This is a genomic window from Pseudomonas sp. NPDC089554, from assembly GCF_050280645.1.
GTDB lineage: Bacteria > Pseudomonadota > Gammaproteobacteria > Pseudomonadales > Pseudomonadaceae > Aquipseudomonas.
Genome location: NZ_JBNNVR010000032.1, coordinates 1 through 49,207, shown reverse-complemented (window position 1 = coordinate 49,207; position 49,207 = coordinate 1). Strand labels below are relative to the sequence as shown.

44 protein-coding genes, 4 tRNA genes and 3 pseudogenes are annotated in these 49,207 nt (G+C 62.5%); 16 read left to right on the top strand and 35 right to left on the bottom strand.

The window, feature by feature from the left end:
• The 9 genes and pseudogenes from ACQKPE_RS12300 to dapA all read right to left on the bottom strand — a co-directional run.
• Positions 1-59, bottom strand: a 59-nt coding sequence (locus ACQKPE_RS12300) for a hypothetical protein (protein WP_427666138.1), incomplete at its 3' end; no start/stop codon positions are given.
• 34 nt (positions 60-93) lie between these two features.
• Positions 94-675: pseudogene (pssA, locus tag ACQKPE_RS12295) on the bottom strand (CDP-diacylglycerol--serine O-phosphatidyltransferase); the annotation flags it as partial.
• 152 nt (positions 676-827) lie between these two features.
• The gene (ilvC, locus tag ACQKPE_RS12290) at positions 828-1,844 is read right to left on the bottom strand and encodes a ketol-acid reductoisomerase (RefSeq protein ID WP_427666137.1); all 1,017 of its coding nucleotides are present in this window, start codon (positions 1,842-1,844) and stop codon (positions 828-830) included.
• A gap of 41 nt (positions 1,845-1,885) precedes the next feature.
• Positions 1,886-2,332, bottom strand: a complete 447-nt coding sequence (locus ACQKPE_RS12285) for a cupin domain-containing protein (RefSeq protein ID WP_427666136.1) — start codon at positions 2,330-2,332, stop codon at positions 1,886-1,888.
• Between the two features lie 426 nt (positions 2,333-2,758).
• Positions 2,759-2,848, bottom strand: a tRNA-Ser gene (locus ACQKPE_RS12280).
• A gap of 92 nt (positions 2,849-2,940) precedes the next feature.
• Positions 2,941-3,651: a phosphoribosylaminoimidazolesuccinocarboxamide synthase gene (gene purC / locus ACQKPE_RS12275; protein WP_427666134.1), complete on the bottom strand. Its 711-nt coding sequence runs from the start codon at positions 3,649-3,651 to the stop codon at positions 2,941-2,943.
• A gap of 29 nt (positions 3,652-3,680) precedes the next feature.
• Positions 3,681-4,439, bottom strand: coding sequence for an MBL fold metallo-hydrolase (locus ACQKPE_RS12270; RefSeq protein ID WP_427666132.1), 759 nt, complete (start codon positions 4,437-4,439; stop codon positions 3,681-3,683).
• Positions 4,440-5,555 carry an outer membrane protein assembly factor BamC gene (bamC, locus tag ACQKPE_RS12265; RefSeq protein WP_427666131.1) on the bottom strand — a complete coding sequence of 372 codons (1,116 nt, stop codon included), beginning with the start codon at positions 5,553-5,555 and terminating at the stop codon, positions 4,440-4,442. It lies immediately after the preceding gene.
• Positions 5,556-5,572: 17 nt separating this feature from the next.
• Positions 5,573-6,460, bottom strand: coding sequence for a 4-hydroxy-tetrahydrodipicolinate synthase (gene dapA / locus ACQKPE_RS12260; protein WP_427666129.1), 888 nt, complete (start codon positions 6,458-6,460; stop codon positions 5,573-5,575).
• A 259-nt stretch (positions 6,461-6,719) separates the two neighbouring features.
• On the opposite strand from dapA, the gene ACQKPE_RS12255 reads away from it, so the two are divergent.
• Together ACQKPE_RS12255 and ACQKPE_RS12250 are read left to right on the top strand one after the other, a co-directional pair.
• Positions 6,720-7,280, top strand: a complete 561-nt coding sequence (locus tag ACQKPE_RS12255; RefSeq protein ID WP_427666128.1) for a glycine cleavage system protein R — start codon at positions 6,720-6,722, stop codon at positions 7,278-7,280.
• Between the two features lie 12 nt (positions 7,281-7,292).
• Positions 7,293-7,766: a peroxiredoxin gene (locus tag ACQKPE_RS12250; protein ID WP_427666126.1), complete on the top strand. Its 474-nt coding sequence runs from the start codon at positions 7,293-7,295 to the stop codon at positions 7,764-7,766.
• 34 nt (positions 7,767-7,800) lie between these two features.
• On the opposite strand, the gene ACQKPE_RS12245 is transcribed toward ACQKPE_RS12250, so the two are convergent.
• On the bottom strand, positions 7,801-8,871 hold the full coding sequence (locus ACQKPE_RS12245) for an AI-2E family transporter (RefSeq protein ID WP_427666124.1): 1,071 nt from the start codon (positions 8,869-8,871) through the stop codon (positions 7,801-7,803).
• Between the two features lie 20 nt (positions 8,872-8,891).
• On the bottom strand, positions 8,892-9,131 hold the full coding sequence (locus ACQKPE_RS12240; RefSeq protein ID WP_427666123.1) for a sulfurtransferase TusA family protein: 240 nt from the start codon (positions 9,129-9,131) through the stop codon (positions 8,892-8,894).
• Between the two features lie 119 nt (positions 9,132-9,250).
• Here ACQKPE_RS12240 and ACQKPE_RS12235 point away from each other — a divergent pair, with 119 nt between their 5' ends.
• Positions 9,251-10,687 carry a M48 family metalloprotease gene (locus ACQKPE_RS12235; RefSeq protein WP_427666122.1) on the top strand — a complete coding sequence of 479 codons (1,437 nt, stop codon included), beginning with the start codon at positions 9,251-9,253 and terminating at the stop codon, positions 10,685-10,687.
• 42 nt (positions 10,688-10,729) lie between these two features.
• Here the strand turns inward: ACQKPE_RS12235 and nadA are convergent, their stop codons facing one another.
• On the bottom strand, positions 10,730-11,788 hold the full coding sequence (gene nadA, locus ACQKPE_RS12230) for a quinolinate synthase NadA (RefSeq protein ID WP_427666120.1): 1,059 nt from the start codon (positions 11,786-11,788) through the stop codon (positions 10,730-10,732).
• Positions 11,789-12,022: 234 nt separating this feature from the next.
• Positions 12,023-13,531, bottom strand: coding sequence for a YdgA family protein (locus ACQKPE_RS12225; protein ID WP_427666118.1), 1,509 nt, complete (start codon positions 13,529-13,531; stop codon positions 12,023-12,025).
• Between the two features lie 222 nt (positions 13,532-13,753).
• On the opposite strand from ACQKPE_RS12225, the gene ACQKPE_RS12220 reads away from it, so the two are divergent.
• From ACQKPE_RS12220 to katB, 4 genes are all read left to right on the top strand, one after another.
• Positions 13,754-14,938: an efflux RND transporter periplasmic adaptor subunit gene (locus ACQKPE_RS12220; protein ID WP_427666116.1), complete on the top strand. Its 1,185-nt coding sequence runs from the start codon at positions 13,754-13,756 to the stop codon at positions 14,936-14,938.
• A 3-nt stretch (positions 14,939-14,941) separates the two neighbouring features.
• On the top strand, positions 14,942-18,142 hold the full coding sequence (locus ACQKPE_RS12215) for an efflux RND transporter permease subunit (RefSeq protein ID WP_427666114.1): 3,201 nt from the start codon (positions 14,942-14,944) through the stop codon (positions 18,140-18,142).
• Positions 18,139-18,990: an oxidoreductase gene (locus tag ACQKPE_RS12210; RefSeq protein WP_427666113.1), complete on the top strand. Its 852-nt coding sequence runs from the start codon at positions 18,139-18,141 to the stop codon at positions 18,988-18,990. The genes ACQKPE_RS12215 and ACQKPE_RS12210 overlap by 4 nt, the downstream gene beginning before the upstream one ends.
• Positions 18,991-19,186: 196 nt before the next feature.
• Entirely contained in the window at positions 19,187-20,719 is a 1,533-nt protein-coding gene (gene katB / locus ACQKPE_RS12205; RefSeq protein WP_427666111.1) for a catalase KatB, read from the top strand.
• Between the two features lie 110 nt (positions 20,720-20,829).
• On the opposite strand, the gene ACQKPE_RS12200 is transcribed toward katB, so the two are convergent.
• The 18 genes from ACQKPE_RS12200 to ACQKPE_RS12115 form a co-directional block, all read right to left on the bottom strand.
• Positions 20,830-20,905, bottom strand: a tRNA-Lys gene (locus ACQKPE_RS12200).
• Positions 20,906-20,954: 49 nt separating this feature from the next.
• Positions 20,955-21,641 carry a 7-cyano-7-deazaguanine synthase QueC gene (gene queC / locus ACQKPE_RS12195; RefSeq protein WP_427666110.1) on the bottom strand — a complete coding sequence of 229 codons (687 nt, stop codon included), beginning with the start codon at positions 21,639-21,641 and terminating at the stop codon, positions 20,955-20,957.
• A gap of 19 nt (positions 21,642-21,660) precedes the next feature.
• Positions 21,661-22,308 carry a 7-carboxy-7-deazaguanine synthase QueE gene (gene queE / locus ACQKPE_RS12190; RefSeq protein WP_427666108.1) on the bottom strand — a complete coding sequence of 216 codons (648 nt, stop codon included), beginning with the start codon at positions 22,306-22,308 and terminating at the stop codon, positions 21,661-21,663.
• Positions 22,309-22,468: 160 nt separating this feature from the next.
• On the bottom strand, positions 22,469-23,278 hold the full coding sequence (gene ybgF, locus ACQKPE_RS12185) for a tol-pal system protein YbgF (RefSeq protein ID WP_427666107.1): 810 nt from the start codon (positions 23,276-23,278) through the stop codon (positions 22,469-22,471).
• Between the two features lie 6 nt (positions 23,279-23,284).
• Entirely contained in the window at positions 23,285-23,782 is a 498-nt protein-coding gene (gene pal, locus ACQKPE_RS12180; RefSeq protein WP_427666106.1) for a peptidoglycan-associated lipoprotein Pal, read from the bottom strand.
• A 53-nt stretch (positions 23,783-23,835) separates the two neighbouring features.
• A complete protein-coding gene (tolB, locus tag ACQKPE_RS12175; RefSeq protein WP_427666104.1) occupies positions 23,836-25,107 on the bottom strand; it encodes a Tol-Pal system beta propeller repeat protein TolB in 1,272 nt (423 codons plus the stop codon).
• A 26-nt stretch (positions 25,108-25,133) separates the two neighbouring features.
• A complete protein-coding gene (tolA, locus tag ACQKPE_RS12170) occupies positions 25,134-26,156 on the bottom strand; it encodes a cell envelope integrity protein TolA (RefSeq protein WP_427666102.1) in 1,023 nt (340 codons plus the stop codon).
• Positions 26,156-26,608 carry a protein TolR gene (tolR, locus tag ACQKPE_RS12165; RefSeq protein ID WP_427666100.1) on the bottom strand — a complete coding sequence of 151 codons (453 nt, stop codon included), beginning with the start codon at positions 26,606-26,608 and terminating at the stop codon, positions 26,156-26,158. Before tolR ends, tolA begins: the two co-directional genes overlap by 1 nt.
• Positions 26,609-26,622: 14 nt before the next feature.
• Entirely contained in the window at positions 26,623-27,318 is a 696-nt protein-coding gene (tolQ, locus tag ACQKPE_RS12160; protein WP_427666099.1) for a protein TolQ, read from the bottom strand.
• A gap of 2 nt (positions 27,319-27,320) precedes the next feature.
• Positions 27,321-27,773, bottom strand: coding sequence for a tol-pal system-associated acyl-CoA thioesterase (ybgC, locus tag ACQKPE_RS12155; RefSeq protein WP_427666097.1), 453 nt, complete (start codon positions 27,771-27,773; stop codon positions 27,321-27,323).
• A gap of 122 nt (positions 27,774-27,895) precedes the next feature.
• A complete protein-coding gene (gene ruvB, locus ACQKPE_RS12150) occupies positions 27,896-28,942 on the bottom strand; it encodes a Holliday junction branch migration DNA helicase RuvB (RefSeq protein WP_427666095.1) in 1,047 nt (348 codons plus the stop codon).
• Complete coding sequence (gene ruvA, locus ACQKPE_RS12145; protein WP_427666093.1) at positions 28,939-29,553, bottom strand: Holliday junction branch migration protein RuvA; 615 nt, start codon at positions 29,551-29,553, stop codon at positions 28,939-28,941. The genes ruvB and ruvA overlap by 4 nt, the downstream gene beginning before the upstream one ends.
• 109 nt (positions 29,554-29,662) lie before the next feature.
• A complete protein-coding gene (gene ruvC / locus ACQKPE_RS12140; RefSeq protein WP_427666091.1) occupies positions 29,663-30,187 on the bottom strand; it encodes a crossover junction endodeoxyribonuclease RuvC in 525 nt (174 codons plus the stop codon).
• A 123-nt stretch (positions 30,188-30,310) separates the two neighbouring features.
• The gene (locus tag ACQKPE_RS12135; protein ID WP_427666089.1) at positions 30,311-31,057 is read right to left on the bottom strand and encodes a YebC/PmpR family DNA-binding transcriptional regulator; all 747 of its coding nucleotides are present in this window, start codon (positions 31,055-31,057) and stop codon (positions 30,311-30,313) included.
• A gap of 108 nt (positions 31,058-31,165) precedes the next feature.
• Positions 31,166-32,941 carry an aspartate--tRNA ligase gene (gene aspS, locus ACQKPE_RS12130; RefSeq protein WP_427666087.1) on the bottom strand — a complete coding sequence of 592 codons (1,776 nt, stop codon included), beginning with the start codon at positions 32,939-32,941 and terminating at the stop codon, positions 31,166-31,168.
• Between the two features lie 94 nt (positions 32,942-33,035).
• Positions 33,036-33,257 carry an FmdB family zinc ribbon protein gene (locus tag ACQKPE_RS12125; RefSeq protein ID WP_427666085.1) on the bottom strand — a complete coding sequence of 74 codons (222 nt, stop codon included), beginning with the start codon at positions 33,255-33,257 and terminating at the stop codon, positions 33,036-33,038.
• 88 nt (positions 33,258-33,345) lie between these two features.
• The gene (locus tag ACQKPE_RS12120) at positions 33,346-33,663 is read right to left on the bottom strand and encodes a ribbon-helix-helix domain-containing protein (RefSeq protein ID WP_427666083.1); all 318 of its coding nucleotides are present in this window, start codon (positions 33,661-33,663) and stop codon (positions 33,346-33,348) included.
• 181 nt (positions 33,664-33,844) lie between these two features.
• Complete coding sequence (locus tag ACQKPE_RS12115; protein WP_375098246.1) at positions 33,845-34,318, bottom strand: Dps family protein; 474 nt, start codon at positions 34,316-34,318, stop codon at positions 33,845-33,847.
• 278 nt (positions 34,319-34,596) lie between these two features.
• Here ACQKPE_RS12115 and ACQKPE_RS12110 point away from each other — a divergent pair, with 278 nt between their 5' ends.
• Positions 34,597-35,190 carry a cold shock domain-containing protein membrane protein gene (locus tag ACQKPE_RS12110; protein WP_427666080.1) on the top strand — a complete coding sequence of 198 codons (594 nt, stop codon included), beginning with the start codon at positions 34,597-34,599 and terminating at the stop codon, positions 35,188-35,190.
• A 22-nt stretch (positions 35,191-35,212) separates the two neighbouring features.
• On the opposite strand, the gene ACQKPE_RS12105 is transcribed toward ACQKPE_RS12110, so the two are convergent.
• On the bottom strand, positions 35,213-35,419 hold the full coding sequence (locus tag ACQKPE_RS12105; protein ID WP_427666078.1) for a SlyX family protein: 207 nt from the start codon (positions 35,417-35,419) through the stop codon (positions 35,213-35,215).
• Positions 35,420-35,424: 5 nt separating this feature from the next.
• Positions 35,425-35,844 (bottom strand): HIT family protein, encoded by a 420-nt coding sequence (locus tag ACQKPE_RS12100; RefSeq protein ID WP_427666077.1) that lies wholly within the window; start codon positions 35,842-35,844, stop codon positions 35,425-35,427.
• A 759-nt stretch (positions 35,845-36,603) separates the two neighbouring features.
• Between ACQKPE_RS12100 and ACQKPE_RS12095 the strand changes: the two genes are divergently transcribed.
• From ACQKPE_RS12095 to ACQKPE_RS12085, 3 genes are all read left to right on the top strand, one after another.
• A complete protein-coding gene (locus ACQKPE_RS12095; protein ID WP_427666075.1) occupies positions 36,604-37,887 on the top strand; it encodes an OprD family porin in 1,284 nt (427 codons plus the stop codon).
• Positions 37,888-38,053: 166 nt separating this feature from the next.
• The gene (locus ACQKPE_RS12090; RefSeq protein WP_427666073.1) at positions 38,054-39,769 is read left to right on the top strand and encodes a proline--tRNA ligase; all 1,716 of its coding nucleotides are present in this window, start codon (positions 38,054-38,056) and stop codon (positions 39,767-39,769) included.
• A gap of 21 nt (positions 39,770-39,790) precedes the next feature.
• A complete protein-coding gene (locus ACQKPE_RS12085; RefSeq protein WP_427666071.1) occupies positions 39,791-40,744 on the top strand; it encodes a hypothetical protein in 954 nt (317 codons plus the stop codon).
• A gap of 30 nt (positions 40,745-40,774) precedes the next feature.
• Here the strand turns inward: ACQKPE_RS12085 and dinB are convergent, their stop codons facing one another.
• Positions 40,775-41,836, bottom strand: a complete 1,062-nt coding sequence (gene dinB / locus ACQKPE_RS12080; RefSeq protein WP_427666069.1) for a DNA polymerase IV — start codon at positions 41,834-41,836, stop codon at positions 40,775-40,777.
• 224 nt (positions 41,837-42,060) lie between these two features.
• Here dinB and ACQKPE_RS12075 point away from each other — a divergent pair.
• From ACQKPE_RS12075 to ACQKPE_RS12060, 4 genes and pseudogenes are all read left to right on the top strand, one after another.
• Positions 42,061-42,137 (top strand) — tRNA-Met (locus tag ACQKPE_RS12075).
• Positions 42,138-42,258: 121 nt separating this feature from the next.
• Positions 42,259-42,335, top strand: a tRNA-Met gene (locus ACQKPE_RS12070).
• 236 nt (positions 42,336-42,571) lie between these two features.
• Positions 42,572-45,207: pseudogene (mprF, locus tag ACQKPE_RS12065) on the top strand (bifunctional lysylphosphatidylglycerol flippase/synthetase MprF).
• The gene (locus tag ACQKPE_RS12060) at positions 45,207-46,499 is read left to right on the top strand and encodes a virulence factor family protein (protein WP_427666067.1); all 1,293 of its coding nucleotides are present in this window, start codon (positions 45,207-45,209) and stop codon (positions 46,497-46,499) included. Before mprF ends, ACQKPE_RS12060 begins: the two are co-directional and overlap by 1 nt.
• Before the next feature lie 40 nt (positions 46,500-46,539).
• On the opposite strand, the gene ACQKPE_RS12055 is transcribed toward ACQKPE_RS12060, so the two are convergent.
• Positions 46,540-48,450, bottom strand: coding sequence for a potassium transporter Kup (locus ACQKPE_RS12055; protein ID WP_427666065.1), 1,911 nt, complete (start codon positions 48,448-48,450; stop codon positions 46,540-46,542).
• 233 nt (positions 48,451-48,683) lie between these two features.
• Between ACQKPE_RS12055 and rimO the strand changes: the two are divergent.
• Positions 48,684-49,130, top strand: a pseudogene (rimO, locus tag ACQKPE_RS12050) (30S ribosomal protein S12 methylthiotransferase RimO); the annotation flags it as partial.
• Between the last annotated feature and the right edge of the window lie 77 nt (positions 49,131-49,207).

The window sequence follows — 49,207 nt, the reverse complement described above, 5'->3', positions numbered from 1 at the left end:
CCTTCGTAGTCGAACCAAGCCACTTCGATATTGCGTTCAGTAAAGACGTGCTCATCTATATACGATTTTGCGGCGGGACCTGAAATATAACGTTGTGAACGCCCACACCGTACCCGCCACGACGCCGGCGGCAGCCGGGCTGGCCAGGCCGATGAAGTAGCGCTTGTCGGCTTTGCCCACCTGGGTATTGAAGCGCGCCAGGCGCAGCGCTGCACCCGCGACATAGATAAAGGCGACCATCCAGCCGACCTTGCCCATGTCGCCCAGTGCCCAACCGAAGGCCAGCAGCGCAGGCGCCACGCCGAAGGCGACCATGTCCGACAGCGAGTCGTACTCGGCACCGAAGGCACTTTGGGTGTTGGTCATACGGGCCACACGCCCATCGAGCCCATCGAGAACCATGGCGACGAAAATCGCGATTGCCGCAAAGGCGAAGTACTTGCTCGCCTCGCGCGGGTCTCCAGCGCTCAGGGCGCTTTGCGCACTCATCGAGCTGATGATCGAGTAGAAACCGGCGAACAGGTTCGCGGTGGTGAACAGGTTGGGCAACAGGTAGATGCCGCGGTGCCGGACCTTGCGCCCTTCAGCGTCATGGCCTTCTTCAACATGCTCATCGACAGGTAGCAGGCTTTCGGCGTCGGAGGGCTTGTTCGGCTCTTCGGGACGTTCGCTCATGAAAAGTACCTTGCAACGGGGTGGAATAAGTTCGACATGGGCCTGCGAAACAGGTTCTGACGGCAAGCCACTGGTCGCTTTATACCAGAAGCTGACCGCATAAACGAAAAAACGCGGCCGAAGCCGCGTTTTTCATCGAACGACGAAGAACCTTAGTTCTTGGACTTGTCGACGATCTTGTTCGCCGAGATCCAAGGCATCATCGAGCGCAGTTGCTCGCCGATGATCTCGATGCCGTGGGCGGCGTTGTTACGACGCTTGGCGGTCATCGATGGGTAGCCGGTGGCGCCTTCGGAGATGAACATCTTGGCGTATTCGCCGTCCTGGATGCGCTTCAGGGCGTTGCGCATGGCCTGGCGGGATTGGGCGTTGATGACTTCCGGGCCGGTGAAATATTCACCATATTCGGCGTTGTTGGAGATCGAGTAGTTCATGTTGGCGATGCCGCCTTCGTACATGAGGTCGACGATCAGCTTCAGCTCGTGCAGGCACTCGAAGTAGGCCATTTCCGGAGCGTAGCCCGCCTCGACCAGGGTTTCGAAACCGGCTTTGACCAGCTCGACGGTACCGCCGCACAGAACGGCCTGCTCACCGAACAGGTCGGTTTCGGTCTCGTCCTTGAAGGTGGTTTCGATGATGCCGGTACGGCCGCCACCAACGCCTGCGGCGTACGACAGGGCGACGTTCTTGGCATTGCCCGAGGCGTCCTGGTAGATGGCGATCAGGTCAGGGATGCCGCCGCCTTTTACGAACTCGGAACGCACGGTGTGGCCCGGGGCCTTCGGCGCGATCATGATCACGTCGAGGTCGGCACGTGGAACGACCTGGTTGTAGTGGATCGAGAAACCGTGGGAGAAGGCCAGGGTGGCGCCCTTCTTGATGTTCGGCTCGATTTCGTTCTTGTACAGCGCGCTCTGGAATTCGTCCGGGGTCAGGATCATGACCAGGTCGGCAGCGGCGACGGCAGTGGCGACGTCAGCGACTTTCAGGCCATGGGCCTCTGCCTTGGCAACGGTGGCCGAACCTTTGCGCAGACCGACGGTGACATCTACACCGGAGTCCTTCAGGTTGCACGCTTGGGCGTGACCTTGGGAACCGTAGCCGATAACCGCAACTTTCTTGCCTTGGATGATGGAAAGGTCGCAGTCTTTATCGTAGAAAACTTTCATAGTGCCCTCGAAGTTATGAACCTACAGGATTCAAATAAACATCAGTCCAGGATATGCGCCAACGCCACACCTTCGGTGCCGGCATAGAACACGATCAGCACGGCGCCGTCATCGCCAGTGAAACCGCGATGCGCAATATCGACTGCCTCCGGAATCACTTGGCCAGTCGTATAGACTTTCTTCAGGCCTGTCGATTTCTGCTCGACCGTGATACTACCCGACAAGATATAACCGGCATTCGGGAAAGGATGTGTATGCCACGGCAGCGAACTGTTAGGCGGCACGGAAATCTTCAACACGCTCAATTGCGGGTTACCCTTCGGGTAGGCTTTGTAGGCGTCCCCTGTCCAGGCCTGGTTCGTCTGCAACAACACTTCAGCCTTGGCATCACCGCCCGCAGCGAATGCCGGCAGCACGCACGAAAGGCCCATGAGCGCGGAGCAGGCAGCCAATGCTGCGAACTTATACTTTCTTGAATGAAAACTCATGCACTTACCTTCAGGTTAATTGGGACGTGCGTACTGTGTTGGCAAACGACTACTTATTGTTCGAGTGCGCGCACACTAGCAAATCCCGTCAGGCCATCAAGTTGAAAAGCGGAGAGTTAAACAACACGATATGTAAACAAAGCAGCCGCGCTTTATTTTAGAAATAGGCACTATTATTTACGTGCACGTAAACGAAAGGTAGAGCAGATGAATTATTTTACTATGATAAATTAAGATAAATTTAACTTATTTTATCTAGGTATTTTTCATTGACCGACTTCAGCGGAGAATAGGCTGAACCGACGTTTAGAACACACAGATTCAAACACTCAGCGCTCAGACCAGAGGGCTGCAAAGGCACTACCCCTGAAACGACGAAGCCCCCGAAAACGTCAACGTTTTCGGGGGCTTCGGCTACTTCTGTAATGGCGGAGAGATAGGGATTTGAACCCTAGGTACTGTTGCCAGTACAACGGATTTCGAATCCGTCCCGTTCGACCACTCCGGCATCTCTCCAGTGGCGCGCATCATACCAGCGAATTCGCTAAAGGCAAACCTTTATTTGAAAAAAATGCGCGTGGTATCAGGCGCTTGCGTGAACCTGCCGCTTACAGCGGCACGCCCAGGCGCTTGGCGACTTCTTCGTAGGCTTCGATGACATCACCCAGGCCTTGGCGGAAGCGGTCCTTGTCCATCTTCTTGCGGGTTTCCTTGTCCCACAGGCGGCAGCCGTCAGGGCTGAACTCGTCACCCAGGACGATCTGGCCGTGGAATACGCCGAACTCCAGCTTGAAGTCGACCAGCAGCAGGCCGGCGTCGTCGAACAGCTTGTTCAGCACTTCGTTGACCTTCAGCGACAGCTTCTTCATCTCGGCCAGTTGCTCGGCGGTGCCCCAACCGAAGGCCACGACGTGGGACTCGTTGATGAACGGGTCGCCCTTCTCGTCGTTCTTCAGGAACAGCTCGAAGGTCGAAGGCTCGAGCTTGATGCCCTCTTCCACGCCCAGACGCTTGACCAGGCTGCCGGCGGCATAGTTACGCACCACGCATTCCACCGGGATCATGTCGAGCTTCTTCACCAGGCACTCGTTGTCGCCCAGCAGCTTGTCGAATTGGGTCGGGATACCGGCCGCTTCGAGCTTCTGCATGATGAAGGCGTTGAACTTGTTGTTCACCATGCCCTTGCGGTCCAGCTGCTCGATACGCTTGCCGTCGAACGCCGAAGTGTCGTTACGGAACAGCAGGATCAAGCGGTCGGCGTCGTCGGTCTTGTAAACCGATTTGGCCTTGCCGCGGTAGAGTTCGTCGCGTTTTTCCATGATGGGCTCCGCTTGCTTGAATGGGTGGGCTAGGCGATTTCGCGCCAGTCGAGCCCGTGTTCCTGGTTCGCCACCTGGAGCCAGTCTGGGTCGCACCCCAAGGTGTCGACGAAGCACTGACGCGCCAGTTGTGGCAGGTTGTTCTTGCTGCTGAGGTGGGCCAGCACCAAGTGCTGCAGGTGTTTCCAACCCAACTCGGCCACCAGGCTGGCGGCCTGGTGGTTGTTCAAATGTCCCTGGTTGCCGCCGACCCGCTGCTTGAGAAAGTACGGGTAGTGCCCACGCGCCAGCAGGTCACGGCAATGGTTGGCCTCGATCAACAAGGCGTCCAGGCCCTGGTAGCGCGCCAGCAGGTGCGCATCGAACGAGCCCAGGTCGGTGAGCATACCGAAGCGCCGGCGCCCATCGCTGACCACATACTGCAACGGCTCCAGCGCATCGTGCTCGACCCGTGCGGCGCTGACCTTGAGGCTGCCGATGTCGATACTGTCGCCACAACCGAGAAAACCGGCCACCTCCACCGGCTTGCGCATACCGCGCAACGTGCCTTGGCTGAGGTAGACCGGTACATTGTAGCGCCGTGCCAGCAACCCGACGCCATGCACATGGTCCGCATGCTCGTGGGTCACCAGCACCGCGCTCAGTTGTGTCGCCGACACCCCGAGCAGCGCCAGGCGCCGCTCGGTTTCACGCAGGGAAAAACCGCAATCGACCAGTACGTAGGTGTCGTCACTGGCGATCAGCGTGCCGTTTCCCTGGCTGCCGCTTCCGAGTACCGCGAAACGCACTTAGCCCAGACGGTCCTGGATGGCGCTCAACACGCGGCGGGCGACATCGGCCGGGGCCACGGTGTTGATGTTCTTCTCCACGGTGACCTGGACGTTTTCGCCTACCTTGCTCAGGCGAACCTGGTAACGCTCGGCGCGCTCTTCACGCTCTTCCTTGCTCGGCTCGCTGCCGAACAGGCGGCTGAAGAAGCCTGGCTCGTTCTGCTTGTCTTCGGGTTTCTCGGACAAGTTGATGTAGTACAGGCCCAGGCTGCGGTTGATGTCCTCGACACGCCACTCGCCCTGCTCCAGGGCACGGCCCACGCCAGACCAGGCGCGATCCAGGTCAGAACCCAGGTACAGCACCGGGTTGCCGCTACCGTCTTCGCTCAGGCTGACCTGGCTTGGCGCGTCGAAGTCGCGCGCGGCCAGCAGCGAGACCGAACCGCCCTTCTCGGCGCTGCGGTTCATGCTGGCCAGCATTTCGTCGACCAGCAGCGCGTCGGCAGCAGTGTTGGTGGAGGTGGACGGGAAATCAGGCTCGGCGGTGCTGCCGGCCGGGCGCTCGACGCTGACTACGTACACCTCGGAGGTATTGCGTTGCACACCGGGCTCCATGCGCACACGCACGCGCACTTCGCTGTCAGGGCTGCCGCCGGTGCTTGCCAGGCGCTGGCCCAGGGAGGCGGAGAGCTCGTCAAAGCGCTGCCAGGTGGTGGTGAACTCACCTGTCTGCGGACGCTCCTCGGCGATGCGGAAGCCGTTGTCCTCGAAGTACTGGTGCGCCACCGGCCATACTTCGGCCGGCGCACGTTGTGCCAGTACCCAGCGGCTGCTGCCGCTGCGCTGCAGGGTGAAGTCGCTGACGTCGGCACTGGCCGACATCGGTTGCGGGCGCGGCACGTCGAACTCGCCAGCGGCCTGGCCGTCGGCGACGTTACGCGGGATCGGCAGCAGTGGGTCCATGCGCTTGACATGGGTAGCGTCCGGCGGCAACTGCATCGTGGCAGTCGGGCGGGCCTGCAGGTAATCGCTGCCGCGGTCGCGGAAATAGCCATCCTCGCCCCACAGCCAGCCGCACCCACTGGTGCTGGAAATGATCAGGGCGAGAGCGGAAAGACCAGCCAGTCGCTTCATGCGGTGTACTTCCTCGATTAAACCAGTACGCCGGACTGGCGCAAGGCAGTACGGACTTTTTCTTCGTAGCCCTGGCTCAGCCAGGTCAGCGGCAGGCGGATGCCCTTGTGCATCAGGCCCATTTCGACGAGCGCCCATTTCACCGGGATCGGGTTGGACTCGCAGAACAGGTCTTTGTGCAGCGGCAGGAGTTTTTCATGGATCGCGCGGGCCTTCTCGGCATTGCCCTCAAGGGCGGCCTCGCACAGATCGGCCATTTCGCGCGGGGCGACGTTGGCGGTAACGGAGATGTTGCCCTTGCCACCCAGCAGGATCAGCTCGACAGCGGTCAGGTCGTCGCCGGACAGCACCACGAAGTCCTTGTCGACGCCATCGATGATGGTCTTGGCACGGGCCAGGTCGCCGGTGGCTTCCTTGATACCGATGATATTCGGCACCTTCGACAGGCGGATCACGGTCTCGGCCTGCATGTCGCAGGAGGTGCGGCCCGGCACGTTGTAGAGGATCTGCGGAATGTCGACGGCTTCGGCAATGTGCTTGAAGTGCTGGTACAGGCCTTCCTGGGTCGGTTTGTTGTAGTACGGCACCACCAGCAGGCAGGCATCGGCGCCGGCATTCTTGGCGTTCTGGGTCAGGTGCACGGCTTCGGTGGTGGAGTTGGCACCGGTACCGGCAATGACCGGGATGCGCTTGTTGCTGCGCTTGACGCGCTCGACCACGTGCTTGATGACCAGGATATGTTCTTCGACATCCAGGGTGGCGGATTCGCCAGTGGTGCCGACGGCAACGATCGCGTGGGTGCCTTTTTCCAGGTGGAAGTCGACCAGTTTATCGAGGCTGACCCAGTCCAGACGCCCTTGTGCATCCATGGGTGTGACCAATGCCACCATACTGCCCGCGATCATGAAACTGCTCCTGCCGGAAAAAGAGAGCGGTAATGGTACTGGCGCCATCGGCCTTGCACAAGCGAAGCTGGCGGGCGGAGCATTCCCCTCGGCGCTGCTTTTCGCTACCCTTGATCCTTTGATCGGCGCAACGCGGCCCGCCGGGCCGTCGACAGTGCTCCGCGCCAGTGCCAACGGCCCTCGCTACACGCCTTCGGCCCTGGTGCAAGGGTAGCCTGCAGCGCTTCGCGCCGACCGCTCATCGCTTTAGGAATGCTGCATGTCCACCGCCACCGTCCGCGAACAATTCCTCGTCATCAGTGCCTTGGGCCCCAACCCCATGGAGCTGGCCAATGTCCTCAGCCGCGCTGCCTTCGAAAACCGCTGCGCGGTAGTCACCTCGCGCCTGTCGCGCCACGGCGAAACCAGCGCGCTGGTGTTGCAGGTCGGCGGTAGCTGGGATGCCCTGGCCCGTCTGGAGACCAGTCTGCCGGGGCTGGCCAAGAAGCATGGCCTGACCCTGGACGTGGTGCGCAGCGCCGAGCAGGAAGTACGCCCCCAGGCCCTGCCTTATGTGGCCTACGTCAGCGCCGCCTACCGCCCGGACATCATCAACGAGCTGTGCCAGTTCTTCCTCGACCACCGCGTCGAACTCGAGAGCATGACCTGCGACACCTACCTGGCGCCGCAGACCGGCAGCAGCATGCTCAATGCCCAGTTCACCGTGATCCTGCCGGCCGGTACGCAAATCAGCTGGCTGCGCGATCAGTTCCTGGACTTCGCCGATGCCCTGAACCTGGACGCGCTGATCGAACCCTGGCGCCCACAGAACCCCGTGTAAGGAAACCCAACCATGGCCGTAGCACTCGACCAACCCGTCGCCGATTTCCAGGCCCAGGCCACCAGTGGCCAGGCCGTGAGCTTGGCTGGCCTGAAGGGCCAGCAGGTGGTGCTGTACTTCTACCCCAAGGACAGCACGCCGGGCTGCACCACCGAGGGCCAGGGTTTCCGTGACCAGCACGCGGCGTTCGCGGCGGCCAACACCGTGGTGTTCGGTGTGTCGCGCGATGGCATCAAGTCGCACGAGAACTTCAAGGCCAAGCAGGGTTTTCCATTCGAGCTGATCAGCGACAAGGACGAGGCGCTGTGCCAGCTGTTCGACGTCATCAAGCTGAAGAAGCTGTATGGCAAGGAATACCTGGGCGTGGACCGCAGCACCTTCCTGATCGACAAGAACGGCGTGCTGCGCCAGGAGTGGCGTGGGGTGAAGGTGCCCGGGCATGTGGATGCAGTGCTGGCGGCGGCGCAGGCCCTGAACAAGGCCTGAATCGATTGGGGCCGCAAAAGCGGCCCCATGAAATCTAAAGCAGTGGCGAAACCGCCGGTTCCTGCCGCGGCCAGGCATCAAGCACCGCTTTGAACAGCGTCGCCAGCGGAATGGCGAAGAAGATCCCCCAGAACCCCCACAACCCGCCGAACAGCAGCACCGCGCAGATGATCGCCACCGGGTGCAGGCTCACCGCCTCGGAGAACAGCAGCGGCACCAGCACGTTGCCATCCAGTGCCTGGATGATCGCGTACACCGCCATCAGGTAGATGAACTGGTCGCCCCAGCCCCACTGGAACAGCGCGATCAAGGTCACCGGTACGGTCACCACCACCGCGCCAACGTAAGGCACCACCACCGACAAACCCACCAGCAGCGCCAGCAAGGCCGCATAGTTGAGCCCCAGGCTGATGAAGGCGATATAGGTGGCGATACCACAGATCAGGATCTCGATACCCTTGCCACGAATGTAATTGGCGATCTGCCGGTTCATCTCGTCGCCCACGCGGTTGAGCAAGGTGCGCTGGCGCGGCAGGTAACCGCTGACCCAGCGGCCGATGAGCTCGCGGTCCTTGAGGAAGAAGAACACCAGGATCGGCACCAGCACCAGGTAGATCATCGCGCCCACCAACAGCGGCAGGCTCGACAACGAGAAGGTCAGCGCCCACTGGCCGAACTTGCCGATCTCGCCACGTACCGACTCGATGGCCCGCAGCACCTGCTCGTCCGACACCAGGTGAGGGTAGCGCTCCGGCAGCAGCAACAACAATGACTGCCACTTGGCGAGCATGCCTGGCAGTTCGTTGAACAGGGTCGTCAGTTGGTGCCAGAGCAGCGGCACCAGCACCAGCAGAACCACCGCCAGCGCCCCCATGAACAGCGTGAACACCAGCCACACGGCCATGCGCGTCGGCACCTTCAGGCGCTCCAGCGCATTCACCACCCCCTGCATCAGGAACGCCAGCACCATGCTCGCCAGCACCGGCGCAAGCATGCCACCCAGCGTCAGCACCACTGTGAAAGCCAGGAACAGCAGAACTGCAAGCACCACCGCCTCCTCGTCGGAGAAGTAGCGTTGCATCCAGTCGCGAAGCACTTTGAACATTGACGATCCTTGGAAAGAACTCAGGCCTTGCGCAGCCAGTAGGTATATACCCCGGACTCGGCCATTTCGTGCAGCAGCGTGTGACCTGAGAGCTGTGCGAAAGTGCGGAAGTCACGTTGGGAACCTGCGTCGGTGGCGATAACCTTGAGCACTGCGCCGCTGGCCAGGCGGTTGAGCTCCATCTTGGCCTTGAGCAGCGGCAGCGGGCAGTTCAGCCCGCTGGCGTCGAGTTCGGCGTCGCAGGTCGGGGTGTCGGTCATTCGAAGGTCTCCTGGCGGGGCAATGGGGCGTGGCAGACGAGCCGCACAGGATACCGCCACTGGTCGTCATCGTGCGAGCGGGCTACAGTAGACCTCTTTGATCGATGCGAGCTTCATGCATGAATCTACTGCGCCCTACCCTGATGATGCTGGCCTGCCTGATGGCCCTCCCCGGCCACGCCGACGACCTGCCGTCTCTGGGCGACGCCAGCTCCGCGATCGTCTCGCCGCAGCAGGAACATCAGCTCGGCCGCGCCTGGCTGAGCCTGTTGCGTGGCAACGTCAACCAGCTCAACGACCCGCAGCTCAAGGACTACGTCGAGACCAGCGTGTACAAGCTGGCCGAAACCAGCCAACTGCAGGACCGTCGCCTGGAGTTCATCCTGATCGACGCCCGTGAACTCAACGCCTTCGCCGCCCCCGGCGGCATCGTCGGGGTCAACGGCGGGCTGTTCCTCAATGCCCAGACCGAAGGCGAATACGCCTCGGTAATGGCCCACGAACTGGCGCACCTTTCCCAACGCCACTTCGCCCGTGGCGTCGAGGCCCAGCAACGCATGCAACTGCCGATGATGGCCGCGCTGCTGGCCGGTATCGTGCTGGCCGCCGGCGGCGGTGGCGATGCCGGTATCGGCGTGATCGCCGGCACCCAGGCCGCCGCCATCCAGGAGCAGCGGCGCTTCTCCCGGCAGAACGAACAGGAAGCCGACCGCATCGGCATCCTCAACCTCGAGAAGGCCGGCTTCGACCCTCGCACCATGCCCTCGATGTTCGAGCGCCTGGCCCGCCAGTACCGCTACGACGCCAAGCCCCCGGAATTCCTGCTGACCCACCCGGTCACCGAGTCGCGTATCGCCGATACCCGCAACCGCGCCGAACAGGCGCCCAAGGGCGGTGTCGAGGACAGCCTGCGCTACCAGCTGATCCGCGCCCGCGTGGCCCTTACCTACGAAGGCACGCCGGGCCTGGCGGCAAAGCGCTTCCGCGCCCAGCTCGACGAAAACCCCAACATGGACGCCGCGCGCTATGGCCTGGCCCTGGCGCAGATCAAGGGCGGCCAGCTCAACGAAGCGCGCGAGAACCTCAAACCGCTGCTGGCCAAGGCGCCCAACGAAATCACCTATAACCTTGCGCAGATCGACCTGGACATCACCAACAACCGCCTGGCCGATGCCCAGCAGCGTATCGAGCGCATGCGCGGCTTGTACCCCGGTAACTATCCGTTGCAACAGGTGCGTGCCGACCTGCTGATCAAGCAAGGCAAACCGGCCGAGGCGGAGAAGGCGTTGGATGCGCTGGTCAAGCAGCGCCCAGACGACCCGGACGTGTGGTACGACGTGGCCGAAGTACGCGGGCTGTCGGGCAATACCATCGGCCTGCACCGAGCGCGGGCAGAGTATTTCACCCTGGTGGGCGACTTCGACCAGGCGATCCAGCAGCTCGATTTCGCCAAGCGCCGGGCGGGTAGCAACTTCCCACTGGCCTCGCAGATCGACCAGCGCCAGCGCGAAGTGATGGACCAGCAGCGCATGGTGCGGGACATGATGGGACGCTGAAACTGAAAAGGGGCCGCTTTGCGGCCCCTTTCCACATCTGAATCAGGCGTTACCTGACAACTTCAAGCGCGCCGCCTGGGTGAAGTCCAGCATGCGGTTCAACGGCTTGATCGCCCTCGGCACCAGCGCCGGCTCCACGAAGATCTCGTTGCTGCCCTTGCGCAGGCAATCCAGCGTGCGCTCCAGGGTGTTCATGGCCATCCACGGGCAATGCGCACAGCTGCGGCAGGCAGCGCCGTTACCGGCGGTAGGTGCCTCGACGAACTCCTTGTCCGGGCACAGCTGCTGCATCTTGTAGAAGATGCCGCGGTCGGTGGCGACGATGAAGGTCTTGTTCGGCAGGGTCTGCGCAGCTTTGATCAGCTGGCTGGTGGAACCCACCGCGTCGGCCAGATCGATTACCGACTCTGGCGACTCCGGGTGCACCAGGATCGCCGCGTCCGGGTACAGCGCCTTCATGTCCGCCAACTGGCGCGACTTGAACTCCTCGTGGACGATGCAGGCGCCGTCCCACAGCAGCATGTCGGCGCCGGTCTTTTTCTGGATGTAGCGACCCAGGTGCTGGTCCGGCCCCCAGATGATGGTCTCGCCGTTGTCCATCAGGCTTTCGACGATCTCCAGCGCGCAGCTGGAGGTCACTACCCAGTCGGCCCGCGCCTTCACCGCCGCAGAGGTGTTGGCATAGACCACCACGGTGCGCTCCGGGTGCTGGTCGCAGAAGGCCGAGAACTCGTCTACCGGACAGCCCAGGTCGAGCGAGCAGGTGGCCTCCAGGGTGGGCATCAGCACACGCTTTTCCGGGGTGAGGATCTTCGCCGTCTCGCCCATGAAGCGCACCCCGGCCACCACCACGGTGCTGGCCGGGTGGTTCTTGCCGAAGCGGGCCATTTCCAGGGAGTCGGAGACGCAACCGCCGGTTTCCTCGGCCAGTGCCTGGATGATCGGGTCGCAATAGTAGTGGGCAACCAGCACGGCATCCTGCGCCTTCAGCTCGGCGGCGATGGCTGCACGGTATTCAGCCTCCTGCGCCGGGGTCAGCGGGTTGGGCTGCTTGGCATCGAGGTGGGCTTGCACCAGGAGGCGTTCGGAAATCTGGGTCATGATCGCTGGACCTGCGGGCGCGAGTGCGCGTCAGTCGAGAGTATCACCCGGCCCTGGCAGATCGGCTAAAGGTGCCGGACGGCCGGCGTGGCGGGCCATCACGGCCCATCTGCGGGCACGGATTATTATCGGAGGCCGAAGGCTACAGACAATCGCAGGAATGCAAAAGCGGTTTTTGCGTGAAGCGTAAGTGCCCCCTTCGCAGGCGAACCTGCAAAAGGGGCTACTGGGTCATCAGCCCTGCGGCGACAACGCAGCCAGGTGTGCACCCAGCATCATGGCGAACTGCTCGACGGTCATCTTGCGACCATTGAAGTCGACCATGCCATCGGCGTAGTGCAGGCTCGACACCACATCATCGCCCTGCACCGTGGCCATGCCGCTTTGCACCGCCATCATGCCGACCATCTCACCCGCCTGGCCGGACTGCGCGGCAATAGCCTGGGCGTCGGTCTGACCATCGAGCAGCGCCTGCAAGGTGGCCAGGTCGCCGATCATCGGCTTGGACAGCGACAACTTGCCCTGCAGCTTGCTGACCAGTTGCTTGCCCAATTGGTCCGACGGCAGGTCGAACGAGGTGGGGTTGGCCAGGTCGAGTACCAGGCTGAAGCGGCTGTGCCCGTTGGCAGTCTTGAACGACAAGTCTTCCAGCCCCAGCTGCGGCTTGGCGGCAAGCAGCTGTTGCAGGTCGGCCTTGACCTTGACCTCTTCCTGCGGGGTCATGTCCAGGGACGGCGCTTGCTGGCCCTGGGCAGCGGCAGCCTGGATCGCTGGCAGCTTGGTCTGGTACCAGGTCACCAAGGACTGCATGGCCGGGATGTCCAGCGACTTCATGGTGAACACCATCTGCCCGCTGCCCACGGCACGGCCGGCGTAGGTGATGTCCGAAACCTTGTAGGACAGCCGGGCGCCCAGGCGGTTTTCACCCTCGGCGCTGTACAGGCTGTTCTGCTCCAGGCCCTTGAACAGCAGCACATCCTGCTTTGGCCCCACGGTGGCCTGGGCCTCGGCCAGGTACAAGTCGAGGTGGCCGAGGTAGACCATGTCGTGCTCGGTGCCGGTCAGCTCGCCGCCTATCTTCAAGCCATTGAACTGCAACTTCACCGGCGGCTGGTCTTCGTTGACCAGGTTCATCGCCAGCTTGTCGGCAGTACCATGGATCTTCACCGCCTTGCCCTCGCGGTCGCCGCTGAGCAACAACTGCATACCGGAGAAGTCCAGGGTTCGGCCATCGTCTTCCTTAAAGTTCACCGGTGCCAGGCGAATATCGCTGTCGACGCTGCCGCCATAGCCGATGCTGACCTGGGCGGTCACTGGTGCCTTGTCGCCTGCTGCGGCGAACCAGGGCGCGGTGAAGTCGTCCTTCTGCAAGGTGCTGTTGCTGGTAGCCATCACCGGCAGCAGCTTGCCCGCCTTGACCCGCGACCAAGGGAAGGGGCCATGTTCGATCTGGTCGAGTACCGCCACTTCGAAGTTCAGCGGCTCGCCCTCGCCCGTCTGCAGGTTCTCGACCTTCAGGCGATAGTGCGCGGTGCTGGTAAAGAAGCGCTGTTCCAGCGAGACCAGCTCGATGGTCATGCTGCCACCGGTGCCGGCCACGGCTTTCTTGAGTTCGTCGTTGCCGCGCTCGACCGAGCGCGCAAGCTCTGCGGGCAACTGCTTGCCGGTGTACCAGGCGCCAGCGGTGGTTGCAACGGCGATGGCGACGGCCAGGCCGGAAAGAATGCCTACTGATTTCTTCATGAATTGAACCGATTACTGTCCATAGGGGCGATGCGTGGTATCACGCAAGGTGGCAAGGTTAGCACTGTCGGCGGGCGTGAGGCGTGCGTCGGAGGGCAATAAACCCCACACACCACGGCATTCATGAATTCCGCTCACAAGACCTTGCAAATAACCTCGTATTAACGCAGCAGTTGCCGCGCCATACAGTCTTCGACACTGACTAGGCGCGGAGTGCTGTCCATGACCCTTAAAAGATATGCAGTGGCCCTTTGCTCGGGGCTGACGCTATGCGTCCTCGCCGCCGGCTTGCTGACAGGTAGCGAGAACGCACTCAACGCGGCCCAGCCCGCCGCCCCCACACCGCCGCAAGTGGCCGTGGCCCAGGTGGTGCAGCGCGAAGTGCGCGCCTGGGACACCTTCTCCGCGCGCCTTGAAGCCATCGAGCAAGTGGCCGTGCGCGCACGTGTGTCCGGCGCAGTGCAGGCCATTCACTTCCGTGAGGGCCAGCTGGTCAAGCAGGGCGACCTGCTGGTTACCCTCGATCCGGCCCTCTACGCCGCCGAGGTAAGCCGAGCCCAGGCACGCGTGGCAGCGGCCAACGCACGCCAGGCATTCACCCGCAGCGAAGCGCAACGGGCCCTGCGCCTGATCGACTCGCAGGCCATCGCCCGCAGCGACGCCGAACGCCGCCAGAACGAAGCCCAGGAGGCCGATGCCGCCCTGCTGGAAGCCCGGGCAGCACTGCACACGGCCCAACTCAACCTGGGCTATACGCAAGTGCGTGCAGCGGTCAGCGGACGTGTCGGGCGCCGCGAGGTCACGGTAGGCAACCTGGTCGGTGGCGGCCCCGATGGCCCGGTACTGACCCAACTGGTTTCGACTTCGCCGATCCACGCCAGCTTCGACATCGACGAAGCGACCCTGCTGCAAGCCCTGCACGCCCCTTCCAACCCCGACGCCGCGCAGGCCCTGCCGGTACAGATGCAGGGCGTCGGCGGCCGCCGCCACGAAGGCCAGGTGCAATGGCTCGACAACCAACTCGACACGCGCAGCGGCACCTTGCGCCTGCGTGCGGTGTTCGACAACCCCGACGGCAGCCTGGTCCCTGGCCAGTTCGCCCGTGTCAGCCTGGGCCAGGCCGCGCCGTTCATGGGCCTGCTGGTGGACGAACGGGCGCTGGGCACAGACCAGGACCGCCGCTACGTGCTGGTGCTGGGCGAAGACAACCGCGTGGCCTATCGCCAGGTCAGCCTTGGCGCCCGCATCGATGGGCTGCGGGTGGTCAGCGCCGGGCTCGCGCCAGGCGAGCGAGTGGTGGTCGAAGGCCTGCAACGGGTGCGTCCCGGCAGCCAGGTCACCCCACGCGTCATCGACATGCCGGTGGCGCAGTCGAGCGACACCGCCCCTGCCCTGCCTAGGTCGTAAGCCATGAAGATCGCCCACTATTTCATCGACCGGCCGATCTTCGCCGGTGTGCTCTCGGTACTGGTGCTGCTGGCGGGCCTGGTGGCCATTCCCTTGCTGCCGGTTTCCGAATACCCCGAGGTGGTGCCGCCGACCGTGGTGGTCACTGCGCGCTTTCCCGGCGCCGAGCCGCAGGTGATCGCCCAGACCGTGGCGATGCCGCTGGAGGAGTCGATCAACGGCGTGGAGAACATGCTCTACATGAGCAGCCAGGCCACCAGCGACGGACTGCTGACCCTCACCGTCACCTTTCGCCTGGGCACCGACCCGAACCTGGCCCAGCAACTGGTGCAGAACCGTGTCACCCAGGCCGAGCCGCGCTTGCCCGAAGAGGTGCGCCGCCTCGGCGTGACCACGGTCAAGAGCACGCCCGACCTGACCTTGGTGGTGCACCTGTACTCGCCCGACGGCCGCTACGACATGGCCTACCTGAACAACTACGCGTTGTTGCAGGTACGCGACCGCCTGGCACGCATCGATGGCGTCGGCAACGTGCAGGTGCGCGGTGCAGGCGAGTACGCCATGCGCATCTGGCTCGACCCGCACAAGCTTGCCGCCCGGGGCCTTGCGGCCAACGAGGTGGTCGAGGCGATTCGCCGCGAGAACGTGCAGGCCGCCGCCGGCATAATCGGCGGCATGCCCAGCATGGAAGACGTGACCACGCAGATGTCGATCAACCTGCGCGGGCGCCTTGAAGACGAACGCCAGTTCGCCGAGATCGTCGTGCGCAGCGGCGCCGACGGCCAGCTGACGCGGCTGGGTGATGTGGCACGTATCGAGCTGGGCAGCGCCGAATACGCCGCCCGGGCCTTGCTCGACAACCAGCCAGCGGCGGCGCTGTTCGTGCTGCAGGCGCCGGGGTCGAACACCGTGGCCATCGGCAACCAGGTGCGCGAAGTGATGGCCGAGCTGCAACAGCACATGCCCGAAGGCGTGGACTACCGGATCGTGTTCGATCCTACCCAATTCGTCACCACCTCGATCCAGGCGGTGACCACCACCCTGCTCGAGGCCATCGCCCTGGTGGTGCTGGTGGTGATCCTGTTCCTGCAAACCTGGCGTGCTTCGCTGATTCCCTTGCTGGCGGTTCCGGTGTCGGTGGTCGGCACCTTTGCGGTGATGCTCGCCTTCGGTTTTTCGATCAACACCTTGACCTTGTTCGGCCTGGTGCTGGCGATCGGCATCGTGGTGGACGATGCCATCGTCGTGGTGGAGAACGTCGAGCGCAACATCGCCAACGGCCTGTCGCCACGCGAGGCCAGCTACGTGGCAATGCGCGAAGTGTCCGGGCCGATCGTGGCGATCGCCCTGGTGCTGTGCGCGGTGTTCGTGCCGCTGGCCTTCAGCAGCGGCCTGACCGGGCAGTTCTACCGCCAGTTCGCCCTGACCATTGCCATTTCCACGGTGATCTCGGCGTTCAACTCGCTGACCCTGTCACCGGCCATGGCAGCCCTGCTGCTCAAGCCCCACGGGGCACCGAAGGACAGGCTCACGCGAATCATGGATCGCCTGCTGGGTGGCTTCTTCCAGCGCTTCAACCGCCTGTTCCAGCGCGGCGCCGAGGGCTACGGGCACAGCCTTGGCCGGGTGCTGGCACGCAAGGGGCTGCTGCTGGGGCTGTACCTGGTGCTGGCTGGCCTCACGGTGGTGCTGTTGCGCCAGGTGCCCGGCGGCTTCGTGCCGGCACAGGACCGTACCTACCTGCTGGCGGTGGTGCAACTGCCGGACGGCGCCACCCTCGAGCGCAGCGAACAGGTGGTGCGCCAGGTCAGCGAGATCGCCCTGGCGCACCCGGATGTTCGAGCGTCCCTGGCGTTTCCGGGTATGTCGGTGAACGGCTTCACCAACAGCTCGAACGCCGGCATTGCCTTCATCAACCTCAAGCCGTTCAGTGAACGTACCGAAGCCTCGCAGCAGGCCTGGGCCATTTCCGCCGAACTGTCACGGCGCTTCGCGGTGATCCAGGGGGCACGGGTGGTGCTGTTCAGCCCGCCGCCAGTGCGTGGCCTGGGCACCACCGGCGGTTTTCGCCTGCAACTGCAAGACCGGGCAGCGCTGGGCTACCCGGCCCTGGACGCCGCCACCAAGGCGTTCATCGCCGAGGCGGCGAAAGCCCCTGAGCTGACGGGGCTGTACTCGAGCTTCCAGGTCAACGTGCCGCAATTACATGCCGAGGTCGACCGGGTCAAGGCGCGCCAGCTAGGGGTGGAAGTCAGCGACATCTTCAGGACCCTGCAGATCTACCTGGGCAGCCTGTATGTCAACGACTTCACCCGTTTTGGCCGCACCTTCACCGTCCGGGTGCAGGCCGACGCGCCGTTTCGTGCCCACGCCGAGGACATCGCCGCGCTGCACGTGCGCGCCAACAACGGCCAGATGATCCCACTCTCGGCGCTACTGCAACTGAGCCCCGGCTTCGGCCCGGAACGGGCCATGCGCTACAACGGCTTCCCCAGCGCAGATGTCAGTGGCGCTGCCGCCCCCGGCTACTCCAGCGGCCAGGCCAAGGCCGCCGTGGAGCGCGTCGCTGCCCAGGTGCTGCCAGCGGGCATGGCGATGGAATGGACCGACCTGACCTACCAGGAGCAACTGGCCGGCAACTCGGCACTGTGGCTGCTGCCCCTGGCGGTGCTGCTGGTATTCCTGGTGCTGGCGGCGCTGTACGAGAACCTGGCGTTGCCGTTCGCCATCATCCTGATCGTGCCCATGGCGATGTTCTCGGCGCTGCTGGGGGTGTGGCTGACCGACGGCGACAACAACGTGTTCACCCAGATCGGCCTGATGGTGCTGGTGGGGCTGTCAGCGAAGAACGCTATTCTGATCGTCGAGTTCGCCCGCGAGCTGGAGTTCGCCGGACGCACCCCGATGCAGGCGGTGATCGAGGCCTGCCGCTTGCGGCTACGGCCAATCCTGATGACGTCGCTGGCCTTCATCATGGGCGTGCTACCACTGGTGTATGCCAGTGGCGCCGGCGCCGAAGTGCGCCAGGTGATGGGTATCACGGTGTTCGCCGGGATGCTCGGCGTGACCCTGTTCGGGCTGTTCCTGACCCCTGTGTTCTATGTGCTGTTGCGTGCTCTTGCCGGCAACCGGCCACTGCACCGTCATGCACGAGGCGACGCAACCACATTCGATGAAAGCAACGCACTTGGAGAAACGAAATGACCGCACCCTCGACGAAACCCGTCTGGTTCATCACCGGCTGCTCCACCGGCTTTGGCCGCGAACTGGCAAGCCACTTGTTGCAGGAGGGCTACCGCGTGGTAGTGACCGCGCGACGCCTCGAGCAGGTCGACGAATGGGCCGCGCGCTACCCGCAACAAGCCCTGGCGCTAGCCCTGGACGTCAGTGAAGCGGAGCAGGTCAAGGCGGCGGTGAGCGCGGCCGAGAGCCACTTCGGACAGATCGACGTGCTGGTCAACAACGCTGGCATCGGCTACTTCGGTGCGCTGGAGGAAAGCGATGAAGCCGAAGTGCGGCGCATGTTCGAAATCAATGTCTGGGGGCTGGCGGCCATGACCCGCGCCGTGCTGCCCGGCATGCGCAAGCGTCGCGCCGGCAGTATCGTCAACCTGTCTTCGGTGGGCGGCCTGGTGGCGCTGCCGGCCTTGAGCTTCTACAACGCCAGCAAATTCGCGGTGGAGGCGCTGTCCGAGTCGCTGGCCCAGGAAGTCGCGCCATTGGGTATCCGCGTGTTGCTGATCGAGCCGGGGCCGTTCCGCACCGACTGGGCGGGGCGCTCTGCCGGGCAGCGTGCCACGGTGCTGGACGACTACGCCGCCACTGCCGGGGCGCGCCTGGACACCATCCGCGGCTACAGCGGTCAGCAGCCCGGTGACCCGAAGCGTGCTGCGGTGGCCATCGTCAACACGGTCGAAGCGCCGACAGCGCCACTTCGCCTGCTGCTCGGGCAGGCGGCAGTGAACAGCGCACGTAGCAAACTGCGCAAGGTGCTCGACGACATCGATACCTGGGAGGCTGTGAGCATCGCGGCGGACTTCCCCAAGGCGTGATCCAGCGCCGGCCCCCGTTAGGCTAATGGGGGCCGGCGACGCCCAAGGGCCTTTGAAATAGCTGCGCTAGACGGTTTGGCGGTATACCGTAATGAAATATCCCTATGGCCAGTGTTGATATTTTCAATTATCCCCCTCCCCACCAGCTCCTTAAGTTTTGGCTGCGCACCAAGACGCAGAACAAGGAGTTCCTCGCATGAAAAACCCTCGCAGTACTGCCCCCTGCTACGCCAGTGTATTGCTCGCCACCAGCCTTATCTCGGGCACCACTTACGCCACGCCACTGACCCGCGACAACGGCGCACCAGTGGGCGACAACCAGAACTCGCAGACCGCCGGCCCCAACGGCTCGGTACTGTTGCAAGACGTGCAGCTGATCCAGAAGTTGCAGCGCTTCGACCGCGAGCGCATCCCTGAACGCGTGGTACATGCCCGCGGCACCGGCGCTCATGGCGAGTTCACCGCCACCGCCGACATCAGCGACCTGACCGTCGCCAAGGTATTCCATCAAGGCGAACACACGCCCGTATTCGTGCGCTTCTCCAGCGTGGTGCACGGTAATCATTCGCCGGAAACCCTGCGCGACCCACGCGGCTTCGCCACCAAGTTCTACACCGCTGATGGTAACTGGGACCTGGTCGGCAACAACTTCCCGACCTTTTTCATTCGCGATGCGATCAAGTTTCCAGACATGGTCCACGCCTTCAAGCCAGACCCGCGCAGCAACCTCGATGACGACTCGCGACGCTTCGACTTCTTCTCCCACGTGCCGGAAGCCACCCGCACCCTGACCTTGCTCTACTCCAACGAAGGCACGCCGGCCAACTATCGGGAAATGGACGGCAACAGCGTGCACGCCTACAAGCTGGTCAATGCCAAGGGTGAAGTGCACTACGTGAAGTTCCGCTGGAAAACCCTGCAAGGCCAGAGAAACCTGGACCCACGCCAGGTGGCCGAGATTCAGGCGCGAGACTACAGCCACATGACCCACGACCTGGTCAGCGCGATCAACCAGGGCAACTACCCGAAATGGGACCTGTACATCCAGGTGCTCAAGCCCGAGCAACTGGCCCAGTTCGACTTCGACCCGCTGGATGCGACCAAGATCTGGCCAGACGTGCCAGAGCGCAAGATCGGCCAGATGGTGCTCAACCGCAACGTCGGCAACTTCTTCCAGGAAACCGAGCAAGTGGCCATGGCGCCATCGAACCTGGTGCCGGGCATCGAGCCCTCGGAAGACCGCTTGCTGCAAGGCCGCCTGTTCTCATACGCCGATACGCAGATGTATCGCATCGGTGCCAACAGCCTGAGCCTGCCGGTCAACCGCCCGCGCAGCGAGGTCAATACCCTCAACCAGGACGGCGCCTTGAATGCAGGGCAAACCACCAGTGGGGTCAACTACCAACCCAGCCGCTTGCAGCCACGCAGCGAACAAGCCAGCGCGCGTTATGTCGAAACGCCCCTGAGCGGCACGACCCAACAAGCGAAGATCCAGCGCGAGCAGAACTTCAAGCAGGCGGGCGAACTGTTTCGCTCCTACAGCAACAAAGAGCGCAAAGACCTGATCGACAGCCTGGGCGAGGCGTTGGCAATTACAGATGAGGAGAGTCGCTACATCATGCTGTCGTACTTCTACAAGGCCGATAGCGAATACGGCACAGGGCTGGCCAAAGTTGCCAAGGCCGATGTGCAGCGAGTGCGTGAGATGGCGTCGAAGTTGAACGACTGAAGCCGACGCAGCCTTCAAAAAGTATTGGGATGAAACGAAAAAACCCGCCGTATAGGCGGGTTTTTCGTATCGCTTCACACCGAAGCCAGTCGCTCGCATCGGGTGGAATATGGTGGGTCGTGTAGGATTCGAACCTACGACCAATTGGTTAAAAGCCAACTGCTCTACCAACTGAGCTAACGACCCGTTGGATGGCGCGTATATTACTGATTCCTAACAGGAAATCAACACCCCATCAGGATTTTTTTGAAAAATAGGGCGTTGGATCCGCCACACCCGCCGCGCTGAAGCCCTCGGCACGCAGGCGGCAGCTGTCGCATTTTCCGCAGGCGCGGCCTTGGTCATCGGCCTGGTAGCAGGACACCGTGAGGCTGTAGTCCACACCCCGTGCAACGCCAGCCTCGATGATCTGTGCCTTGCTCAGGTTCTGCAATGGCGCCTGAATACGAAAGCCCTGCCCTTCTACACCCGCCTTGGTGGCCAGGTTGGCCATACGCTCGAACGCCTCGACGAACTCGGGGCGGCAGTCTGGGTAACCGGAGTAATCCACCGCGTTGACGCCGATGAAGATATCCCGCGCCTCCAGCACTTCCGCCCAGCCCAAGGCCAGGGACAGGAACACGGTGTTGCGTGCAGGCACGTAGGTTACCGGAATGCCCTCGGTCGGCGCCTCGGGGACGTCGATGCTGCTGTCGGTCAGTGCCGAACCGCCGATACCATTGAGGTTCAGGCCGATTACCTTGTGCTCGACCACACCCAGGTCGCGAGCCACCCGCGCGGCGGCGTTCAATTCGGCACGATGGCGCTGGCCATAATCGAAGCTCATGGTGTAGCAGCTGTAGCCCTCGGCCTTGGCCATGGCGACTACGGTGGCCGAATCCAGGCCGCCGGACAACAGGATTACTGCGCGTTTCTCAGTCATGTCGTTCACTCTCTTGGTCTTAGCGCCCTGGTTCGTCGTTCCACAACAGCTTGTGCAGCTGCAACTGGAAACGTACGGGCAGGTTGTCGGCGACGATCCAGTCAGCCAGGTCGCTGGCGTTCACCTGATGGTGGCTGGGTGAGAACAGCACCTCGCCGGCACGCTCGGCCAGGTTGTACTGGATCAGCTTGGATACCGCCCAGTCGTAGTCCTCACGCGAACAGATGACGAACTTGACCTGGTCGTTGCGGGTCAGGTGCTCGATGTTCTCGTAGAGGTTACGGTGCGACTCCTCGGAGCCCGGGGTCTTGAGGTCGACCACCCGACTGACACGGGCGTCCACCTTCGAGACATCGAGGGCACCGCTGGTTTCCAGGGAAACCTCATAGCCCGCATCGCACAGGCGCTTCATCAATGGCAGCGCATTGGGCTGAGCCAGCGGCTCACCGCCAGTGACACACACATAGCGCGGACGAAAACCTGCTACTTGCTCGAGGATGTCATCGAGGGTGCGCACAGTGCCGCCGCTGAAGGCGTAGGCGCTGTCGCAGTATTGGCAACGCAAGGGGCAGCCGGTGAGGCGCACGAATACGGTGGGCAGCCCAGCCGTTCGTGTTTCACCCTGCAAAGAGTAAAAAACTTCGGTGATGCGTAATGTGTCTTGCATGATCGCCACGGGCGTGACAGCTAAACAGGCCATCCGCCTCCATCAGGCACTGCCGCGGACTCGACATAGCGTTATCCGCAGCAGCGTGTTTACGAAAAAAGGGCAAAGATTCTAACGAAAAAACCCGCGGCGAGCGCGGGTTTCTTTCTAAAGGTGCAACTTAGAGCTTCTGCAGGTCACGCTGGGCCAGTTGCGCAGCGGAAGTGCCGGGGTACTGGGTGATGACCTGCTGCAAAATGCCTTTGACCTTGTCTGTGTGGCCAAGACGACGTTCGACGTCGGCCAGCTTGTACAGTGAATCAGGCACTTTGCTGTGCTTGGGGTAAAGCTGGCTGACCTTGGCGAAAGCCTGGCCGGCACCTTGCAGGTCGCCCTTGGCCAAGTTCACTTCACCCAACCAGTACTGGGCATTACCGGCGTACTGGCTGTTGGGGTATCGACGCAGGAAGGCGCCAAAAGCCTGGCTGGCCTTGTCGAAGTCCTTCTGCTTGATCAGGTCGAAGGCTGCATCGTAGTACAGCTTTTCTTTTGCCGGGTCGCCTGGCTCGCTGCCTGCGGCAGGTTGCTGGGCGCTGGCACCGCCATCAGTGGCGGGTGCTCCGGTGGCAGGCGTGCCGCCGGACGGGGAATTCTCGGGGGTTGCAGCAGGCGCGACGCCACTGCTGATGCGACGGTCCAGATCCTGGTAGCGTTCCAGGTTTTCCTGCTTCATGCGAGACACATCGTTCTGCAACTCTTCGATGATGCCTTGCTGGCGGGAAATCTGGTCCTGCATCTGTTGCAGCTGCAAGAACAGCTGGCCCTGCGCGGAAGCAGGGGCAGAAGCCCCTGCTCCGGCATAGGCGCCGCTCGTGCCATAACCCGAGGGCGGATAGCTGCCCCCGTTGTCATCTACTACAGGTACCGCAGCCCATGCCGAGAGCGGCAGGCTGAGGGCGAGGACGGTTACAACACGACGGCACATACGCATAAGAACTTACTTACGCAGTTCTACGCGACGGTTCTGAGCCCAGGACTGCTCGTCGTTGCCGGTAGCAACTGGACGCTCTTCGCCGTAGGAAACCAGTTCCAGCTGAGCAGGCGAAACGCCTTGCAGGACCAGGTAGCGTTGAACGGCTTTGGCGCGACGCTCGCCCAGAGCCATGTTGTACTCGCGGGTACCGCGCTCGTCGGTGTTACCTTCCAGGACAACGCGGCTGCCGTTGGCTTTCAGGTCCTTGGCGTGGACGTCCAGGGAGCGCATGGCTTCTGGCTTCAGGTCCGAGCTGTCGTACTCGAAGTAGAAGGTGGTGATTGCGCGCAGGGCAGCTTCTTCGCTCAGGGAACCGTCGACAGCGCCGGTGTTGGAACCGTAGCCAGCGTTCGGGTCAACAGCGCCTTCACCAGCGTTGTCACCGCCCTTGGAGGAGCAACCTACAGCTACGGCCATGGCCAGAGCCAGCGCAGCGAATTTACCAAACTTCAGCATTTCCATCGTGAAACTCCTAATGAAACCCCAGTGTGTTAAGCAAAAGTGTTACGCCGCAATCAGTTCAGGTAGGGGGACCAGGACGGTTCTCTGACTTCGCCTTGAGCGGTAGGAAGTGGGAGCCTCACACGGCCGTTAAGCGACACGAGCATCAAGACTCCCCGACCCTGCTGGCGGGTGGCGTAGATTAGCATGGTGCCGTTTGGCGCAACAGTGGGAGACTCATCAAGACTGGTCTCCGAAAGAATCTTTACACTTCCACGTTGCAGATCCTGGGCGGCCACCTTGAAGTTGGTGAAGCCATCCTGGCGGTGAATCATCACCAGGGTCTTTTCATCTGCCGACAATTTCGGGTTGGCGTTGTAGTTACCCACGAAAGTTACCCGCTCTGCGCCACCGCCACTGACGGAAGTTTTGTAGATCTGCGGTTTGCCGCCACGGTCGGAAGTGAAGTAAAGCGTGCTGCCATCCTTGCCCCAGAACGGTTCGGTATTGATACCCGGGCCGGCGGTGACGCGGCTGATCTGGCGCGAGCCCATGTTCATCACATAGATGTCCGGGTTGCCATCTTTAGACAGTACGAACGCCAGGCGCGAACCGTCCGGCGACCAGGCTGGTGCGCCGTTGAGGCCCTGGAAGTTGGTGATCTGCTCACGACGACCGGTATCGATGTGCTGAACGAAGATGCGCGGACGCTTCTGCTCGAACGACACGTAGGCGATACGCTTGCCATCCGGCGCGAAGCGCGGCGACAGGATCGGCTCACGGGACTGCAGCAAGGTAACCGCGCGCGCGCCGTCATAGTCAGAACGCTGCAAGGTATAGCGGGTGTTGTTGGCAGAGAAACGCTCGGCAGTCACGTACAGCATGCGAGTGGAGAATGCACCCTTGATGCCGGTGAGCTTCTCGAACGACTGGTCGGCAATGTAGTGCGCCATGTCACGCAACTGGTCGACACCGCCACCGACACTGCCGCTCAGCACTTGCTGCTCGGTCGCGACGTTGAATAGCGCGTAGCTCACCTGCAGGCGACCGCCGGATGGCACGATGCTGCCGACCATCACGTACTGGGCACCCAAGGCTTTCCAATCGCGGAAAATCACTTCGCTGGCCTGGGTAGGCTGGCTGATCATGTTCTGCCGCGGAATCGGCGCGTAGTAGCCGGAGTTGCGCAGGTCATTGCCGATGATATCGGCCATGTCTTCCGGCAGCACGCTGCCACCCTGCAGGCCGAAGGGCACTACCGCGATGGGCGTCGCCCTGTCGCTGCCACTGGTGACCAGGATGTTCTTTTCCTCTGCCACCGCCATGCCTGCCACGCAGCAGAGCATGACCAGCAGTCCTCTCAGACGTTTAATCACAACGCTAGATCCTCAGGTGTAAATGTCATCTTGAACGAACGATACGGATTGAACTCGTTCGGCTTCAAGCCCTGCATTTCGGTCAAGCGACCAATGTTCTTCACTGCGGCGACTGCGGAACTGTCGAACGGACCATCGCCACTGGACTTGGACACGCTCACGTTGGTGATCGTACCGTCCGGCAGCATGTTGATCTGCAGGACTACCGTCATGCCTTTGCGCGCAGAGGGCGGACGCGCCCAACCTTCAGCCGCACGCATGCGGATCAGGTCGTCGAAGTCACCCGCTACCTGGTCACCTTGCTCGTCAGCCAGGGCCTGCTGGCGCTCGGTGGTGTCGGACAGCAACTCGGCCAGGGCCTGTGCCTTCTTGTCCTCTGCCGCCTTGCGAGCTGCTTCCTGTGCTTTTTTCTTCTCGGCGTCCGCTGCGGCCTTCTTCTTGGCCTCATCGGCTGCCTTTTTCTTGGCTTCGTCGGCCGCTGCCTTTTTCTTGGCGTCCTCGGCAGCCTTCTTCTTGGCGTCTTCGGCGGCTTTCTTCTTCGCCTCCTCGGCAGCCTGTTTCTTGGCTTCTTCCTCGGCTTTCTTCTTGGCGATGTCAGCCTGCTGCTTCTTCGCCTCTTCGGCCTTCTTGGCTTCGGCAACCTTGGCGGCCTCTTCAGCCTTCTTCGCCTCGGCGGCCTCGCGAGCCTCTTCAGCCTTTTGAGCTGCGTCGGCTTTCTTTTGTTCCGCGGCCTTCACGGCCTCCTGCTCGACCTTCTTCTGCTCCAACTGCTCGACCTCGGTCTGGCGCGAAGCGGTTTTCTTGGCCTCACCGGCGATCTTCTGGTTGGTCTGGGTGGTCGCCTGGCTCTTGGACTTGAGCTGGTACAGCGTAGCCTGGACGATCGGCTTGGAAGGTGGCAGCTCGGGCGTCATGGCAAAGCTGACGAACAACATGGCGAACACCAGCACGTGCAGGCCGATGGCCCAGACACTGGGCCAGAAGTAGCTTTCCGAGGCGGAGGGCTCTCGCTGCTGCATCAGGGCGCCTCGGTAATCAGGCCAACGTTACCGACACCGGCCTGCTGCAACCCGCCCATGGCCCCCATGACCGAGCCGTAGTCAACGGCCTTGTCACCGCGGATGAACACCTGGGTCTGCTTGCCCTGGTCACGGCCGGCGGCGATGATCTTGGTCACCGCGCTGGTCATGTCCGGCAGGGTCATGGCCCGGTCCATCTGTTTATCGGTGTCGACTTCACTACCGAGGTTCCAGTAGTAGGTCTTGTCGGCCTTGATCGAGATGGTGAGGATCTGCACGTTGTTGTCCTGCGGCAAGGCTTCGCTGGAAACCTTGGGCAGGTCGACCTTCACGCCCTGGTTGAGCATGGGTGCGGTCACCATGAAGATGACCAGCAGCACCAGCATCACGTCGATGTAGGGCACCACGTTCATCTCGGCGACCGGCTTGCGTTTTTGGCGAACTCGGGCCATGGATGTCTACCTGATCACTCTTCGCTGGTGTGCACTTTGCGGTGCAGGATCGCCTGGAACTCGTCGGCGAACGTGTAGTAACGGCCGATCAGCACTTCGCTGCGCGCAGAGAAACGGTTGTAGGCGATAACCGCCGGAATCGCTGCGAACAGGCCGATCGCCGTGGCAATCAATGCTTCGGCAATGCCTGGGGCCACGGTGGCAAGGGTGGCCTGCTGGGCGCTGGCCAGGCCGCGGAAGGAGTTCATGATGCCCCAGACGGTGCCGAACAGGCCGATGTACGGGCTGGTGGAACCGACGGTGGCCAGGAACGGCAGGCTCTGCTCGAGCTTTTCTTCCTCGCGGGAGATGGCAACGCGCATGGCACGCCCGACACCTTCCATGACCGCGTCCGGGTCGACGCCCGGTTGCTGGCGCAGGCGCGAGAACTCCTTGAAGCCGGCCCGGAAGACCTGCTCGACACCCGAGTCCGGGTCAGGGTTGCTGCCCGCCTGGCGGTACAGCTTGGACAGATCGATGCCCGACCAGAAGCGCTCCTCAAAAGCGTCCAGCGCACGACGACCGGCGCGCAGCATGTTGCTGCGCTGGAAGATCATGACCCAAGAGGTCACCGAGGCTAACACCAGGCTCAGCATCACCAGCTGCACCACGATGCTGGCATTGGCGACCAGGCTCCACATGGAGGTATGGTCGACGACGTTTGCTTCCACGCTTATTCTCCTGCGTTGGATTGATTACCCGGCCCGTCCGCCAGGAAGGCGTCGCGCAGCGCTGGGGGAATGGCCCGGGGTTTGAAAGTGTCGGCGCGCACGGCAGCCACCAGGAACTGCCCTTCGCAGAGCAGTGTTGCATCTTTTTCACGCCAGACCTGCTGCACGAAGCGCAGGCTGGCACGATTGAGTTCAAGCACTTGCGCGGTGACCCGCAATTCATCATCCAGACGGGCTGGCGCGTGATAGCGCGCCTCGCTGGAGTGGACCACGAACAACAGGTTTTCACCGGCCAGCTCCGATTGGGAAAAGCCCAGGTGACGCAGCCGCTCGGTGCGTGCACGCTCCATGAATTTCAGGTAATTGACGTAGTAGACAACCCCACCCGCATCGGTGTCCTCGTAATAGACGCGACAGCGGTGTGCGAACGATTCCGGCCAATTTTGCGCGCGCATACTCTAGTGCTTACTCCTCAGCTTGCCAATCCGCCATGGCAACTGTTTTTTCGGAAGTATCTTATTGTCAGCTCCCTCGTGGAGTGCCAGCGCTAAGACCACGAAAACCCCGTTTCGATCTGTCATTCATCGTCCGGATCGGAAAATTCCCCACCCTCGGCGAAACGCCCAGGAATATTCAGGCCAAAGTGCAAATAGGCGTGCCGAGTGACCACACGGCCACGTGGTGTGCGCATGATGTAGCCCTGCTGGATCAAGTAGGGCTCCAGCACATCTTCAATCGTATGGCGCTCTTCGCTGATGGCCGCCGCCAGGTTGTCCACCCCCACCGGGCCGCCATCGAATTTTTCGATCATGGTCAGCAGCAGACGTCGGTCGGAATGATCGAAGCCACGCTCATCGACATCCAGCAGGTTCAGTGCCTTGTCGGCGATCGCCTTGGTGATGTGGCCCTTGCCTCGCACCTCGGCGTAGTCACGTACTCGGCGCAACAGCCGGTTGGCGATACGTGGCGTACCCCGGGCGCGGCGCGCAATCTCGAAAGCACCCTGGTCTTCGATGGCCAGGCCGAGGATGTTCGCCGAGCGGCTGACAATGGTCGCCAGGTCCTGGTTGCTGTAGAACTCAAGGCGCTGGACGATGCCGAAACGGTCGCGCAGCGGGTTGGTGAGCATCCCGGCACGGGTGGTAGCCCCTACCAGGGTAAAGGGCGGCAGGTCGAGCTTGATCGAGCGGGCGGCAGGCCCCTCGCCGATCATGATATCGAGCTGGAAGTCCTCCATCGCCGGGTAGAGCACCTCTTCGACCACCGGCGGCAGGCGATGAATTTCGTCGATGAACAACACATCGTGCGGCTCGAGGTTGGTAAGCATGGCGGCCAGGTCGCCAGGTCGCTCGAGAATAGGCCCCGAGGTGCTTTTGACCGAAACGCCCATTTCATGGGCAATGATGTTGGCCAGGGTGGTCTTGCCCAGGCCGGGCGGACCGAAGATCAGGGTGTGGTCGAGCGACTCGCTGCGCCCACGCGCCGCCTGGATGAACAGGCTCATCTGCTCGCGCACCACCGGCTGGCCGATGTACTCATCGAGGCTCAGGGGGCGAATGGCGCGGTCCTGGACCTCTTCGCGGTCGCGCCCGCTGGCGGCTATCAGTCGGTCGGCTTCGATCACTTGACCATTCCCTTGAGGCTACGGCGGATCAGCTCTTCGCTGCTCAGGTTGGCCTTGCCTTCGATCGCAGAAACAGCCTTGCTCGCTTCCTGCGGCTTGTAGCCCAGCGAAATCAGCGCACTGACGGCGTCGGCCTCGGCCGTGGAGGCGCTGGCCACCGGCAGCGGACCGTCGGAAACCAGGGTGAACATGGCCGGCGAGGTTTCCCAGGCCTTGAAGCGGTCCTTGAGCTCGACCAGCAAGCGCTCGGCGGTTTTCTTGCCGACGCCTGGTACCCGCACCAGCGCAGAGGTGTCCTGGGCCTGCACGCAGCGCACCAGCTCATCGACCTCCAGGCCAGACATCAAGGCCAGCGCGAGCTTCGGCCCTACCCCATTGAGACGGATGAGCTCACGGAACAGCTCGCGCTCGCGCTTCTCGAAGAAGCCATAGAGCAGGTGTGCGTCCTCACGCACCACCAGGTGGGTGTGCAAGGTGACGGCCTCGCCAAGCTTGGGCAGGCGGTACAGTGTGGTCATTGGCACCTCCAGCTCGTAGCCCAGGCCATTGACGTCGATAATCAGGTGCGGTGGCTGTTTTTCCGCCAGGGTGCCGCGCAAACGTCCAATCACGTTCCGATCCTTCTTCTCGGGCCCCGGCTCAGCGACCGGACAACCCTATCAGCAAAAGTGCCAGGTGAGCATTTCACCTGGGCAAAATATGTATCAGGGCATGAAGCGCCTACAGACGCAAGCGCCCGCCGCGCCGCCGCGCCGCCCCTAGACCATGAGGTACTAGGCTGGAGCGGGTGTGGGCGTGGCACAACGCGATAGCCAGGGCGTCGGACGCATCGACCTGGGGCTTCTGGGTCAACTTGAGCAGGTGCATGACCATCAGCATGACTTGCTCCTTGTTCGCGCCGCCGGTTCCGGCCACCGACTGCTTCACCTGGCTGGCGCTGTATTCGGCGATCTCAAGACCCGCCTCGGCGGCCGCCACGATAGCAGCGCCGCGAGCCTGGCCAAGCTTGAGCGCCGAGTCGGCATTGCGCGCCATGAACACCCGCTCGATGCCCATGGTGACTGGCTCGTGCAGGCGAATGACCTCGCTGACACTACGAAACACCACCAGCAAACGCTCATGCAATTCGCCGCTGCCGGTACGGATGCAGCCGGAGGCCACGTACTCGCAGCCACGGGCGGTATGGCGGACTACGCCATAGCCAGTGATGCGCGAGCCGGGGTCGATACCAAGAATCAGTGTCATAGCGCCTGTTTTTCAAGATTTGACAACGTATTCGCGGACAAGCCCGCCCCCACAGATACCACGCGGCACCTGTGGGGGCGGGCCTGCCCGCGTAAAGAGCCTTTATAGAGGCCAGGAAAAACCCTAGCCAAGTTGCTCCATGATCTCATCGGAAATCTGCGCATTGGAGTAGACGTTCTGCACGTCGTCCAAGTCCTCGAGCATGTCGATCAGCTTGAGCACCTTCTGCGCGCCATCCTGATCCAGCTCGGCACTGGTGGTCGGCTGCATGACGATTTCCGCGTCGGCGGCCTTGAAACCCGCCTCTTCCAATGCGTTACGCACGGCATAGAAGCTGTTGAACGGGGTAAAGACCTCGAACGAACCATCATCGTTGGCCACCACGTCATCGGCGTCAGCCTCCATGGCCGCTTCCATCAAGGCATCTTCTTCGACGCCCGGCGCGAAGCTGAGCTGCCCTTTGCGTTCGAACAGGTACGCCACGGAACCGTCGGTGCCAAGGTTGCCACCGCACTTGGTGAAGGCATGGCGAACAGCGGCTGCGGTGCGGTTGCGGTTGTCGGTCATGGCCTCGACCATGATCGCAACGCCTCCCGGGCCGTAGCCTTCGTAGCTGAGCTCCTCGACGTTGTCGCTTTCGTTGGTGCCGGCACCCCGCGCGACCGCACGGTCGATGATGTCGCGGCTCATGTTGGCACCCAACGCTTTGTCCAGGGCCAGGCGCAAACGCGGGTTGGAGGCAGGGTCAGGGCCGCCTTGCTTGGCGGCGACGGTCAGTTCGCGGATCCACTTGGTGAAAACCTTGCCTCTCTTGGCATCCTGGCGTTCTTTGCGGTGCTTGATGTTCGCCCACTTGGAATGACCGGCCATAACGACTCCAAATCCTTGCATCAGAAACAGGTTCCGCCCCGAAGGGCGGAACACGATGAAATCTGCGCCGAAGCGCGTGGGCGCACCCAGGGATGCGCCCTGCCCCGTTTACTCGACCTTGGTCTGCTCGCGCAGGCGGATGTGCAGCTCGCGCAACGCCTTGGCGTCCACCAGGCCTGGGGCCTGGGTCATGACGCAAGCAGCGCTCTGGGTTTTCGGGAAGGCGATCACTTCACGGATCGACTGTGCGCCGGTCATCAGCATTACCAGGCGGTCCAGGCCGAAGGCCAGGCCACCATGGGGCGGCGCACCGAACTTCAGGGCGTCGAGCAGGAAGCCGAATTTCTCTTCCTGCTCCGCCGCCTCGATGCCCAGCAGACGGAACACGGCCTGTTGCATCTCCTTGCGGTGGATACGGATCGAGCCGCCACCCAGCTCGGTGCCGTTCAGCACCATGTCGTAGGCACGCGACAGCGCTGTGGCCGGGTTGGCCTCCAGCTCTTCAGGCGAGCACTTCGGCGCGGTGAAGGGGTGGTGCAGCGCAGTGAAGCTGCCGTCTTCGTTTTCCTCGAACATCGGGAAGTCGACGACCCACATCGGCGCCCACTCGCAGGTGAGCAGGTTGAAGTCGTGGCCGAGCTTGATGCGCAGTGCGCCCAGCGCTTCGCTGACCACTTTGAACTTGTCGGCACCGAAGAACACGATGTCGCCATCGACTGCACCCACACGGTCCAGGATGGTGTTGAGGTTGGCCTCAGGGATGTTCTTGACGATCGGCGACTGCAGGCCTTCAACGCCTTTGGCGCGCTCGTTGACCTTGATGTAGGCCAGGCCCTTGGCACCGTAGATGCCGACGAACTTGGTGTATTCGTCGATTTTGCTGCGCGGCATGCTGGCGCCGCCCGGCAGGCGCAGGGCAGTGACGCGGCACTTCGGATCGTTGGCAGGGCCGGCGAAAACCTTGAAGTCGACGTCTTTCAGCTGGTCGGCAACGTCGACCAGCTCCAGCGGGTTGCGCAGGTCGGGCTTGTCGGAGCCGTAGCGGCGCATGGCTTCTTCGAAGGTCATGTGCGGGAAGTCGCCGAACTCCAGGTCCAGCACTTCCTTGAACAGCTTGCGGATCATGCTCTCGGTGAGTCCCATGATCTCGGATTCGTCGAGGAAGCTGGTCTCGATGTCGATCTGGGTGAATTCCGGCTGGCGGTCGGCACGCAGGTCTTCGTCGCGGAAGCACTTGGCGATCTGGTAGTAGCGGTCGAAGCCGGCAACCATCAGCAACTGCTTGAACAGCTGTGGCGACTGCGGCAAGGCGAAGAAGCTACCGGCGTGGGTGCGGCTCGGCACTAGGTAGTCACGTGCGCCTTCCGGCGTGGCACGGGTCAGGATCGGGGTCTCGACATCGAGGAAGCCATTTTCGTCGAGGAAGCGACGGATGCTGCTGGTGATGCGCGAGCGCAGACGCAGCTTGTCAGCCATTTCCGGGCGACGCAGGTCGATGAAGCGATAGCGCAGGCGGGTTTCCTCGCCGACGTCAGAGTATTCGTTCAGCGGGAAGGGTGGCGTCTCGGCTTCGTTGAGCACGGTCAGCTGGTAACCCAGGATCTCGATAGCGCCAGACGCCATGTTCGGATTCACCGCACCTTCCGGACGCTTGCGCACCTTGCCGGTGACCTGCACAACGTACTCGCTGCGCACGCGGTCGGCGGCGGCGAAGGTGTCGGCACGGTCCGGGTCGAACACGACCTGGGCCATGCCTTCGCGGTCACGGATGTCGAGGAAGATCACACCGCCGTGGTCACGGCGACGGTGAACCCAGCCGCAAAGGGTGACTTCCTGGCCGTCCAGGCTCTCGTTCAGTTGGCCGCAATAATGGCTGCGCATCATGATGGTCGTTTCGCTTCTCGTGATTCGTGTATTCGGTGAAGGCCTTGGTCGCCCAGGGGGCTAATACTGCAAGACCCGCTCGCTGCAATTCAACTCAGTCGGCCTTGTCGCCGCCTGCCAGGTTCTTTTTCGCCCCGGTCTTGAAGTCGGTTTCATACCAGCCATTGCCGCTCAGGCGAAAACCAGGCACCGACAGTTGCTTCTTCAATGCAGGCGCCTGGCAGGCCGGGCAATCGGTCAGCGGCGCGGCGCTGATCTTTTGCAGTGCCTCCAGACGGTGGTCGCAGGCACTGCATTGGTAGTCATAAAGGGGCATGGATGTCTCTCGTCAACCATAACGCTGGCTGCCGGGGCAGCAAAAAGCGAGATTATATATGGTTAAGGAGTGCAGTGCAGCCCGGCGATCAGCGTATCCGGGGCGGCTCTTGCAGCCAGGCTACGCAGATCACCCGCACCAGACCACTGAAATTGCGCACGCCCCCCTGGCGCAGGTGCACCTCGCGGTCGATATAGGAAAGCACCGCGCTCACCGAACAGCCGTTGGCCTCGGCGATACATTCCAGGATGCGCCAATAGACCACCTCCAGGCGCAGACAGGTGGCAAAGCCATTCAAACGGATGGAACGCGAGACCGGCACGATCTGCTGCATGTCGAAATCGCTCTTGAACGGATCCTTGCAATCCTTGACCGGCCAACCACCCTGCTTGCCTGCTTGCGCCATATCTATTCACCACATCATTTCAGTGCACGGAAAAATCTGCGTGGGAGTACCACCCAGGTCGTGCAATGAAGCGCTGGCGCGCCGACACAAAGCAGCGGCAAAACCTTCCCCTCGCAATGAAAAGCCCGGTTGCGCGCTGGCGAAACCGGGCCTGGAGGGAAGGTGCAGCAGTGACTGCCCGTCAGTTGTTGTCGAGCAACACTCGCAACATCCAGGCGGTTTTTTCGTGAACCTGCATGCGCTGGGTCAGCAGGTCGGCGGTCGGCTCGTCACTGACCTTGTCCACTACCGGGAAGATGCTGCGCGCGGTGCGCACCACCGCTTCCTGGCCCTGGACCAACTGGCGGATCATTTCTTCAGCACCCGGCACACCTTCTTCTTCCTTGATCGAAGAGTGGCGCGCATAGAACGCATAGGAGCCAGGCGCCGGGAAACCCAGCGCACGAATGCGCTCGGCGATCGAATCGACCGCCAGTGCAAGTTCGTTGTACTGCTCCTCGAACATCAGGTGCAGCGTTCGAAACGACGGCCCCGTTACGTTCCAATGGAAGCTGTGGGTTTTCAGATACAGCACGTAAGTATCCGACAACAGCCGGGAAAGCCCTTCGACGATGGACTTGCGGTCTTCTTCGCTGATACCGATATCGATTGCCATGAATCTCCCCTTTTCCTAAGGCTTGACGATCAAGCAGGCCGAATCACTGTATCAAGACTTGCCAGCAGCTGCATGCGACACAGCGCAATACATCAGCTCGACCCTGCTGTGGTTTGAGAAGCCTGGGCCTTTGCTGTTAAATAGGCAGTGTGCCACCCGTGCGGATCGTTATTGCCGGGTGCATAGGCTGGCCAGTCGCGTGACCGCGCGCTCATCTCATGCGCACCGTGCTGCCAGCTCTTCCTGTGACCGGCCTTATCCACATGTGAGCCTACCCAATGTTCAAGATCGTCCATCTGCTGACGGGCGTGGCGGCTTTGCTGCTATCGCTCATGCCCAGCCTGAGAACCGACGCAACACCTCTCCTGCAGCACCCCGACGCGGTCTACCTGGCCCTGCTTGGCCTGCTCAACCTGGTCTTCGCCCCGGCGGCCTCGAACTACTATCAAGGTGCCCGCCAACTGCTGCAACGCTTGGCCAGTGCCTTGCTGGTCAGCGCGGTACTGCTGCAGACCGCCGCCCTGCTCGCGCGCCCGGAGCTTGGCAGCTTGCCAGCGCTGTTCGCCGCTGCCTTGGCCGTGGCCTCGTACCTGGGCGCCAGCTTCGCCCGCAGCGGCCGCAAGCCCCGTGCAAGCCAAGGCAACCTGCAAGACGCCGGCAAGCGCGATACCGGCACCGTGAAGTGGTTCAACACCTCCAAGGGCTTTGGCTTCATCTCTCGCGACTCGGGTGACGATATCTTCGTGCACTTTCGCGCCATTCGTGGCGAAGGCCACCGCGTACTGGTCGAAGGCCAGCGCGTGGAGTTCTCGGTGATGCATCGAGACAAAGGCCTGCAAGCCGAGGACGTGGTCGCGGTTTCGCGCCGCTAACCCACGCCCTGCCCCGCCGCCCTCAGTAATGAGGCGGCGGAGGCTCCTCCCCGCCGGCCTCATATTGACCGACCATCTCTTCATAACGCTTGAGCAATTCAGCCACCTGCAGCTGCAAGCGCTCAATCACCCGGTTCTGCTCCACCAGCACGTCGTTGAGTGCCTGGATGGTGTCGTCCTGGAACGCCTGGCGGCTTTCCAGCTCAATGATGCGGGCTTCCAATGGCATGAGCCTCAGGCCTCCTTCAAGTCGTTGCCAAGCAAGGCCCGCAGACGCTGCTGTATAGCCTCGACCTGCCCAGGCGCGTAGTCGATGGCAGGCACCTTGCCCCACACCGGCGCCGGCCACGCGGCGTCATCGCGATGACGAACGACCACATGCATGTGCAACTGGCTCACCACGTTACCCAGGGTGGCCACGTTCATCTTGTCGGCCGCGAATTCGCCGTTGAGCGCCTCGGCCAAACGCGTGGTTTCCTGCCAGAGCTGCTGCTGGTCGGCCGCGCTCAACTGGAACAACTCGCTCACCTCGGCACGCCGCGGTACCAGGATGAACCAGGGGTAGTTGGCATCTTTGCTCAGCAGCAGGCGACACAACTCAAGGTCACCCAACACCAGCGAATCCTGCTGTAGACGCGAATCCAGGACGAACACGACAACCTCCGACTTAGCCAATTGGCCCGCACTTGCGCGAGCACCATCGGTGCAGGATACCTGGCTTCAGGTCGGGCTTCATGACCCATCGCGCCCGTATCGCCCCTTTTTGGCCCCTACATTGATGGCTATGCGCCACATCCGGTAACACCGCGCTACTTTTCGCACCAAAATGATGCGAAAAATTTCCGATCAACACACCCACTGCGGCACAAAGTACTCAGGATGAACAATCCTCGGTAACACATTGACTTTAATGGCAGCTTCTGGCGACAAACCTCACAGAAAAAATCGGCATACCATCAGACAGTAGCACCCCCGTGTTTCCGGCGCTTCACAGCCTTTTCGCTGAAAAATGTGAAAATTTCATCAACGGTGATTGTTTTCTTGCACGCTTGTTGCATTCCTTTTACGCCAAGTCGGCACGAGACCTGCAAAGGCTGGTTGACGGGACGAATAACAACAGCGGCAACGATTCATCAGGGAGCCCCAGTTACCGACTTGGAACCTTTACGGTTTTATTACGGGCTGACGGCAACGCTGTAGTACACGACCGATTAAAACCGGTACGTGGTTTGCGACATGGATATAACCATTTGCGACATGAGCATAAACTTTCCGAAAGGTTGTTTTTTTCATATCGCCAAGAACAGTCAGCGTGATATACATTTTCGCCGACATAAAAAGAAAGAGCTGCCCCGATAACTAAAAAACCTGGGCGCAGCGGTACTCTTCCTAAAACCAAAGGAGCAAATCACGATGCGCGTGATGAAGTGGAGCATGATCGCCCTGGCCGTTGCGGCAGGGACTTCGCAGTTGGCAGTCGCCTCTTCGCAAGACGAATCCAAGGGCTTTATCGAAGACAGCAAGCTGAGCGTCAAAACTCGCATGCTGTACTTCAGCCGTGACTTCCGTAATGCCCCAGCCGGCGACCAAAGCCGCGTTGAAGAAACCGGTCTCGGTTTCGTTGGCACCTACGAGTCCGGCTTCACCCAGGGCACCATCGGCGTGGGTGTAGACGCCATTGGCATGCTGGGCCTGAAACTGGACAGCGGCAAGGGCCGTGCAGGCACTGGCCTGTTCCCGACCGGCAGCGACGAGCGCTCCCAGGACGACTACTCCAAGGGCGGCGGCGCAGTTAAGTTCCGCATCTCCGACACCGTGCTGAAAGTGGGCGACCAGTTCACCGCACTGCCGGTATTCGCTACCGACGACAGCCGCTTGCTGCCAGAACTGGCCCAAGGCGCCCTGTTCACCAGCAACGACATCAAGGGCCTGACCCTGCACGCCGGTCGCTTCACCAGCCTGACCGCGCAAGCCGAAACCAACCGCGACAGCTTTGGCCTGAAGAAAGCCGATGTATTCGGTGGCACCTACGCCATTACCGATAGCCTCAGCTCCAGCGTCTACTACTCGCGCGTCGAAGATCACTTCCGCAAGTGGTACGGTAACGTCAACTGGGCGCTGCCAATCAGCGACAAGCAAGGCCTGGTGTTCGACTTCAACATCTATGACACCAAGTCCATCGGCGATAACTTGACCGGTGCTTATGTTACCAAGGCCGACGGTACCAACGAACTCGACAACACCGTGTTCAGTATCTCCGGCGCTTACAACATTGGCGCTCACACCTTCACCCTGGCCTACCAGAAAGTGACCGGTGACGGTGACTATGCCTACGGCATCGACGGTGGCGGCACCGTATTCCTGGCCAACTCCATCGCCCGTTCCGACTTCAACGCTGAAGACGAGAAATCCTGGCAGGCTCGCTACGACCTGAACTTCGCCGAGTACGGCATTCCAGGCCTGACCTTCATGACCCGTTACGTGCGCGGTTCCGGTGCAACCACCCGCACCACCGACGACGGTAAGGAATGGGAACGCGACATCGACATCAAGTACGTCCTGCAGGAAGGCCCTGCCAAGGACCTGAGCTTCCGTGTCCGCCAGGCCACCTACCGTTCCTCCGATGGCGTCTACTACGGCTCCAACTCCATCGACGAACTGCGTCTGATCGTCGAGTACCCGCTGAGCATCCTGTAAGCCCCGGCTTGCAATGCCCCGCACCTGAAGAAGCCCGGCACTTGCCGGGCTTTTTCTTGCCAGTCTTGGCTGACAAGCGCGACGCCCTGGGGCATCCTGTACGCTTTCGTTTCGCCCCCGTACAATGCGGGGTCATTTCACATTCAGGCAATCGACACGGCTCCCCATGCGCACCAGTCAATATTTGCTCGCCACCCAGAAAGAAACCCCTGCCGACGCGGTCGTCATCAGCCACCAGCTCATGCTGCGCGCCGGCATGATCCGCAAACTGGCCTCTGGCCTTTACACCTGGCTGCCGATGGGCCTGCGGGTGATGCGCAAGGTCGAAACCGTGGTACGCGAGGAAATGAACGCCGCTGGCGCCCTGGAAGTGCTGATGCCGAGCATCCAGCCCGCCGAACTGTGGCAGGAGTCTGGCCGCTGGGAGCAGTACGGCCCTGAACTGCTGCGTCTGAAGGACCGCCATGACCGCGACTTCTGCGTAGGCCCGACCCATGAAGAGGTCATCACCGACCTGGCGCGCAACGAGCTGTCCAGCTATAAGCAGCTGCCGCTGAACATGTACCAGATCCAGACCAAGTTCCGTGACGAGATTCGTCCGCGCTTCGGCCTGATGCGCGGCCGCGAATTCATCATGAAGGACGCCTATTCCTTCCATGCCGACCAGGCTTCCCTGCAGGAAACCTACGACCGCATGCACCAGGCCTACAGCAACGTCTTCACCCGCCTGGGCCTGGACTTCCGCCCCGTGCAGGCCGACACCGGCTCGATCGGTGGCAGCTATTCCCACGAATTCCACGTACTCGCCTCTTCCGGCGAAGACGACGTGATCTTCAGCGACAGCTCCGACTACGCGGCCAACATCGAGAAGGCCGAGGCGATCCCACGCGAAACCGTGCGCCCAGCCCCTACCGAGGAGCTGCGCCTGGTCGACACCCCCGATGCCAAGACCATCGCACAACTGGTCGAGAACCATGGCCTGGCGATCGAGAAAACCGTCAAGACCCTGATCGTGCATGGCGCCGAGGAAGGCAAACTGATCGCCCTGATCGTGCGTGGCGACCATGAGCTGAACGAAATCAAGGCCGCCAAGCTGGAGCAGGTCGCCGACCCCGTGGTCATGGCCAGCGACGCCGAACTGCGCGCCGCCATCGGCGCTGGCGCAGGCTCCCTGGGCCCGCTGAACCTGCCGCTGGAAATCGTCATCGACCGCTCCGTTGCCCTGATGAGCGACTTCGGCATCGGCGCCAACATCGACGACAAGCACTACTTTGGCGTGAACTGGGAGCGTGACCTGCCGGTTCCACAGGTCGCCGACCTGCGCAACGTGGTCGCAGGCGACCCAAGCCCGGATGGCCAGGGCACCCTGGTGATCAAGCGCGGCATCGAGGTTGGCCACATCTTCCAGCTTGGCACCAAGTACAGCGAGGCGCTGAAATGCCAGGTGCTGGGCGAGAACGGCAAGCCGGTAACCCTGGCCATGGGTTGCTACGGTATTGGCGTGTCCCGCGTGGTCGCCGCTGCCATCGAGCAGAACCATGACGAGAAAGGCATCATCTGGAACGACGCCCTGGCGCCCTTCCAGATCGCCCTGGTACCGCTGCGCTACGAAACCGACCTGGTTCGCGAGGCCACCGACAAGCTCTACGCCGAGCTGACCGCCGCCGGCTTCGAAGTGCTGCTGGACGACCGCGACAAGAAAACCAGCCCCGGCATCAAGTTCGCCGACATGGAACTGATCGGTATTCCGCACCGCATCGTGGTCAGCGACCGCTCCCTGGCCGAAGGCAACCTTGAGTACAAGCACCGCACCGAGCAGGACGCCCAGGCGCTGCCACTGAATGAAGTGCTGACCTTCCTGCAAGCGCGCGTGCGCCGCTAACAGCCCAATGCACGAGTGAACATGTCCAAGCGAAGTACCATCACCCTGGGCGGCGCCGCACTCTGCGGCGCCCTGTTCGTCAGCGGTTGCGCCAACCATATGTCGCAGCGCAGCGAGCATGAGGAGCGTGTCGAGCGCAAGCTGCTCGAACACAGCCTGCAGATCGACGTCGGCGAGCCCAAGATCATGGAGCTTCCGCAGCGACGTGTGCGCATCCATGAGCAGCAGCGCTTCGAAGTCACCGAATTCGAAGTGACGCGCCGCTACGACCGCTACACCCCTTACCAACCCTGGCGGGAGGTCTACGAGATCCCGCTGGGTGCGGTAGCGGTGGTCGCCGGTGTCGGCGCCAACGTGGTGAACGTGTTCACCTTGGGCAACCTGCCGGACAGCATCACCCACGACTGGCTGAACTATGGCGTGGCCGGGCTCAACCCGTTCATGAACGTGCAGTCCAACGGGCGTGCCCAACAGAACCTGGCGGGTATCAGCGAGGTGCAGAAAGGCAAGCGCGAGGAAGCTACCAGCACCCCGTGGAGCGAGCGACTGGTGGAGGTCAAGGCCGGCAAGTCGACCCACGAGCTGACCACCGACCGCAATGGCGTGCTGCGCCTGAACCTGCTCGACAGCCCGTTCTCCGAGCAAAACCTCAAGAATGTCGGCACCCTGCACCTGCTGGTGGCCGACGAGGACAAAGGCGTGCGTGGCGATGCTAGCCTGCTGGTCAGCGCTACCCTGCGCAGCAAGCTGCTGGAGGCGCACGAGCTGATCTTCGACGACCTGGAAGACGACGAAGTCGGCCAGTGGGTGCACCGGGTCAAGCGTCTGTCGGAGCTGGGCCTGGAGGAAGAGGCCAGTGAACTGGAGCAGAGCCTGATCGAGCTGACCCGCAACGATCCGGAGCTGCAGCAGGAATTTCTCAAGACGCTGACCAAGGAAACCGGTCGACTGGTAGCCGACCCCGGCACACATTGACGCGATAAGGGCTGCTGAGCAGCCCTTTTTTCATGGCCCAAACAGCTCCAGCTGTTCATGGGCACCGCGCAGGTCGCGCAACCTCACCCCAACCCCCAGCAACCGCACTGGCTTGCCGCCCCGGGCGAAGGCCTGGCGCAGCAGCTGTCGATAGCTTTCCAGGTCTCGCCCAGCGCCTGCCTGCTCCAAGGTGGTCTGGCTGAAATCATGGAACTTGACCTTGACGAAGGGTTTATCCGGCTTGTAGCTGCTGTCCATCCGCGCAATCCGCTCATTCAGGCTTTCCAGCAGGCCAGGGATTTTCTCCAGGCAACTCGCCAGGTCCGGCAGGTCGGTATCGTAGGTATTTTCCACGCTCACCGACTGGCGTCGGCTGTCGTTCTGCACCGCGCGCTCATCGATACCCCGCGCCAGCCCAAAAAGGCGCTCGCCGAAACTGCCGAACTCGCGCACCAGCGCCAGCCGCGACCAGTCGCGCAATTCAAGGCAGGTAACGATGCCCAGACGTGCGAGCTTGTCCGCCGTGACCTTGCCCACGCCATGCAGACGGGCAACCGGCAAGGCCTCGACGAACGCCTCGACCTGGTCCGGCTTGACCACGAACAAGCCATTGGGTTTGCGCCAGTCACTGGCGATCTTGGCCAGGAACTTGTTCGGCGCCACCCCGGCCGAGACGGTGATGTGCAGCTTCTGAGCGACGCGTCGGCGAATGTCCTCGGCAATGCGCGTGGCGCTGCCGTCGAACCACTGGCTGTCGCTCACGTCCAGGTAGGCCTCGTCCAACGACAGCGGCTCGATCAATTCGGTGTAGTCGCGAAAGATCGTGTGAATCTCTCGCGAGGCCTCGCGGTAGGCCTCGAAGCGTGGCTTGACGATGAGCAGGTCCGGGCACAGCTTCAAGGCATGGTGCGACGACATCGCAGAACGCACGCCATAGGCTCGGGCTTCGTAGTTGCAGGTGGCAATCACGCCGCGGCGCTCCGGCGCCCCGCCCACGGCCATGGGCCGACCGACCAGGCGCGGGTCGTCACGCATCTCGATCGCGGCATAAAAGCAATCGCAGTCGATGTGAATGATCTTGCGCTGAGACATGGATGACCACAGATACTGTAAATTCATACAGATACTACAGCATCATCAGACCTTAGGCAGCCAACAAGCGCCAGATGGCGGCGCTGTGCCTACACCGACAGCAAGCCCGCGCCGTTGCTGGCTCGCAGCGCCAAATGAGAACGCTAAGGGTTTGAACGAAAAAGACTTTTTTCACGAAAGCGCTTGACAGCGTGAAGGATTTCCGTAGAATTCGGTTCCACAGGCGCGGGATGGAGCAGCCTGGTAGCTCGTCGGGCTCATAACCCGAAGGTCGTCGGTTCAAATCCGGCTCCCGCAACCAAACTTGAGAAAGGCCACTGTTTACGCAGTGGCCTTTTTCTTTGCCTCTGGAAAAATACTTAAAAAAATCAAAGGCTAATGCTTGACACCACAGCGCATTTGCGTAGAATGCGCCCCACTGACGCGGGATGGAGCAGCCTGGTAGCTCGTCGGGCTCATAACCCGAAGGTCGTCGGTTCAAATCCGGCTCCCGCAACCATATTCGTCAGAACAAACCCCGCCTGTTTTCGGACAGGCGGGGTTTTTTGCATTTGCCCTTCCAAAAATCCCCCGCCGCCACGTGCACTGCACCCGCATGAACTAACTTTAACTATCCTGAAACAGTTAAACCGACACAGCTCGGAGTAATATTTGGATACGTTTTCCCAAAGGGACTTTCACTTGGCCGCACCTCTCCCCTACCTCGCGCCGCGTGCCCGGGGTGATTCATGACCGCTGCTCCCCAAGATTCCCCAGCCCCCGTCACCGCCGCGTTGCCCGCAGCCGCACAGCGCTTGCCGTGGTTGGAGCGCCTGAGCAAGTACCGCCAGCCGATTGGCCTGGGGGTGACCTTGCTGCTGTTCGCCATGGGCCTGATCGCCTGTCGCCACCTGTTGAGCGAGCTGGACATCTATGCCCTGCACGACGCCATGCTCAGCGTTCCGGCAACTGCGTTGCTCGGGGCGCTGCTGGCCAGTGCGGTGGGTTTCGTGATCCTGCTGGGCTACGAGTGGTCGGCCTGTCGCTACGCCGCCGTCAAGCTGCCCACCCGTACGCTGCTGCTGGGTGGTTTCAGCGCATTCGCCATCGGCAACGCCATAGGCCTGTCGATGCTTTCCGGTGGGTCGGTGCGCTATCGCCTGTATGCCCGCCAAGGCCTGGGGGCCGCCGAGGTGGCACGGATGACCGTGTTCGCCAGCCTGTCCCTGGGCTGCGCCCTGCCTCCGCTGGCCGCCGTGGCCACCCTCAGCGACCTGCCTGGCGCTGCCACCGCGCTGCGCATGCCCGCAGCACTGCTCGGTGGTGTCGCAGTAGCCGTGCTATTGGCCACTGCCGTGCTGGTGATTGGCCTATACCGTCGTCGCACGGCGGAACAACCCCTGCCCGACAACCTGCTGGTTCAGCTTGGCCGCCGCACCCTGCGCCTGCCCGGTGCGCGCCTGGCGGCCCTGCAACTGCTGATTACCGCCCTGGATGTCGCCGCCGCCGCAACCGTACTCTACCTGCTGCTGCCCGAAGCCCCACCCTTCGGCGCCTTCGTGCTGGTGTACCTGCTGGCGCTGGCCGCCGGCGTACTTAGCCACGTACCTGGCGGCGTCGGGGTGTTCGAGGCGATCCTGCTGGCGGCCTTTGCCAACCAGCTGGGCGCCGCGCCACTGGCCGCTGCACTGTTGCTGTACCGCCTGATCTACGTGGTCTTGCCGTTGCTGCTGGCCTGCGTGTTGCTGCTGGCCAACGAGGCCCGCCGCCTGCTGTTCGCCCAGCAGGCAATCAAGGCAGCTTCCGGGCTCGCAGCGCCAGTGCTGGCGATATTGGTGTTTCTCTCGGGCGTGGTGCTGCTGTTTTCCGGCGTGACCCCGGAGATCGACAGCCGCCTGCAGCACATGGGCTTTCTCATTCCGCACCGGCTGATCGACGCCTCGCACTTTGGCGCCAGCCTGATCGGCGTGCTCTGCCTGCTGCTGGCCCAGGGCCTGCGCCGTCGTCTGTCCGCTGCCTGGTTGCTGACCATGGTGCTGTTGCTAGCGGGCGCGGTGCTGTCGCTACTCAAGGGCTTCGACTGGGAAGAAGCCTCGCTGATGATGTTCACCACTGCCCTGCTGGCGCTGTTCCGTCGTTCGTTCTACCGCCCCAGCCGTTTGCTGGAACTGCCCTTCTCGCCGGTGTACCTGGTGGCTAGCGCCTGCGTGGTGGGGGCCTCGGTGTGGCTGCTGCTGTTCGCCTACCAGGACGTGCCCTACACCCATAAGCTGTGGTGGCAGTTCACCCTGGACGCCGATGCCCCACGCGGCCTGCGCGCCGCCATGGGCAGCGCGGTGCTGCTAGTGATCGTCGCCCTGACCTGGCTGCTGCGCACCGCCCGCCCGGTGATCCACCTACCCACCGAAGACGAACTGCAACGCGCCAGTCGCATCCTGCTGGCCTCCGACCAGCCCGACGGCGGCCTGGCCTTGACCGCCGACAAGGCGCTGCTGTTCCACCCCAGCGACAACGCCTTCCTCATGTACGCCCGCCGTGGCCGCAGCCTGGTGGCGCTGTACGACCCGATCGGCCCGGCCCAGGAGCGCGCCGAGATGATCTGGCAGTTCCGCGACCTGTGCGACCTGCATCACGCCCGCCCGGTGTTCTACCAGGTCCGCGCCGAGAACCTGCCGTTCTACATGGACATCGGCCTGACCGCGATCAAGCTCGGCGAGGAAGCCCGGGTCGATTTGCGCCGCTTCGACCTTGAAGCCAAGGGCAAGGAGATGAAAGACCTGCGCTACACCTGGAACCGCGGCACTCGCGATGGCCTGACCCTGGAAGTGCATGAACCCGGCCAGGCGCCCCTGGACGAACTGAGGCAGATCTCCGACGCCTGGCTCACCGGTAAGAACGTGCGCGAGAAAGGCTTCTCGCTAGGGCGCTTCAGCCCCGACTACCTGCGCCACTTCCGCATCGCGCTGATCCGATTCCAGGGCCGCCCGGTGGCCTTCGCCAACCTGCTGGAGACCCACAGCAACGAACTGGCCAGCCTCGACCTGATGCGCGCCCACCCCGAAGCGCCAAAGCTGACCATGGAATTCATGATGATCGGCTTGATCCTGCACTATAAAAGCCACGACTACGCTCGCTTCAGCCTTGGCATGGTGCCGCTTTCCGGCCTGCAACCACGCCGCGGCGCACCCTTGACCCAACGCCTGGGCTCGATGGTGTTCCAACGCGGCGAACAGCTCTACAACTTCCAGGGCCTGCGGCGCTTCAAGGACAAGTTCCAGCCGGACTGGGAACCTCGCTACATGGCTGTGCCGGCCGGGCTCGACCCGCTGGTGGCACTGGCCGATACCGCCGCCCTGATCGCAGGCGGCCTGACTGGATTGGTGAAACGCTGATGATCCGACGTTATTGGCTGTATGTCCTGGTCCCCCTGCTGCTGGCCTTGCTGGCCGCAGGCGCGGCCTTCTGGCACTGGACCCGCCCAGCACCCGCAGTGCAGGTGGAGCACCTGACCCTGACCGATGGCAGCGCCCTCACCCGCGCCACCCCTGGCGTTCGCGCCAAGGCCTTGGTGGCCATCGGCGTGCCCCACGACCAGGCCCTGAGCGACAAGCAGTTGCTCGACCTCAGCCAGGCCGGTGCCGCCCAACTGGTGCAGGTAGTGCTGCCCACCGGCGATTGCAGCAAGCAGCTACAAGCCATGGACCTGGCCATGGCACAACTGGCCGGCAAGCCGACCCTGGTGGCCGGTATCGGCCCCGGCGCCAGCGAGGCCTGGCGCTGGCTGGCCGCGCAGAACGACGACAAGGCACGAGCCATCTCGGTCGACTTCAATGTCGAACAACCGGCCTGCCAGGCCGCCCTGCCGAAAACCGCCGCCCACGGCCACTGGAGCGTGGCCTGGAACGACAACCCGGACGACGCCAGTGCCGCCTTCGTACGCGACCAGGCCAATGCCGAGACCAGCATCGCCGACTACGACATCCACCTGCCACAGGTGCTCAAGGCGCAGCTGACCCAAGCCCTGGTCGGTCGCGATGGCAACGCCCTGGCGATCCCGGTGGTGGAAGTTCCGGCTGGACAGACCGCCGACACCGTCACCCTGTTCCTGTCCGGTGATGGCGGCTGGCGTGACCTGGACCGCGATGTCGCCGGGGAAATGGCCAAGATGGGCTACCCGGTGGTGGGCATCGACACCCTGCGCTACTACTGGCAGCACAAGACCCCAGAACAAAGCGCCCTGGACCTGTCCGAGCTGATGCAGCACTACCGGCAGAAATGGGGCACCAAGCGCTTCGTGCTGACCGGCTACTCGTTCGGCGCCGACGTGCTGCCGGCGATCTACAACCGCCTCTCGGCCGACGACCAGAAACGTATCGATGCTGTCATCCTGCTGGCCTTCGCCCGCAGCGGCAGCTTCGAAATCGCGGTGGAGGGCTGGTTGGGCAAGGAAGGCCAAGAGGCACTGACCGGGCCAGAGATGGCCAAGCTGCCGGCGGCCAAGGTGGTGTGCATCTATGGCGTTGAGGAAAGTGACGAGAGCGGCTGCACCGACAAGAGTGCCGTGGGCGAGCGCCTGAAGCTGCCGGGCGGGCACCACTTCGACGAGAACTACCCGTCACTGGCCAAGCGCCTGATCGGCGAGATCGAGACCCGCCAGGGCAAGGCCAATGTGGCTGAGCAGTGAAATACAAAGGGGCCGCTAATGCGGCCCCTTCTACATACCCTTAGATCTCAACCTGCGTCCCCAACTCGATCACCCGGTTCAACGGCAGGTTGAAGAACCGCAAGTTGCCGTTGGCATTCTTCAGCAGGAACGCGAACAGGCTCCCGCGCCAGCGCGCCATGCCCTCCAGGCGCGAGGCGATCACGGTCTCGCGGCTGAGGAAATAGGTGGTGCGCATCGGGCTGAAGTCCAGTTCATCCAGGTGGCATAGCCTCAGCGCCGCCGGCACGTCCGGCTCATCCATGAAACCGAAGTGCAGCAGCACGCGGAAGAAGCCGTCGCCATAGGCTTCCACCTCGAAGCGCTCCTGTTCCGGCACCCGTGGCCGGTCCTCGCTGACCACTGTCAATAGCACCACCTGGCTGTGCAGCACCTGGTTGTGCAGCATGTTGTGCAACAAGGCATGCGGGACGGCATCAGGCCTGGCGGTAAGAAACACCGCCGTGCCTTCGACCCGGTGCGGCGGCTGCACGCGGATGCTGCTGATGAACACCGGCAGCGGCAGTGCCCCTTCGTCGATACGCTCCACGAGGATCTGCTTGCCGCGCTTCCAGGTGCTCATGAGCACGAACAGCACCAAGCCGGCCAACACCGGGAAGGCGCCGCCCTGGACGATCTTCGGCACGTTGGCGGCGAAGAACAGCCCATCCACCAGCAAAAAGCCCACCAGCAGCGGCACCGCCAGCAGCGGCGGCCACTTCCACAGCAGCAACATCACCGCCGCCACCAAAACGCTGGTCATCAGCATGGTGCCAGTCACCGCTACGCCATAGGCCGCCGCCAGGGCGCCAGACGACTCGAAGCCGATCACCAGCAGCACCACGCCGACCATCAGCGCCCAGTTCACTGCAGCGATGTAGATCTGCCCCTGCTCGTCGCTGGAGGTGTGCTGGATCTGCATGCGCGGGATATAACCCAGCTGGATGGCCTGCCGGGTCAGGGAGAAGGCCCCGGAAATCACCGCCTGCGAGGCGATTACCGTGGCCAGGGTGGCCAACCCGACCAGCGGCAGCAGCGCCCAGCCCGGCGCCAGCAGGTAGAACGGGTTGCGCGCAGCCTCGGGGTTCTGCAGCAGCATCGCGCCCTGGCCGAAGTAATTCAGCACCAGGGCCGGCAGCACCAGGGCGAACCAGGCGCGAGCGATCGGCTTGCGGCCAAAATGCCCCATGTCGGCGTACAACGCCTCGGCACCGGTCAGCGCCAGCACCACCGCGCCAAGAATCGCCACGCCCATGCCGGGGTGAACGATGAAGAAGTGGATCGCCCAGCCGGGGTTGAAGGCCTTGAGCACTTCAGGGCTTTGCAGGATGCCATGCACGCCAAGCGCGGCCAGCACCACGAACCAGGTGACCATGATCGGGCCGAAGGCCTTGCCGATTTTCTCGGTGCCGTGCTTTTGCACCAGGAACAGCGCCACCAGCACCACCAGCGAGATCGGCACCACCCAATGGTCGATACCGTCGAATGCCAGGCCCATGCCCTCCACCGCCGACAGCACCGACACCGCCGGGGTGATCATGCTGTCGCCATAGAACAGCGACGCACCTACCAAGCCGCAGCCGACCATCAGCATGCGCAGCCGCGGGTACTGCGCCGTGGCCCGCCGCGCCAGCGCGGTCAGGGCCATGGTGCCGCCTTCGCCCTGGTTGTCGGCACGCAGGATGAACATCACGTACTTGAACGACACCACCCACAACAGCGACCAGAGAATCAGCGACAGGATGCCCAGCACGCCATCGTGATCCACCTGCACCCCGTAGCCGCCGTTGAACACCTCCTTGAGGGTATACAACGGGCTGGTGCCGATATCGCCGTACACCACCCCCACAGCGGCCACCAGCAGGCTCAACGGCCGTGCTGCGCCCTGCTTCCCTTCGTGCCCACCCTCGGCGTGGCTGCTTGCCTGAACCATCGACCACTCCCGCAGACGGCCTGCTAGACCGAATAGAATTCACCGCACGCCCGGCCTTGAGAGGCCCAGGCGCAACGGCGCGAAGCATAGCCCAGCGCTCGTCGCTTTTCTGCTGGTCAAGTGCCTCCGTGCTCGCTAGAATTGCGCACTTTTTGATCAGAGGCGCCGATAGCGCCCGTCAAGATCGCCCCCGACCACGGCTGGGCGAACTGTATTCAATACCGAGGTTAGCCATGTCCACCACTCCCGCCACGCCGAAGGTCGGCTTTGTCAGCCTGGGTTGCCCCAAGGCCCTGGTCGACTCCGAACGCATCCTGACCCAGCTGCGCATGGAAGGTTACGAAGTCGTACCGACCTACGAGGACGCCGACGTGGTGGTGGTCAACACCTGCGGCTTCATCGACAGCGCCAAGGCCGAGTCGCTGGAAGTGATCGGCGAAGCGATCAAGGAAAACGGCAAGGTCATCGTCACCGGCTGCATGGGCGTCGACGAAGGCAATATCCGTGACGTGCACCCCAGCGTGCTGTCGGTCAGTGGCCCGCAGCAGTACGAGCAGGTGGTCAACGCCGTGCACGAAGTGGTGCCGCCACGCCAGGACCACAACCCGCTGATCGACCTGGTGCCGCCCCAGGGCGTCAAGCTGACCCCGCGCCACTACGCCTACCTGAAGATTTCCGAATGACCAGAATCGGAGGCAGCGTAAGGTGGAAAAAGGCCTGCTGGACGCCGCGCTGGTCTACCAGCCGAACTACGGCC

Coding starts and splice junctions, on each gene's coding strand:
- ACQKPE_RS12235 (WP_427666122.1), top strand. CDS start 9,251: ATGAATCTACTGCGCCCTACCCTGATGATGCTGGCCTGCCTGATGGCC.
- ACQKPE_RS12095 (WP_427666075.1), top strand. CDS start 36,604: ATGCGCGTGATGAAGTGGAGCATGATCGCCCTGGCCGTTGCGGCAGGG.
- ybgC (WP_427666097.1), bottom strand. CDS start 27,773: ATGCGCGCGCAAAATTGGCCGGAATCGTTCGCACACCGCTGTCGCGTC.
- pal (WP_427666106.1), bottom strand. CDS start 23,782: ATGGAAATGCTGAAGTTTGGTAAATTCGCTGCGCTGGCTCTGGCCATG.
- queC (WP_427666110.1), bottom strand. CDS start 21,641: ATGACTGAGAAACGCGCAGTAATCCTGTTGTCCGGCGGCCTGGATTCG.
- ACQKPE_RS12210 (WP_427666113.1), top strand. CDS start 18,139: ATGACCGCACCCTCGACGAAACCCGTCTGGTTCATCACCGGCTGCTCC.
- tolB (WP_427666104.1), bottom strand. CDS start 25,107: ATGCTCTGCTGCGTGGCAGGCATGGCGGTGGCAGAGGAAAAGAACATC.
- bamC (WP_427666131.1), bottom strand. CDS start 5,555: ATGAAGCGACTGGCTGGTCTTTCCGCTCTCGCCCTGATCATTTCCAGC.
- ACQKPE_RS12220 (WP_427666116.1), top strand. CDS start 13,754: ATGACCCTTAAAAGATATGCAGTGGCCCTTTGCTCGGGGCTGACGCTA.
- ACQKPE_RS12255 (WP_427666128.1), top strand. CDS start 6,720: ATGTCCACCGCCACCGTCCGCGAACAATTCCTCGTCATCAGTGCCTTG.
- ACQKPE_RS12135 (WP_427666089.1), bottom strand. CDS start 31,057: ATGGCCGGTCATTCCAAGTGGGCGAACATCAAGCACCGCAAAGAACGC.
- ACQKPE_RS12215 (WP_427666114.1), top strand. CDS start 14,942: ATGAAGATCGCCCACTATTTCATCGACCGGCCGATCTTCGCCGGTGTG.
- ACQKPE_RS12060 (WP_427666067.1), top strand. CDS start 45,207: ATGATCCGACGTTATTGGCTGTATGTCCTGGTCCCCCTGCTGCTGGCC.
- ACQKPE_RS12245 (WP_427666124.1), bottom strand. CDS start 8,871: ATGTTCAAAGTGCTTCGCGACTGGATGCAACGCTACTTCTCCGACGAG.
- ACQKPE_RS12055 (WP_427666065.1), bottom strand. CDS start 48,450: ATGGTTCAGGCAAGCAGCCACGCCGAGGGTGGGCACGAAGGGAAGCAG.
- dinB (WP_427666069.1), bottom strand. CDS start 41,836: ATGTCTCAGCGCAAGATCATTCACATCGACTGCGATTGCTTTTATGCC.
- tolR (WP_427666100.1), bottom strand. CDS start 26,608: ATGGCCCGAGTTCGCCAAAAACGCAAGCCGGTCGCCGAGATGAACGTG.
- ACQKPE_RS12285 (WP_427666136.1), bottom strand. CDS start 2,332: ATGAGTTTTCATTCAAGAAAGTATAAGTTCGCAGCATTGGCTGCCTGC.
- ACQKPE_RS12240 (WP_427666123.1), bottom strand. CDS start 9,131: ATGACCGACACCCCGACCTGCGACGCCGAACTCGACGCCAGCGGGCTG.
- purC (WP_427666134.1), bottom strand. CDS start 3,651: ATGGAAAAACGCGACGAACTCTACCGCGGCAAGGCCAAATCGGTTTAC.
- katB (WP_427666111.1), top strand. CDS start 19,187: ATGAAAAACCCTCGCAGTACTGCCCCCTGCTACGCCAGTGTATTGCTC.
- ilvC (WP_427666137.1), bottom strand. CDS start 1,844: ATGAAAGTTTTCTACGATAAAGACTGCGACCTTTCCATCATCCAAGGC.
- queE (WP_427666108.1), bottom strand. CDS start 22,308: ATGCAAGACACATTACGCATCACCGAAGTTTTTTACTCTTTGCAGGGT.
- aspS (WP_427666087.1), bottom strand. CDS start 32,941: ATGATGCGCAGCCATTATTGCGGCCAACTGAACGAGAGCCTGGACGGC.
- ACQKPE_RS12250 (WP_427666126.1), top strand. CDS start 7,293: ATGGCCGTAGCACTCGACCAACCCGTCGCCGATTTCCAGGCCCAGGCC.
- ACQKPE_RS12125 (WP_427666085.1), bottom strand. CDS start 33,257: ATGCCCCTTTATGACTACCAATGCAGTGCCTGCGACCACCGTCTGGAG.
- ACQKPE_RS12090 (WP_427666073.1), top strand. CDS start 38,054: ATGCGCACCAGTCAATATTTGCTCGCCACCCAGAAAGAAACCCCTGCC.
- ACQKPE_RS12120 (WP_427666083.1), bottom strand. CDS start 33,663: ATGGCGCAAGCAGGCAAGCAGGGTGGTTGGCCGGTCAAGGATTGCAAG.
- dapA (WP_427666129.1), bottom strand. CDS start 6,460: ATGATCGCGGGCAGTATGGTGGCATTGGTCACACCCATGGATGCACAA.
- tolA (WP_427666102.1), bottom strand. CDS start 26,156: ATGCAGCAGCGAGAGCCCTCCGCCTCGGAAAGCTACTTCTGGCCCAGT.
- ACQKPE_RS12225 (WP_427666118.1), bottom strand. CDS start 13,531: ATGAAGAAATCAGTAGGCATTCTTTCCGGCCTGGCCGTCGCCATCGCC.
- ybgF (WP_427666107.1), bottom strand. CDS start 23,278: ATGCGTATGTGCCGTCGTGTTGTAACCGTCCTCGCCCTCAGCCTGCCG.
- ACQKPE_RS12105 (WP_427666078.1), bottom strand. CDS start 35,419: ATGCCATTGGAAGCCCGCATCATTGAGCTGGAAAGCCGCCAGGCGTTC.
- nadA (WP_427666120.1), bottom strand. CDS start 11,788: ATGACCCAGATTTCCGAACGCCTCCTGGTGCAAGCCCACCTCGATGCC.
- ruvC (WP_427666091.1), bottom strand. CDS start 30,187: ATGACACTGATTCTTGGTATCGACCCCGGCTCGCGCATCACTGGCTAT.
- ACQKPE_RS12115 (WP_375098246.1), bottom strand. CDS start 34,318: ATGGCAATCGATATCGGTATCAGCGAAGAAGACCGCAAGTCCATCGTC.
- ACQKPE_RS12085 (WP_427666071.1), top strand. CDS start 39,791: ATGTCCAAGCGAAGTACCATCACCCTGGGCGGCGCCGCACTCTGCGGC.
- ACQKPE_RS12110 (WP_427666080.1), top strand. CDS start 34,597: ATGTTCAAGATCGTCCATCTGCTGACGGGCGTGGCGGCTTTGCTGCTA.